Here is a 54,091-nt window from a genome sequence, read left to right as displayed (position 1 = left end):
TAGCACCAATAATAGTATTTTCTCCAATTATAACATTAGGTAAAATTACTACTCCTTCACCAATCCATACATTACTTCCAATATTCTGTAAACTGTCCAAAATCTTCTTTTAAAATTCAGTTTTGCCAAAAAGTCAATATTTTTTGAGTTTAAATACCAAATAATATTATACTAAACATTCTCAAAAGAAATTGAAGTTTTAGAGATTACAATAAAATGTAATTGCTAGTATATGAGAAGTTTAAGTTTTTTAAAAATCAAAATTAAATTATTTTAGATAGAATTTTATTACTAAATTTATATAAAAATACAAGCACTTCTTATTTTTATTTACTACACCGGATTTATCTGCCTAATACACATTAAGTGTTTTTCCTCAATACTGACTATTAAAATCAAGCCAACAAACGGGCAAGATTTCACTATATGACAAATGTCATTTTGTGTCAGAATTTATTTATTCAATTTTGTGTTTCAATATTAGAAAAAAACATTTTTCTTAAAAACCGATTTGTTTTTAAATACATATTATAAATAGTCTTTTTATGAGTAATCTATCTCAATCTCACAAAATTTTATTTCTAAACACACTCGCTTTTACAATATGTTTTGCATGTTGGACACTAAATGGCGTTTTGGTTACTTATCTTGTAGACAAAGGAATATTCAACTGGACAGTGGTAGAAACAGGCTGGCTGTTAGGAATTCCGATTTTATCAGGTTCAATATTCCGACTCCCTATTGGCATTTTGACAGATAAATATGGCGGTAAAATTGTGTTTTCGATTTTATTACTACTTTGTTCCGTTCCGCTATTTCTGCTTCCCTTTGCCGGATCATTCTGGAGTTTTGCTGTATTAAGTTTTTTCTTCGGATTAGTGGGAACAAGTTTTGCTGTGGGAATTGGTTATACCTCAATTTGGTATCCAAAAGAATGGCAGGGAAGAGCCTTGGGTATTTTCGGGATGGGAAATGCCGGTGCGGCCATTACTACTTTTATTGCTCCAACCTTATTAAATCATTTATCAGAAAAAGATCCCGTTAACGGATGGAAAATGTTACCTGTTATTTATGCAGTAACATTGGTTATTATAGGAATATTGTTTGTTGTTTTTGCCAAAAATAAAACCAATCAGGGTGTTTCAAAAACAATGAATGAGTTGATGTCTCCTCTTAAAAACATTCGGGTTTGGCGTTTTGGAGCTTATTATTTTTTAGTCTTTGGATTTTTTGTGGCGTATTCACAATGGCTGCTTCCCAATTTTATGAATGTGTATCATACAACATTGGTAATGGGCGGAATGTTTGCTACGATGTTTAGTTTGCCTTCCGGAATTATAAGAGCCTTTGGCGGCTATTTATCAGACAAATTTGGTGCCCGAAAAGTAATGTACTGGGTATTAGGTTCATCAATAGTAATTAGTTTTTTATTGATGTTTCCAAAAATGGAAATTTTCACAGCAGGTCCCGGAGTTTTGTCTTCTGCAAATGGTGTTGTCACAGCCATTTCTGCCAATGAAATTACCGTAAACGGAAAAACACATAAAATTAATGAAAAGCAAATTTCAAATAATGATGATGCGGCAATTTTTCCTGTAAAAAATTCATGGCAGGAAATTGTTGTACAACAAAATCAGGAAGTTAAAAAGAAAGAATTATTAGCTCAGGGTGTTACACAAATTAAGTTTAGCGCCAATCTTTGGGTTTATTTGGTTTTGGTCATTCTTATAGGGATTTCGTGGGGAATAGGAAAAGCCGCCGTTTACAAACATATTCCCGAATATTTTCCTAACGAAGTTGGTGTAGTGGGAGGAATGGTAGGATTAATAGGCGGTCTGGGTGGTTTTGTCGGACCAATTATTTTTGGTTATCTCCTAAATTATACCGGACTCTGGACGAGTTCCTGGATTTTTATTTTCGTCGTATCCGTTCTTTGTCTACTGTGGATGCACCGAACAATCATCAATGTGATGAGAACAAAATCACCAAATTTTACCAGAGATATAGAACACAATCATTAAAATTAAATAAGAATAAATATGAAAACTTGGTTAGACAAATGGGAACCTGAAGATGATACGTTTTGGAACTCTAACGGAAGCAAAATTGCCTGGAGAACTTTAACAATAACAACACTAACTTTAATATTATCATTTGCCTCCTGGTTTATGATGAGTGTTATCGCCGTAAAATTACCAGGATTAGGGTTTCGTTTCACAAAAGATCAGCTTTTTTGGTTAACAGCAATTCCTGGTTTGGCTGCAGGTTTTTTAAGAATCATTCACACTTTTATTTTACCAATATTCGGAACACGACATGTGGTTTCTTTTGCAACTGCCATTAAATTAATTCCGGTAATCGGAATTGGTTTTGCAGTAATGGATGTCAATACTCCTTTTTGGGTATTTGCACTTTTAGCTTTTACTACAGGTTTTGGTGGTGGAGATTTCTCTTCGTATATGCCAAGTACAAGCTTATTTTTTCCTAAAAGACTTAAAGGAACAGCACTTGGAATACAAGCCGGGATAGGAAATTTTGGAGTATCAGTAGCACAATTTGTTACTCCCCTTATAATAAGTGTCAGTATTTTTGGTGCCGCATCACAATTTACAAGCATTGATCATAAAGAAGCAATAGTTGTTTTTCAAAATGCCAGTACTCAAAAACAACATGAGGTTTTTGTAGCCCTGGATCCAGATGTACAGGCGAGAATATTGACAAACGTAAAGAAAACAATTATTGACTCTGTAAGTACAGCTATCAAATCAGAGGATAAAGTGGATCTTTTTACTTCATTGCCTTTAAAAGCAAAAGCAAAAGCGATAGCCAATGCAAACCCAAAGATGGCTGAAAAAATATTAAATGATATCAGCCCAAATAATACTGCGGTTAATAACAAAGAAATCTATCTGCAATCGGCAGCCTTTTGGTACATTCCATTTTTAATAATACTATCAATTGTAAGTTGGTTTTATCTTAGAAGTATTCCGATGAAAGCATCTGTAAAGGAACAGATGGATATTTTCTCTAATAAACATACATGGTATTGTACTATAACATATGTTATGACTTTTGGAACATTTGCAGGTTTATCGGCAGCTTTTCCTTTAATGATTAAATTTTTATATGGAGATTTTCCAAATGCTCCGGATCCTTTAGTTTATGCTTTTTACGGACCACTTATTGGTTCAGCAAGCAGAATTGCATTTGGTTTTGTAGCCGATAAAGTAGGAGGCGCGATATTAACGACAATTACTGGTTTGGGAATTTTAGCTGGATCGATTATTCTGGTTACCGAAGGATTAGTAGCACCAACAAGCATGGAACAATTTCCTCTTTTTGTTGCCGTAATTTTAGGAATGTTCTTCTTTACAGGAATTGGAAACGCGGGAACATTTAGACAATACCCAATTATTTTTGCAGAAAACCAGCGCCAGGCAGCCGGAGTTATTGGTTGGACTGCAGCAATCGCAGCATTTGGACCGTTTATATTTTCTAAATTAATAGGTAATAATTTATCTGCAAATGGAACTGTAAATCAATTTTTTATAGGAGTTGCTGTTTTTACTGTCTTAGCTACAGGAATCAATTGGTGGTTTTACAATCGTAAAAATTGCGAGAAACCAAGTTAAATAAGTAATCATTAAATTTAATTAAGGATGAAAAATAAAACATTTAATACCAAAGCTTTACTTATAGCAACTCTGGTTTCTGTATTGACTATTGTATTAGTTTTTTACGGATCCAGAGAATTACAAAATTTTGACGCTGCATTAATTACGTATTTATTCGGAACTGTATTCGCTTTCTTCGGAATCGTATATCGTTATACAGTATGGTTGCAGCGTCCGCCTACATGGATGTATTTCAAACGAAGTTTCCAGTTTTTATTTACTGGAAAAATCTTTGAACATGTATGGTTTTTAGGAAAAGAATCTGTTGAGAACATTGTAGTTCAAAAATTTATTTATCCAAGAAGTAAATACCGATGGTTAGCCCATTTTTGTATCGCTTTGGGCTGCATGTCAGCTTTTGCAATCACAATACCGCTAACATTTGGATGGATTCATTTTACATTGGCGCCTAATTCTATTTCTATTTACGAAGCCCATTTTTTTGGTTTCAAAATAATGGATTTTACGATAGGGTCTTTTCTCGCATTTCTAATTTTTCACGCTCTTAACTGGTCTTCCTGGCTGGTTATAATTGGATCTGTGTATTACTTAAGAAGACGATTGACAAATCCGGGATTAATTGCAACCCAATCTTTTGAAGGAGATTTATTGCCATTGATTTTATTAATAGCGATTTCCGTAACCGGATTATGCCTTACTTATTCGTATCAGTTCATGAAAGGATTTGCATATGATTTTCTGGCCGTAATTCATGCCGTAACAGTAATTATGTTTTTGATATGGATACCATTTGGAAAATTCTTTCACATCATTCAGCGTCCGGGACAAATTGGGGCGCATATTTATAAAAAAGAAGGAATAAAAAAAGGAATGGTAGTTTGTCCCCATACCGGAGAAGAATTTGCAACACAACTTCATATTGACGATTTAAAAATTGTAACCAAACAATTAGGTTTTGATTTCACACATGAAGACGGAACATCACATCTCGATTTAAGTCCCGAAGGAAAAAGATCAAGATTGGCGCAAGCACACTTAAAAGCAAGATTAGAAAGCGGCGGAAGCTTATTTGGATAAAATAGAGAGTTTCAGGTTTCAAGTTTAGTTTTTTTTGTTTCAGGTTTCAAGTTTCAGTTTACTATAGCTTGTCTATAAACTAAAGTCTACACAAAGTGTGAACTTGAAACTTGAAACAAAAAAACTTGAAACAAAAAAATAAACCTGAAACAAAACAAAAATAAAAAGACATGGCAAAATTACCTGTATCAACTGAAAAGATTATTGAAGATTTTGGTCCGCATTTAAATTATGCACCAAAAGATGGTTACGAAGGTAGAGATGAACCAGATAAATTGGTAAAAACACATTGTTGCTTTTGCGGAATGCAATGTGGTATTCAATTATCAGTAAAAGATAATAAAGTAGTAGGTTTTGAACCCTGGATGGAATTTCCTTTTAACGAAGGTCGTTTATGTCCAAAAGGAGTTCAGCGCTATTTGCAAAATAATCATCCTGACCGTCTTTTGCATCCAATAAAAAGAGTAGAAGGAAAAGGTTTCGAGAAAACAACCTGGGATGAAGCGATGGATAAAACCGTCTCTGAAATAAAAAGAATTCAGGAAAAATACGGTAAACATGCTTTTTCGATGTTATCCGGAGTATCATTAACCAATGAAAAAAGTTATTTGGTTGGAAAATTTGCCCGTGTCGCCTTAAAAACCAGAAACCTGGATTATAACGGAAGGCTTTGCATGGTAAGTGCCGGAGCAGGAAATAAAAAAGCTTTTGGACTTGATCGTGCCTCAAACAACTATTCTGATTTAGAATATGCAGAAGTAATTATTGTTGCCGGAGCCAATATCAGCGAGACTTTCCCAACGTTAACCCATTGGATCTGGAAATCCAGAGATCGCGGGGCAAAATTGATTGTTATAGATCCAAGAATGATTCCGTTAGCCAGAACTGCCGATGTTCATTTGGATGTAAAACCCGGAACAGATTCTGCTTTGTACGGTGCAATGCTAAAATATCTGGTAGATCACGATATGCTAGATCATGATTTTATTGATAATTATACATCAGGTTTTCAGGAAACAATTGATGCTGTAAAAGACTATACCTTAGAATGGGCAGAAGAAATTACGGGAATCGATAAATATAAAATACAAGAAGCTGCAGAATTATGGGGCAAAGCCAAAACCAGTTTTTTATTGCATGCACGAGGAATCGAACATCACTCAAAAGGAGTTGATAATGTTTTAGGATGTATCAATCTGGTTCTTGCCACTGGAAGAATTGGCAGGCCTTATTGTGGCTACGGAACCATAACAGGACAAGGAAACGGACAAGGAGGAAGAGAACACGGACATAAATGTGATCAATTGCCAGGAAATCGTGATATCGAAAATCCGGAACACAGAAAATATATCTCTGAGGTTTGGGGAATTGATGAAAAAGATATGCCCGGCAAAGGCCTGACCGCTTATGAAATTATAGAAGCCATTCACAGAGATGAAATCAAAGGATTAATATCGATTTGTTTTAATCCATTGGTGTCTTTGCCAAATAACAATTATGTAAGATCTGCTCTCGAAAAACTAGAGTTTTATGTTTGTATTGATTTCTTCTTAAACGAAACCGCCCGCCATGCAGATATTGTTTTAGCAGGATCTTTACAGGAAGAAGAAGAAGGAACAACAACATCTGCAGAAGGTCGGGTAATTAGAATTCGTCAGGCTGTTACACCTCCCGGAGAAGCCAGAACAGATACTTCGATATTATTAGAAATAGCCAAACGATTGGGTGAAGAAGATAAATTTACATACAATGATAGCGAAGCAATATTTAATGAATTGCGTGTTGCTTCAAAAGGCGGAACAGCAGATTATTTTGGAATATCCTATAAAAAAGTAGAAGACAATATGGGCGTTTTTTGGCCTTGTCCTACAGATGATCATCCGGGAACTCCAAGATTATGGGAAGATAAAAAGTTTAAAACTCCAGATGGGAAAGCACATTTTAATCCTGCGCCATACAAGCTTCCTGGTGAAGTTACAGATGAAGAATATCCTATAACCTTGACAACAGGTCGTGTGGTTTCGCAATATTTAAGCGGAACACAAACCCGTAGAATAGGAAAATTAGTAGATCAGTTTCCGGAACCAATGCTGGAAATTCATCCCGAATTGGCAGCAAAATATGGCATAAAACAAAGAGAATTAGTGCGAGTTGCAACAAGAAGAGGAGAAGGGATTTTTCCCGCCAATATTGTAGAAACAATTCGAAAAGATACTGTTTTTATACCGTATCACTGGCCGGGTGCGAAATCAGCTAATCAGTTAACGCCGGGAACATTAGATCCAATTTCTAAAATACCTGAGTTTAAAGTTTGTGCCTGTTTGTTAGATCCTTTGAAGGAAATAGCACCGCCATCTAAAGAATCAGAAGCTTATGCAAGTGTTTAATCTATAAAAATAACAATATGAACTTGACTAATTTTAATAGAAATGAAGAGTTTTTTGTAGATCTGCAGCGCTGTATTGGCTGTAAAGCCTGTGAAATGGCTTGTGCAGAATGTGAAACAAACGGTCAGGAATCACTAATTAGCGTGAATTATGTCGAGCGTTCCTCAACAATTCAAACAACAGTGCAGGTTTGTATGCATTGTGAAGATCCTGTTTGCGCCAATGTTTGTCCCGCTGATGCTATTTCGCAAGATGAATTTGGTGTTGTCCACACAGCAAATACCGAAAGATGTATTGGCTGTTCGAATTGTGTTATGGCATGTCCGTTTGGTGTTCCTAAAAAAATGGAAGAATACGATTTAATGATGAAATGCACCATGTGTTACGACAGAACAAGCGTTGGTAAAAAGCCAATGTGCGCCACAGTTTGTCCAAGTGGAGCATTATTTTACGGTACAAGAGAACAAATTGAAGAAATGAGACCTAATAGTACGCCAATTAATACTTTCATTTTTGGACAGGAAACCGTAAAAACCAAAGTAAATATTATGATGCCAAAAGGCAGTAATGAATTAAGAATATATTAAAATCTAAATCCATGTCAAAAGAAGATAATTTAAATCAAAACTGGAAAAAAGATTTCCCAATACAAAAGCAGGAATCAACACAAGTAAGCCGACGGGATTTTGCCAAGTTCCTCACTTTTGTTTCTGGAGGATTAATGATCGGAAGCGGATTTGTAGCGGCCAAAGCTTATTTATTGCCAAAAGAAAGCGTGCAGGGCGAACATTTTATTTGTGATAAGAACGAAATTCCGGTAGGAGGAACAAGAGGTTTTGTAATCGAAGGAAGCACAATTCCGTATATTTTGATACATCTTGAAAGTGGCGATTTTAGAGCTTACGAACAAAAATGCACGCACTTATCCTGTTCTGTTTTTTATAAACCCGGAACCGGAATTATACATTGTCCGTGCCACGAAGGATCATTTGATGCCATGACAGGCGATGTAATTGCAGGGCCACCGCCAAGAGCTTTGCCACAACTAGAAGTATTTTTTAAAGAAAATGCTGTTTATGTAAAAGCAACGATTCAGGAAAAAGAAAGTTAATGTCAACTAAAAACAAATTATCATGAGTACTTTTAGAAGAAGCCAGAATCGTGTAAATCCCAATAAGCTGAATAACATACTTTCGACACTTATTTTTATTTTAATTTTAAATGTCAGCATTCAGATTTGGTTGTTATATGCATCTTTAAACAACGCATTAGAAAATAATAAAGAGATCCTGTTACCAGCTTTTATAGCATCTGCGATTTTATTTTTTATTGGATTTTCCTGGTTGTATTATCTGCCAAAAGGAAATTTCCAAAAGAAGTAATTTGGGGTTTCATTATTTAAATAAACAGGTGCAAGCTATTTGATTGGTTTTTCTAAAAGAATTAGAAGAATTAAGCTTAAATTTATAATCTTTTTAAATTTTAGATTATTAATTAATAAAACTAAGTAAAAATACTTATATTTGCAATAAGTATTTTGCTTGTCTATAAAATAGCAGCCATGATTCAAGTCGAACAAGCCTTATCAATTATTGCAGAGAACAGCAGTACAATGCCAGTTCAAAAAATTTCAATGCAGAAGGCATTAGGATATATTTTGGCTGAAACGATTTATTCGCCAATCAATATGCCGCCTTTTCGACAATCTGCAATGGATGGTTACGCTTTTATTCACAGCGAAAAACATCAATATGATGTAATTGGTATTTCGCAGGCAGGAGATCATGCTGATATAAAATTAAAAGAAAACGAAGCCGTACGTATTTTTACCGGAGCTTTTGTTCCTAAAAACGCTGACACCGTTGTAATGCAGGAAGATGTTATGGCAAACGAAAACTCAATTTTGATTACCAAAATGCCTAAACAATTTACAAATGTTAGGGCAAAAGGAGAACAAATAGTAAAAGAAGATGTTGTTTTTGAAGCCAATACTTTGATTACCCCAGCTGCAATTGGTTTTTTAGCCTGTTTGGGAATTACAGAAATTGAAGTCTATAAAAAACCTAAAGTTGCTATTTTAGTAACAGGTAATGAATTGGTAAAAGCAGGTAAGGAATTGCCAAAAGGAAAAATTTACGAAAGTAATTCGGTAATGTTGCAGGCAGCTCTTCAGACTATCGGAATTAAAAAAGTAAAAAGTTTTAAGGTAAAAGATAATCTTAAAGCAACGAAAAAAGCCTTAAAAAATATTCTTCCAAAATTTGATATTGTTTTAATTTCCGGTGGAATTTCTGTTGGAGATTATGATTTTGTAAAAGAAGCATTATTAGAGAATGCAGTACAAGAGCTATTTTATAAAATTAATCAAAAACCCGGAAAGCCAATGTTTTTTGGTTCAAAAAATGAAACATTAGTATTTGCTTTGCCAGGGAATCCCGCTTCATCGCTAACTAATTTTTATATTTATGTATATCCGGCAATTAAAAACAGAATGGGATTTTCGGACATTCATTTACCAAAATTGGTGCGAAAATTGAATACAGATTTTATAAATACAACCGGAAAAACATTATTTCTAAAAGCGCTTTATGATGAAACCAATGTAACAATTTTGGAAGGACAAAGTTCAGCAATGTTAAATACCTTTGCTATAGCTAATAGTTTATTGATTGTGCCGCATGACAAAGAATCGCTAAAAAAAGATGAACAGGTGACTTTGCTGCCAATAAATTAGAATTAGATAATTGAGATAATTTGAAAATAAGATAATTGAATATGAATTGTAAAATGCGGTATGTAAAATAAAACATATCAAACTTGAAACTTGAAACAAAAATAAACCTGAAACATAATATAAATGAATCTCCTTAGTTCCGAAAATATTCTTCTGTTCAGCTTTGCTTTAATCGTGATTGCCTTTTTATACTCTAGTGTTGGGCATGGCGGTGCATCGGGATATTTGGCTTTGATGACGATTTTTGCTTTTCCGGTGGCAATTATGAAACCTTCGGCATTGCTGTTGAACTTGTTTGTTTCGAGTATTTCATTTTTCTTTTATTACAGAATGAATTATTTCAAACCAAAACTTTTTTATCCTTTTGCAATAGCTTCAGTTCCGGCCGCATTTATTGGTGGTTTTGTAACTTTAGATAATACAATTTATAAGATCATTTTAGGAATTGTATTAGTTTTTGCAGCACTTAGATTGTTTGGTATTTTTAATTTTAAAGAAAAAGAAGCGGTGGAAATAAAATTACCTTTTGCACTAGCAATAGGTTTTGCAATTGGTTTATTATCCGGAATGTTAGGAATTGGCGGAGGAATTATCCTGAGTCCGATTTTATTATTTTTAGGATGGGCATCTGTAAAAGAATCGGCAGCTATTTCGAGTTTATTCATTTTTGTGAATTCATTTGCAGGAATGCTGGGTTTCTTTCTAGGAGGAAAAACAGTTCCGATGGAGAGTTTTTATTTAGTTCCAATTGCAGTTGTAGGAGGAATTTTGGGTGGATTTTACGGAAGTGGTAAATTTTCAAACAGAACATTAAAAATGGTTTTGGGAGCAGTAATTTTAATGGCAAGCATAAAATTGATTTTTCCGTAAAATTGAAAATTGAATGTAAATACACATAACGGACCCCACGGTTGAAACCGCGGGCTATGTCTGAAAAACCATATGCTTCCCGAGGTTGAAACCTCGGGCAATGTTAAAAGCAGATGAAAGAAATGTTATATAAACATAGCCGCCGGTTTCAACCGTCGGGACAAAGATTGGCAAAACCTGAAACCTGAAACAAAAATAACCTGAAACAAAAAAAGCCATGAAAACATTAAAAGTTTTTATTCTTTGCGGAGGAAAAAGTTCTCGAATGCAGTCGGAGAAAGGATTGGTTTTGTTTCAGAATAAACCGTTTATAGAACATATAATTCAGGCAATTTTGCCTATTACAGATAATATTACGTTAATTACAAATACAAAAGAATACGATTATTTGCCGTATACAAAAATACCGGATATTGTGACAGATAAAGGTCCGTTGGGAGGAATTTACACAGCACTATCGAATTCTGAATCTGAATTTAATTTAATTTTAAGTTGTGATATTCCATTAATTTCAACCGAATTATTGTCGGAATTAATTTCAAAACAAAATGAGGAAGCCGAAATTTCGGTTTTTGCTTCAGAGAGCAGAATGCATCCGTTAATCGGAATTTATTCAAAGAAAGTATTACCTGTTATCAAAAGCGCAATTGATAACGACGATTTAAAAATGATGAATCTAATAGCGAATGTTCCGCATCAGATTATCAAAATTGACGAAAGTGAAAACTTTCATTTAACTAATATTAATTCGGCAGACGAATTAAACGATCTGAATATCAATTTAAGTTAAAAGTTATGCGAAATTCAAAAACACCAAAATTAACGATTGTAGGCGCAGGTCCCGGTGACGCTGAATTGATTACTTTAAAAGCAATTAAAGCCTTAGAAAATGCCGATGTGGTTTTGTATGACGCACTGGTAAACGAAGAATTATTGCAATATGCGACAAAAGCAGAAATTGTTTTTGTAGGCAAACGTTTGGGATGTCATGCTTACACGCAGGACCAGATTAACGAATTGATTGTGTCAATGGCCAATCGTTATGGTCATGTTGTTCGCTTAAAAGGCGGCGATCCTTTTATTTTTGGAAGAGGAAGTGAAGAAATTGAATATGTAGAAAAATTTGGTCTGGAAACAGCCATTGTTCCCGGAATTTCATCTGCTTTGGGCGTTCCGGCTTCGGTTGGAATTAGTTTAACACAACGCCAGATTGCCGAAAGTTTTTGGGTAATTACCGGAACAACTTCAAATCATAAATTGTCTAAAGACATTCATTTGGCTTCAAAATCGGCTGCGACCGTAGTTATTTTGATGGGAATGCATAAATTAGAAGAAATTATTTCTATTTATAAAGAAAACAGAACGGATGATTTGCCAATTGCCATTATCCAAAACGGAACAAAAAATACTGAACAAAAAGTAGTTGGAACTATCAGTTCAATTGCTAAATTGGTATCAGAAAATAAAATTTCTTCACCGGCCATTATTGTCATTGGTGAAGTAGTGAAAAATACATCAAAATTAACTTCTTATTTTCAGGAGCATTTTGATGACGAATTTATTTTTCAGAATTTAAATTTATAAAAATGATTGAGATTAAATATTTTGGAGCTGTCGCTGAAAAAACCAAATGCGAGTTTGAAAAGATAGTTTCTTCTGAAATTTCATTGCAGGAATTACTGCTGGATTTAGAAGAAAAATATCAATTTAACTCACTGTCATTTAGCGTAGCAGTAAACCAGAAAATAGTACCAAAAGCAACAGATTTTACTTTAAAAACAAGTGATGTAGTAGCTTTATTACCTCCGTTTGCAGGAGGATAAAACAAAATTTATGAATACATCTGAACGCTATAACAGACAAATTATTCTTCCGGAAATTGGAGAAGTTGGGCAGTATAAATTATCAAAATCTAAAGTTTTGGTAATTGGTGCGGGTGGCTTGGGTGCTGCCGTATTGCCTTATTTGGCGGCGGCAGGCGTTGGCGAAATCGGAATTGTAGATGATGATGTTATCGAAATTTCAAATTTGCATCGTCAGGTAATTTACAAAAGTTCGGCTGTTGGAAAATACAAAGTCGATGAATCCAAATTGATGATTTCTGAATTGAATCCATTAATAAAAGTAAATGCGATTTCTGAGAAATTGTCTGGCAAAAATGCGATTTCATTATTTGAAAAATATGATATTATTGTTGATGCAACTGATAATATCGAGATCAAATATTTGATAAACGATGCTTGTTTAGTTACAGATAAACCAATGGTTTACGGTTCTATTTTCAGATTTCAGGGACAGGTTTCAGTATTTAATTATCAAAACGGACCAACTTACAGATGTTTGTTTCCGGATGAAAACACTCAATCGTTAAATTGTGAAGATGCCGGAGTTATCGGAATTTCTGTTGGAATTATTGGAATGCTTCAAGCAAATGAAGTGATCAAAATGATTCTGGAAATTGGAGAAGTAATGAATGGTAAGGTGTTAGTTTATAATATTTTAAATAACGATCAACAAAAGTATGACTTTGAAAAGAGCACAAATTTTGCAATGAATAAAGAAGCTTTTGAAGAAAAGTATAAAGAAGTTGAAAATCAGGTTGAAGAAATTTCTGCGTCAGCAATTTTAAATGAAATTGATAATCACGAAGTTCTTTTTCTGGATGTTAGAAATGAAGATGAGGTTCCGAAAATTAATTTCAAAAATGGTATACGGATTCCGTTAATGAATTTAGAAAACGAATTTAAAAAACTGGATAAAAATCAAACGATTTATGTTTATTGCCAATCCGGAATCAGAAGTAAAATAGCAGTTGAATTGCTTCAGAAAAAAGAATTCAAAAATGTAAAAAGTATTGCCGGAGGAGCTTTAGCAATGAAACAATTATTGAAAGAAGAGAAACTAAGCTTATAAAGGATAGCACACAGATTCAACGGATTAAACAGATTGAACACAGATTTTTAATTTTAAATTCGTGTAATTGCTTTGCCTGTTCGATATCGCTCGGGTCTTAAAAAAAATCAGTTAAAATCTGTGTAAATCTGTGGGCCAACTCGCAATCTATTTTATAATAATCAGTGGCAAAAAAATAAAAAAAAATGAGTAAAAATGTATTTGTAGAAGGACCAATTGCTCCTGAATTTATAGCAGAATCTATCGCAAAACATCAATCGAAACATACCATTGGTGCGCACAATATTTTTCTGGGTCAGGTTCGTGCCGATGTGATTCACGACAATACCGTTGTAGCGATCGATTATTCGGCTTATACCGATATGGCTAATGAAGCTTTACACGCGATTCGAGAAAAGGCATTTGCGAAATTCGATTTGACCTGTATGCATATTTATCACAGTTTAGGTGTGGTAAAAGCGGGCGAAATTTGTTTATTCGTTTTTGTTTCGGCAACGCGACGCAAACAGGTTTATGAAGCGACGGAAGCTATTGTAAACTGGATAAAAACCGATGTGCCCATTTTTGGTAAAGAAATGTTTGAAAACGATACATTCACCTGGAAACAAAATACCTAACAAAATATAATGGTAGATATTACGCATAAAATAAGCACGTTAAGAGCTGCAACAGCCACAGCAATTGTAAAAGTTAGCAAACAGGAAACAATTGATGCTGTGGTGAATAATTTGGTTCCGAAAGGAAATGTGCTGGAAATGGCAAAAACAGCAGGATTATTTGCTGTAAAAAACACGCATTTGTCGATTCCGGATTGTCACCCGATTCCAATCGAATTTACTTCGGTAGCATATAAAATTGAAGGTTTAACAATTCAGATTATCTTCAATGTAAAAACCGTTTACAAAACCGGAGTTGAGGTCGAGGCGATGCACGGCGCGTCTATTGTGGCGCTGACGATGTACGATATGTTGAAACCAATTGATAAAGAGATTGAAATTTCGACTATCAAATTAGTGAATAAAGAAGGCGGAAAATCTTCTTTTAAAAATAAATTTCCAAACGCAATAAAAGCGGCAGTTTTTGTTTGTTCCGATTCGATTTTTGCCGGCGAAAAAGAAGATCGTTCCGGAAAAATTATTGTTGAAAAATTAACTTCTTACGGAGTTGAGACAACACATTATGAAATTATTCCTGATGAAATTGATATTATTCAGGAAAGAACAAAGGCTTTCGCCGAAGAAAATCAGTTAGTGATTTTTACCGGAGGAACCGGATTATCACCAAGAGACGTAACTCCCGAAGCATTGTCGCCATTACTGGAAAGCAGAATTCCGGGAATTGAAGAAGCAATTCGCGATTACGGACAACAAAGAATGCCATACGCAATGTTATCAAGAACAGTTGCAGGAACATTAGGAAAAAGTTTGGTTTTGGCTTTGCCGGGATCAACAAACGGAGCCAGAGAATCAATGGACTCTGTTTTTCCGCATGTAATGCACGTTTTTCATATTTTAAAAGGAAAAAATCATGACACCCTCTAAAGCCATTTTAACGGATGATTTTGGGCGAAAACACAATTATTTGCGTATTTCGTTGCTGGAGAAATGCAATTTGCGTTGTACGTATTGCATGCCTGCTGATGGGATCGCATTGTCTCCAAAAGCCAGTTTAATGACTGCCGAAGAGATTTTTGCTTTAGCCCAGACTTTCGTAGAAAATGGTGTTGATAAAATCAGATTAACTGGCGGTGAACCTTTGTTAAGAAAAGATTTTCCGGAGATTATTTCGAAATTATCAACTTTAAAAACGTCGCTTTCGATTACCACAAACGGAATCTTAATTGATCGCCATATTGACGCTTTAAAGCAGGCTAACATCAAAAAGATCAATTTGAGTCTGGATACTTTGGTTCCATCAAAATTTCATTCTGTAACACTTAGAGATCAGTTTGAAAAAGTAATTAGTAATTTGCATTTGCTTTTAAATCATGATTTTACGGTAAAAGTTAATGTAGTTTTAATGAAAGGTTTTAATGATAATGAAATTATAGATTTTATTAAATTAACCCAGTTTTTACCAATATCAATTCGGTTTATAGAATTTATGCCTTTTGCCGGAAACGAGTGGGACAGAAGTAAAATGGTTTCTCAAAATGAGATTTTATCTCAGGTAGAAAGTGTTTTTTTATCTGAAGAAATTCAGAAATTAGAAGACGAAAAAAACTTTACAGCGAGAACATACAGAATAAAAGGTTTTCTGGGTGATTTCGGAATTATAAGTTCTATTACAAATCCGTTTTGTGATGGCTGCAACAGAATCCGCCTTACGGCAAACGGGAAAATTAAAAATTGTCTTTTTTCTAATTCAGAAACTGATTTGCTGACACCTTTTAGAAACGGTGAATCTATCGAAAACTTAATTTCCGTATCGATTAAAAATAAAAAGAAAGTCAGAGCCGGGATGGTTACGATTGAAGAAATGGATGATCCTTCTTTGCATTTTGATAATCGCAGTATGATTGCAATTGGGGGATGATTCCTTCGACTTCGCGAGTGCATTGTCATTTCGAGGAACGAGAAATCACACTCGTAACTCGTAACTCTACAAAGATTGGCGATTTTGATTGCGAAGCTTCTTGTGTGATTTCTCGTTCCCCGAAATGACAAATTAGACGTTTAAAACAAAAAAAGGCTCAACTCCATATAAAGTCAAACCTTTCTATTCTTATTTTTTCTTCTTCGATTTCGCTTTACTATCTTTCTTTTTTGCAAGCTTTTTTAGTTTCGCCTTAGCTTTTTCTTTCTCTTTTTTTGCTTTTTCTTTCTTTTTAGTTTCAGCTTTTAGCTTTGCTTTCTTTTCTTTTTCCAGCTTTTTTATAACTGCTTTAATCTCTTTTTCTCTTCTTTTTGCTTTCTCTTTTTTCTCTTTTTGCTTGTTTTTAGCATCTTTCAACTTATCTTTTATACTCTTAAAAACGGTTACTTCTTGATTTTCTATTGGCTGCTGTTCGTCAGTTTTTTTATCAATCGTAGAGATTTCTATAATTTCAGGAGTTATTGTTCCTGTCTTTGCAGTTGATCCCGTCGTTCTTTTTATAATTGCTTTTGGAGTATTTGCAGAAGCTGGTTTTACAGGTGTTTTTGCTGTTGTTGCAGGTGCTTTTGTTGCGGTTCTCGGCGCTCTCTTAACAGGTGTTTTTATAAGAGGTTTATCCGTTTCCGGAATGCTTTCTGTAATTGGCGCTATTGGTTCTTCGGCAGGAATATCTGTGTTTTTTACGGCTGATGTTCTTGGTGTTCTTTTTATCATAATGGTATTTTTAGTTGAGTAAATTGATTTCACTAAGATAAATGAAGTTGTTATTCATCAAAAGATAAATTCTTAGCTAGTTAAATTTAAGCAATAATTAAATACAAGAATGTTAAGATTTTTATAAGTCGTTTATTATAATTGCTTTAGTTAAAGATCTTGCCTTTAATTTTCTACAATTTCTAAAATCCTGAAATTACTCTTTGGAGCTTCACAAAGTGAGCAGCAATAGCTTTCTGGCAAATCAGTAAATAAAATGCCTTTTGGAATATTTTGGCTTTCGTCTCCGTATTCTGATTTATAAAGTGTTAGGCATTCCTGGCACTGATAAATATCCAATTGTGCTTTCTCCTTTTTCTGAGGATTTTCGGCTATTTCAGAAGTAGAATTTCCGAGTTCATCGAAATATTTTCGGCTCAATTCAATTAAAATTGTGGGCAATTCAAGTTTGTCAATATCTTGAGAATGCACGATATATTCTCTGGTATTTGGATCGAAATTCTTTGCAAACAAAACATTATAAGTATCTCTGATTTTTATGGATTCTAAATCTTTTGGCAAATCATTTTTTTCGACTACAACCGAAGTAAAATAATGGCCATCGCGATTGTATTCTGATATTCCAAAGGTTAATCCATAAGTACTAATATCAAATTGATCTAACGTACGAACTAAAAATGTTTTAAGATTCAAAGCCCATTCCATGGCAACAGGCAAGTGCCAGTTCAGTTCCAGTAAAGAATGACGAACATTAATTCCTTTTTTACCCAGGAATTTTTCCCATTCCAGTTTTCGGTCTTTCGGAATTCCTTTTATAATAAATGATTTCCAGGGCGTGATGCAGATTTTTCCAATTTTGCAGTCAAAACACAAATCACACATTTCTTTCAGGAAATCCAGATCGTATAAATTATTTCTCCAATATAAACCCAGCCAATATTGATCAATTCCCATTCGGTTCATGCCTTCATAATACGGAAAAGGATAAAACGGAACATTTAAAGGTTTGTCAATTGTTCTGTTGTTGGTGTCTAAAATTTCACTAACCAAACTAAAAATCATATCAATTCCGTATGATTCTTCGCTTACGATTTTCTCGATTTCATAATAGAATTTTGCAATATCCCAACTGTAAATCAATACGGGATAAACTTCCATGCGTTCCCATTTTGGTAAACGAATATATAAAAACCAATAATCTTCATGCTCTGAAGCAATAAAATTAAGATGACCGGTGAACAACGGAACCAGCTGTTGTTTAGGATCTGTGATGTTTACTTTTAATTTGGGCTGTTCCTTAAATTGTTCTAAAATATATAAAAACATATTGCCGGTAAGCCAGTTTGTATTCCTGAATATATCAGTAGAAACATAGGAAGAAACAATATTATTACCGCTTGTTTGATCGGGAAAAACAAAATGATGCTTACCCAATTTTTCTTTATCTGAAGATTTTAACCCTTTCGGGAAAATAATATCTTGTCGGGAACCGAAGGAAATCGAATCTAAACCCTGATCCATAGCAATATTAACCACTTCCCGCAATTCTCCCGGCGAAATAACGCCTCCTTTTACTATAAGTCTTGTCAATTCCATTCTTTTAGTTTTTTTAGTTTCAGGTTTCAGGTTTTTTTAGTTTCAGGTTTTTGGATTGTCAATAATCTTTAAGTCGACAAAGTATTGTCATTTCGACGGAGGAGAAATCTCCGCAAGTAACTCCGCAACGAGAATCCAATCTTTGTCGAGCTTCTCGTGGAGATTTCTCCTCCGTCGAAATGACACACAGAACGGCAACTTGAAACTTGAAACATGAAACTAAAAAAAACTTGAAACATTTTTTAAACTTTACACTTTGCGAGTATCTCTTTAACCTCCGTCTTACAACTTCCGCAGCCTAATCCTGCACCAGTATTTTTACATAAATCGGTAAAATTGTTAACACCACTTTTAATAGTTTCTTCAATATTTCCGGCTCCAACCTGACTGCAGGAACAAACTAATTTTCCTAAAACAGGTTTTGCGTTTGAACTTCCTCTCAATAATGAATTTCGCTTGTCTGATAATTCGATTTTGCTTTCAATCATCGTTTTAAATTCGGCAAACTCATTTTTGTCGCCCATTAAAATCGCGCCAACAAGCAAATCATCTTTTACAATACATTTTTTGTAATAGCGTTTTTTTAAATCGGCAAAAATAATTTCTTCGTATGAATCATCATTTTCGGGAATTTCGATATCGCCAATGCTGCACAGGTTTATATCTTCTAATTTTAAAATATTCATAAGAATCGAACCTTTGTAATAACTGCTAATATCGCCAGCCAAAAAGTTGGCTAAAATATCAGCCTGTTCTTCGGCGGCAGAAGTGATTCCGAATAATTTATTATCAAATTCAGCTATTTCGCCAATAGCAAAAATATCTGGGTTCGACGATTGTAGATATTGATTTACCTTTACACCGCGACCACAAATCAAACCTGTTTCGCGGGCAATTTCGATGTTTGGAATTGTTCCGATAGTATACACAATCGCATTTGCTGTGATAATTCTTCCACTTTTTAAAGCAATTTCTATTTCATTGTCATTCTCAGTTTCAAAAACAGTACTAACTTCATTATCAAAGTAAATTTGTATATCACGAAGCTGAACTTCTTCTGCCAGTAATTTACTCGAAATTCGGTCTAATTGACGTTCCATCAAACGTGAAGCTCTTTGTATAATAGTAATTTTTACCTTTTTATGTTTTAAGGCAGCTGCCAATTCTAATCCCAGTAAACCACCGCCAATGATAACAACATGTTGCTCTTCGGTAGGTAAATTGGTATTATCCAGGTATTTTTTTAAACGATCGGCATCTTCTTTTCGTCTCACGGTAAATCTGCCGGGTAAATGAAGCTGGGCATTTTCTGGTACAAAAGGACGGCTTCCGGTCGCCATAATCAATGAATCAAAAGTATGCAGATTGCCCAGATTATCTAAAACCGTTTTATCATTTGCATTTATTTTATCAATCGCTACTCCGGCATTCATGGTAATTTTTAGCTTGTTTAAAGCTTCTCCGTCTTTTACTTTTAAAAGTTGTTCCCAGGTAAATTCGCCCGTCATATATTCAGGAAGTAATACGCGATTGTAAAACGGATTTACTTCATTTGAAAAAACAATAATTTCGTCGGTAGAATTGAATTCACGATAGTTTTGAATAAATCGAAAAGAAGCAGCTCCTGCGCCTACGATAACAATTTTTTGAAAAGGCTTTACATATTTGGTAATTGCAACTGTAGTATATTTAAAATCAGGTTCTTTTGAAACCGGATCGACAACCGTATTGGTTAGATTATTGGTTCTGTTTAAATCATTTTCGAGTTGTTTTCCCCAATGCATTGGCAGAAAAACTACTTTTTCTTTTATAGTATCCGTGACTTTTGCCTTTACCCGAACCTCTCCGTTTTTACTCGAAACGGTAACAATATCACCATTTTTAATGTCGTTTTTATACGCATCGATTGGATTTATTTCTAAAACGGGACTTGGTGTATGCGTCATTAATCGCGATACTTTTCCGGTTTTTGTCATCGTATGCCATTGATCGCGAACGCGGCCTGTTGTGAGAATAAATGGATATTGCGGACTTGGCTGTTCTGAAGTATTTTCAATCACTGTTGGTAAATTGAAAATTGCTTTTTGCGATGGCGTATAGAACTTTTTGTCTGTAAAAAGGCGGGGAGTTCCCGGATGCCCGTAATCTGGAACGGGCCATTGAAAAGTACCTTCGGTTTTTAAACGATGGTAATTTAAAAATGAAATATCAATATTGGTGTTTTTTGTTAATGCACAATGTTCTTTGTAAATTTCCTCGGCGCTATTAAAATTGAAACCGTTGAAATTCATTTTTTTAGCAAATCGAATTAAAATCTCAATATCCGGAAGAGCTTCTCCGGGAGCGTTTATTCCTTTTGGTAAATAGGAAATTCGACGTTCAGAATTGGTCATTGTACCTTCTTTTTCTAACCAGCCTGCAGCGGGTAATAATAAATCGGCATATTTTGAAGTATCTGCATTATGCGAAATATCCTGAACTACTACAAATTTGGCATTTTGTAACGCTTTTTCGATTCGGCGTGAATCCGGCAGACTTACTAACGGATTGGTGCAGATAATCCAAACGGCTTTCATTTTTCCAGATTCCAATGCTTCAAACATTTCTGTTGCAGTTAAGCCCGGTTTGTCTGAGATTTCATCAACGCCCCAAAAATCGGCCACTTCCTTACGATGTTCCGGATTTGCAATGTCTTTGTGCGCAGCCAAAAGTGTAGCCATTCCGCCAACTTCTCGTCCGCCCATTGCATTGGGTTGTCCGGTTAAAGAAAATGGTCCGGAACCCGGTTTACCAACTTGCCCTGTTAATAATGATAAGTTTAGTAAAGCCGTATTTTTATCAACGCCAACGGCACTTTGATTCAATCCCATTGCCCAAAGCGAAATAAATCCTTTTGCTTTGCCAATAATATCTGCGGCAAGTTTGATGTCGTTTACAGAAATTCCGCAAAGTTTTGAAGCTTTTTCTAACGAAGTGCCTAAAACTAAATCTTTATATTGTTTGAAATTTTCGGCATTATTTTTTACAAAATCATGATCAACGTGTCCTTTTTCGATAATGCGTCTCGCGATAGCATGATACAAGATAATATCAGATCCGGGAATAATCTGTAAATGCAAATCGGCGAAAGCCGCTGTATCGGTTCGCCTCGGATCAATTACTATGATTTTTATTTTCGGATTTTTCTCTTTGTGTTTTTCTATTCTTCGAAATAAAATAGGATGGCACCAAGCGGGATTTGCGCCGGTAATCAGGAAAGTATCTGCCAATTCAATATCATCATAAGCAATTGGAACAGAATCTTCTCCGAAAGTTTTTTTATAACCCACAACTGCCGAACTCATACAAAGTCTGGAATTGGTATCGATATTATTGGTTTTTAGAAATCCTTTTACTAGTTTGTTTACCAGATAATATTCTTCGGTTAAACATTGCCCTGAAATATAAAAACCAACGCTGTCAGGACCATGTTTTTTGATAATTGAAGTAAAAACGGCAGCGGCGCGATCAAGAGCTGTATCCCAAGTTACGCGTTCCAGTGGATAAGATTTACTACCGCGCATTTCGGGATATAAAATTCTATCTGAAGTATCATTAACTACATAATGCAAATTCATTCCTTTCGAACATAACATTCCTTTGTTAACAGGATGATCTTTATCGCCCGTTACCATCACGCCATTTTTAGCATCGTTGGTAACGATAATGCCGCAGCCGACGCCACAATATGAACAGGTAGTTTTGATTTTGGTATTTTGCATTACAGCTTCTTTTTTAAATACAACTATAGTAATTATGCCCAGTCGTAAATGCCTCACGTATTTGACTTAGACAAAAATAAGTATTTTTACGTATAAATACGTATTTTTTTGAAATTATTTTTATATTTTTGATGAAAATAAATGAGGAACAACAAATTAGTTTTTAAATCGATTAAAATTTAGGACTTATGAAAGAAGAGCAGCCCATTTGTTATTCCTGCGCCAACGAAAACTGTTTTATAAAAAAACACCTGCATCTGGAGCAAATGAAACAATATGTTCAGAAGAAACATAGTTTTGTTTGCAAAAAAACGCAGCAGTTTATCATTGAAGGTGCTCCAATTCAGGGGCTTTATTTTATTTGTAAAGGAAAAGTAAAAACGGTTAAAACCGGAATTAACGGCCGTGAACAAATTGTTCGTCTTACTAAAAACGGAGATACAATTGGTTTTCGTGGTTTCGGAACAAGTAAACGCTATCTGATTGGTGCTTATGCTCTTGAAGATACAGTTTTATGTAATTTCAGCAATGAAACCATGATGGAAATTCTTCAGAGCGTTCCTGAATTTACGTATGCCTTAATGTTGTTTTATGCCGATGAACTTAATAAAAGCGAAAACAATATCCGCAAAATCGCCCATATGAATGTACGCGAGCGCGTAATCGATTTGTTACTGTACATTCACCGAAAATTTGGACAAATAAACGGTCTAATTGACATCGAACTGTCACGAAAAGAAATTGCCGATTTCGCCGGAACTACTGAGGAACAAGTTATTCGTGTGCTTTCAAGCCTAAAAAAAGAGTCACTAATAAAAACAGTCGGCAAGAGAATAGGCATCCTCGCCATTCCAAAACTTCAATCAGAAATCATGGAACATAAGTACTTTTAGGAGGGGAAAAGTTTCAGGTTTTGATCTATTCCGGTTAAAACCGTTGGTCATGTTTATTAATTCGTTTTTTCAAATATAGCCCGAGGTTTCAACCTCGGGAGACGTATCGTTTAGCGTTTCAATGCTCTCAACGGCTAAAACCGTTGGCCATGTTTATTAATTCGTTTTTTCAAATATAGCCCGAGGTTTCAACCTCGGGAGACGTATCGTTTAGCGTTTCTTGCTCCCAACGGTTAAAACCGCTGTCTATGTTTTATCATCCAGGGTTATCAATCTCAACTCTAAATTACATTCTGCATTCATCGTTGCTCTATCCTCTTTTTACATCCATCCCAACAATTATCTAATTTTCAAATTGACACATTATCTAATTAAGTTGAACTACGTAATAACTAAAATCCCTTATTTTACTGACATTCGCCTTAGCTTCATGCGAAAACGCAGAAAACAAATTGACTTTAAAACGCTTTTTATGGGTTAAAAAAAATGTTTTGATATGGTATAAGTATTGTACTTAAGTATTTATACGTATATAAATTTGCTTGATACAAATCAAACCAAATTATTATGAGCAAATTAACCAATCAAATATTAAAAAACCACAACGCTATTTTTACATCAAAACTTTCAAGATCTATTCTATTAGGTTTTGTACTTACAATCTTAGGAAGCTATGAAGCAAAAGCGCAATTTACATTTACAGGTCAGTTAAGAGACCGTGTTGAAATGCGTGCCGGACAAGGAACGTTACAACAAGAAGGCGATAAAGCAGCTTTATTTACAAGTCAGAGAACAAGATTAAATGCCGGATATTCTGGATATAGATTTAAAATTTTTACAGCGCTGCAAGACGTTCGCGTTTGGGGGCAAGATGCTTCTTCTATTAACAGAACGACAACAGAAGCAAATAACGGAATTTTACTGCACGAAGCCTGGGCCGAGATTTTTTTGAATGATACAGTAAGTACGATTCAGAATTTGTCTATAAAAGCAGGACGTCAGGAAATTTCTTATGATGATCAAAAGGTCTTGGGAAGTTTAGATTGGTTACAACAAGGAAGGCGTCATGATGCGATCGTTTTTAAGTTTGCCAATAAAGGCTGGATTGCAGATGTTGGAGCTGCTTTTAATCAGAATAAAGAAAATAATACAGGAACAATTTATAATGGTACAAATCCAGCTTATGGCGCAGGAACTAACGGAATTGGCACCATGTACAAATCGTTTCAATATGCTTATGTGGGCAGAAAATTCTTCTTTGGCGACTTGTCTTTTTTATTTTTCAAGGATGATTTCAATAAATATACTTTAGTGACTGCAGGAATACCAGCGGTAACTACAAAAGTAAACGGAACCGGAGTTTGGAGCAGAAACACAACCGGAATTTATTTCAATACCAATGTAACCCGAAAATTAAATTTGACAGGAAGTTATTACTATCAGGGAGGAAAAAACAAAGATGGAAGATCATTAAACGCTAATTTATTTTCGATTACATCAACCTTGCAAGTAGGAAGAAAATTGTTTATTGGTCCCGGAGTTGATTTTTTATCTGGAGATGACGGAACCAAAACTGTTACAGCCGATTCAAAAGACAATCGATTTGATCCGCTTTACGGAACGCCTCATAAATTCTGGGGAAGCATGGATTATTTTTATGCTGCAAACGGTTTTGGAAAACAAGGTTTACTGGATTACTTCTTCAAAATAAAATATAATGTCAAAGACAATCTAAGTTTTGCATTGGATATTCACGGTTTTGAGTCGGCAAATACTTTATCTAATGGTGCAGGCGGAAAACTAAACTCCTATTTGGGAACTGAACTTGATTTGCTGGTAAAATACAACCTGACTAAAATCGTCAATATTGAAGCAGGTTATTCTTTCATGAAAGCTACAAATTCTATGGCTTCTGCAGCGGTTAAAAATGTTGCGAATGCTGATTTAAACCCACAATTTGCTTATGTAATGCTAAATATCAAACCCAATTTTTTAGCTAAAAAATAAAACAAATAACTTTTAAATTTCTTAAAAATGAAAAAAACACAGATAATTACAACAGAAGTTTTCAAAAGAATGTTACTGACATTAATACTCGTTTTGGCTTTTTCTTTTTTAGAAGTTTCAGCGCAAAATGATCCTGTAAAACTTGGATTTATTCCATTAACAGATTGCTCTCCAATCGTAATGGCAAAAGAATTAGGATTGTTTAAAAAATACGGAGTTGAAGTCGTGGTAACCAAAGAATCTTCATGGGCGAATGTTCGTGATAAAATTTTAACCGGTGAATTAGACGGAGCGCACTGTCTGTATTCAATGCCGTTTTCGGTTTACACAGGGGTAGGAGGGAAAGCAGGTTCTGAAATGAAAATCGCCATGATGCTGAATGTGAACGGTCAGGCGATTACACTTTCTAATGATTTTTGTGGCAAAGTAGGTTTCAAACAAATGAATAAAATTGCGCCTGTTGTGGCGGCTAAACTTAAGGCAGAAAAAGAAGTGACTTTTGCGATGACTTTCCCTGGAGGAACACATGATTTATGGCTAAGAAACTGGATGGCCATTGCAGGTGTAAGTCAAAAAACATCTAAAATTATTACAATTCCGCCTCCACAAATGGTAGCGAATATGAAAGTGGGGAATATGGATGGTTATTGTGTTGGAGAGCCTTGGGGCGGTGTTGCGGTTAAACAAGGAATTGGTTTTACACAAGTTGCTTCACAAGATATTTGGAAAGATCATCCTGAAAAAGCTTTGGTTGTGAACAAAGAATTTAGCGAAAAAAGAAGAACTGATCTTGTAAAAGTGATGAAAGCAGTTTTAGAAGCCTGTATTTGGTTAGATAATCCGGCAAATCGTAAAAAAGCGGCTGCAATAATTGGAAAAGCGCCTTATGTAAATGCTCCTGCAGATGTTATTGAAAATAGATTAATTGGAAATTACGATTTGGGTTGCAATCAGGGAACGGAAGTTTATGCCAAAGATTATATGTTGTTTTACAAAGGTGGTCTGGTGAATTATCCTAGAAAATCTTACGCGATTTGGGCCATGGCGCAATATGTTCGATTTGGATACTTAAAAGAAGCACCAAATTATAAAGCAATCGCAGATAAATTGATTTTACAGGATTTATACGAAGAAGTGGCCAAAAGCATGAAAGTAAAAGTACCAAATGACGATATGAAGCCTTTCTCGTTAACAATGGATAAAACGGTTTTTGATCCTTCAAATCCGGCGGCATATTTAAAAGTGGTTAAAAAATAATTTTTTTCCGCCACGAATTCACGAATTAATTTTTCTATTCAGTGCTACAATAAATTCGTGAATTCGTGGCGAAAATCCTTAACAGAATTGTCAAATTTAAATCAGAATATCATGTCTAATAAAGATACATTAACGCTAAACGACATTGCGGATCAAACAGAAGTTTTGATGGAAAATACCGCAATTGATAACGGAAGAAATGAGAAATTAAAATTGATTTTAAATTCAGTTTTAATTAAACTAAAATCAACTGCATTTGCAGGAATCGGAATTGCCTTATTTATTGGTTTTTGGAGTTTATTGAGTCTTTACACTAAAGATGCACTTCCGGGACCTCTGGCTACTTTTACCGTTTTGAAAGAAATGTTAAGCGATCCGTTTTATGATTACGGACCAAATGATAAAGGAATCGGGTTGCAGTTATTCAATTCAATAAAAACCGTTTTATTGGGCTTTTTATTAGGTTCGTTAGTAGCAATTCCAATTGGGATTTTGATGGGAGCGAGCACGATTTGTAAGCAAATTATGTATCCAATTGTACAGCTTTTGAAACCTGTTTCGCCTTTGGCATGGTTTCCTATCGGATTGGTCGTTTTTAAAGACACTGGTTTGGCGACTATATTTATCGTTTTCATTACGTCGTTATGGTCGACTTTAATCAATACTTCTTTCGGGATCGCCTCTATTCCACAAGATCATAAAAATGTAGCAAAGGCTTTTGGTTTTTCTAAAATGCGTTACCTGACCAAAATTTTAATTCCGTTTAGTTTGCCCCACATTATTACGGGATTACGTTTAAGCATCAGCGTTGCATGGCTGGTTATTGTTGCCGGAGAAATGCTTTCTGGCGGAGCCGGAATTGGTTTCTTCGTTTGGGACAGTTGGAACGCCTTAAGTTTAGAAAAAGTAATTTCAGCCATCATCATTATTGGAATAGTGGGTTTGATATTCGATAAATTCTTCACGTTTATAGAAAATAAAGTTTCTTACAAAGCTTAGTCAGAGGTTCAAAGTAGCAAAGGTTCAAAGGGACAAAGGTAGGCAACCTGAAACTTGAAACTTGAAACCTTCAAAAATCTAAAATCAATCCCGAGGCTTCGGGACTAAAATTATAAACTCATGAGTTATTTAGAAATCAAAAATTTAGAGATATCATTTCCAACTCCAAAAGGGAAATATATTGCTGTTCGTGATATTAATTTATCCATTCAAAAAGGAGAAATCATTTCTATAATTGGGCATTCGGGTTGTGGAAAATCAACGATTATGAATGCTATTGGCGGCATGTTGACACCAACTGGCGGTTCTGTCGAATTAGCCAGTCAAAAAATAAAAGGGCCGGGACCGGATCGCGGAATCGTTTTTCAGAATTATTCCCTTTTACCATGGTTAACAGTAGAACAGAATATTTTTCAGGCTGTTGATTCGGTTATGAATTGCTCTAAAAAAGAGAAACACGAAATTGTGATTCAGAACCTAAAAATGGTCAATTTATTTGAACATAAAGACAAATTACCCGGACAACTTTCGGGCGGTATGAAACAACGTGTTGCTATTGCGAGGGCTTTTGCAATCAATCCGGGAGTATTGCTTTTGGATGAGCCTTTCGGGGCTTTAGATGCCTTAACAAAAGGATCGATGCAGTTGGAAGTTTTAAAATTGTGGAACTTAGACAACAGGGAAAAAACGATCGTAATGATCACGCATGATATCGAAGAAGCGTTGTTTTTATCGGATAGAATTGTGGTGTTGAATAATGGTCCGGCATCAACCATCAGAGAAATTGTTGAAGTGCATTTACCAAGGCCGAGAAATAAAATAGAAATCGTAAAAATGCCTGAATATATTGCTTTGAGAGATAAATTATTGCATTTATTGACAGACAAATTCTCTATCGAAGATATGGGAATGAAGTATAAAAATTAAAGAGAATTTAATTGAGATGTTCTGTTGAGACGCAAATTTTTGCGTCTCAACATTATGATTTACTTTTTCTTTCCAACAAATCGAATAACAGAACCTTTTCCGTTATGGAACAAACCTTCGTTCAGTTCAATTTCTGTTTCTTCTAATTGAATGATTTCGTAGTTTGGGAAATCAGCTTTTATTTCCTCAATGGAAAATAAAGATTCAATATCTTTTGGTCCGCCAACTTTATCGTTTATTGCAAGATATTCCAGATGTTTTTTGCTGAAAGCTTCAAAAATTATAATCCCGTTTTGGCGTAAATATTTGTCAAGCGTTTTATGGATTGAAGATTTTATTTCAGCAGGAAAGTGTGCGTAAATCAATGCAATAGCATCAAATTGTTCAGCTTGATAATTTAAAGTTTCCAATTCGCCAACCTGATAATCTATCGAAACATTATTTGTTGCGGCTAATTTTAAAGCTTTGTTTTTTCCTTCTTCGCTAATATCAAAAGCAGCAACTTTCCAGTCTAATTTTGCGGCATAAACGGCATTTCTACCTTCGCCTTCGGCAGGAAACAGGATAGTTCCTGTATTTAGTTTTTCTATTTGTTCTTTAAAGAAATTGTTAGGTTCTTCACCATAGGCAAATTCTTCATTGCTGTAGCGTTCATCCCATCTTTGAGTCCAGTTGTTCATTTTTATATATTGAAATTAATTATTAAAGGTTTGTGATCACTCAGCATTGTCCAATCCTGATAAGTTCCAACTTCAACGCTTTCTAAAGTTTCGATAAAATCGTTTGAAGCAAAGCAATAATCAAGATGATACGGTTTGTTTTCGTGTCGATAAAGATACAAAGTTGGATGTTCTTCTTTGCCCTGTATTTGATTGTAATATTGATGGTAAGTACTCAGGATTTTTTTAGATCCCAGTTTATTTACAACTGTAGTATGATTTCCTTCTCTTCTTGGTCTGTCCCAAATAGTATTGCTGTTGAAATCGCCAATTAAAATAGTTTTATTTTCTTTGATTAAATCTTCGTAATAATGAATTGCTTTCCAAACCTGAGTTACATATTGTCCATCTTTATCTTCGGGATTATTTGCCCAGATTGCAAATAAGGTAAAATCAACTTTTCCGCCAGTAACAGCGATTGGCAGAATGTTTTTGAATTGCGGATTATGGCAATCCAATAATTGAAACCGATAATCACTATAAGAGAAAACCCCAAGCCCTTTATGCGGATTTGTACCATACCAAAGTATATCGGTTGGTAATTTTGTATCGCTTGCAAATTTCAGTTTTTCGGGATTTTCACATTCTGAAATTACGGCAATATCAGGATTATAAGCCAGAATAAATCCTGCCTTTTTTCTGAATGCCATGTTGCAATTCCAGGTTATGAGTTTCATTAGATTAAATGTATATGCGAATTTAAATAAAATATCGCTTTCTACTTTTAATCTTAACCAACAAGTTTTGTTACACCACTATTAATGTCAATTTCTGCAAAATTATGTTTTCCCATAACTATAAGTAGTTTGTTGGCATTATATCCTACATATCTTATTTCAGGATTTCCACGTTTTGGTTCTCCACAAACAGAAATTACATTGGTTTGCCATTTCAATTTGCTTCTTTTGTAGGCAGATATAGTTTGTAAGTCATTTTCAACATAGTAAATAATGTTGTTTTTTTTGATTCCTCTTTTTTGTGTTTTTGCAAAATTTATTTCTGAATCTTTTGAAATTAATGCATCATTGTATTTTTGAGCAATACCAGTTTGTGTTACAATGAAAGTTAACATTGATAGTTTTAAAAATTGTTTCATGTAGGATAGAATTTGGGATTCGTATTCGATTCAAATATAACTAATTAAAACACATAACAATTTTTTGGAAAGGCAAAAAAAATACCCTTTTTCCGAAATGGGAAAAGGGTAAAATATAGGACTTAATTTTGCAGAAAAACTATTTTTTCCAGCTAAAAATTCTTGGATTTACAGAAATCATCAGCCATGCCCAATTGTTGGTATGCCCTGCGTCTCCGGCTTTTATGAATTCTAAAGTTTTAGATCCGAACATTTGTGAATATCCTCCTGTTAATGTAATTTCTTTCTTGAAATTAAAGCCCGCAGTAAAGTCAATTTCAGTTCCTAAATAAGAATCAAGTTTTTCATTTACTGGAGTAACTACATCAGCAGCAGATAAAAATATATGCGGCATTAATGCAAATTGCCATTTGTTTACATTGTAATTCAATTTTAAGAAAGCATCCTGCAAACCAACATTGTTTAAATGATTACCTACATAAAAATAATCCATATAACCATTAAATGCATGGTTGGTTCCAAAAATTGGATTGAATGATTTAATAACAGTACTTCCGTCGTTTGTATCTTTTCCTGATAGAAATTCGTATCCTAAACCAGCTTTAAAAGATTCAGATATTTGGTACCCAAAATTGGCTGCAGCATTCCATGCGCTTACTTTTAGATCTGTGCTTTTCCCGGTTTGACCGTAGAAACTTAAATTACTGTCAATTTTTGCAGTTTTATAAGTTAAGTAAGTCCCAAAGGTTTGTTTGTAATCTATTAATAATTTAGTAGGAGTTGCGGCATATTCATAACCAATATTCAATAATAATAAACTTGCTCCTAATTTGTCAAAAGTAGTGTGGTACCAGGCATATTGCATTGTTTTGTAATTGGCTACTGTATATGGCGTTTGTTTAACATTTTCAGCATCAGAATTATATGCAACTCCTAAATCTAACTGGTGGTTTTCCGGATGAAAAGATACCGTTAATGCATCATGGCTTTGTCCTTGTTGTGCCCAGTCCATTTCGCCCATTATACGTTGGTTATCATAAGATAATACCTGACGCCCCATTCTTGCGCTCCATTTTTTGGTAATATCATATTGTGCCCAGGCTTCAAAAACAGCAACACCATTTTTATCTGCAGTTGTTGTAGTAGCAACATCTCCCCAGGTTCTGGTATTTTGCAAAGTCAGTTTTACCGTAAATTCATCCTGCTTATAATTGAAATTTAATCTTGATCGTTGCGAAATCTGAGAAGTTCCTTCCTGACCTTCCGGTAAAAGTGTTTTATATCCGTTTCGGTATTCAAAACGAGGTCTAATTTGTAAGTTCACATCTAACTCCTGTGCCTGTACATCTGCACTAATTGTTCCTAATATTATTAGGATGATTATTCTTAGTTTTTTCATAACTGAATTTTTAAATACGGGGCAAATGTAAAAGATTGTCAGGGTTTATTTTGTGATAAAAGTCATACAAATTTATTCATTTTATTGTTTCTTTTTTAATTTATTGTCTATCAATTACTTTTGATAATATTGGTTGTTTTTCATTCATGATTTTCGTAATTGTATAATGCATCCATATTAAACAAATTAGAGAAAAAACTAAGATAAATATCCAAGAACTCGACCAGATTCCGGTTGAAGTAAGCAGGTAGCTAAAAATAATTGGTCCAAAAAAGCCGCCCAGTCCTCCAATCATTCCAACCATTCCGCCTACAACGCCCACATCCTGAGGGAAATACTCCGGAATATGTTTGTAAACTGCTGCTTTGCCTATTCCCCATGAAATACCTATTAGGATTACAAGAACAAGGAAAACCCACATATTAGCATCAAATTTAATTACGGTGATACCTTTGGCGAGAAGTTCTTTTTTCTTTACGGTTTGATTTTGACTCACAACAACTTGTTGCCATGAAGTTTTGGTTGGAAAAATAGCATTTTCATTTGTACTTTCTTTCTTTTGTGCAACAGGAAATTCAGTGTCTCCAATTTTAATATTTTCATTTGAGACAGAAGTTATGGTTCCTTTTTTAGTTGCTAAAACACCAGGCCCTGTTGTTGTAATTTCCATTTTGGGAATCATTAATAATGCACTTAAAATTACGGATGAACTTAGAACCCAATACATGATTTTTCTGGCACCAAATTTATCTGATAAATAACCGCCAAAAGCCCTGATAACTCCCGATGGCAAACTGAAAAGTGTAGCAAATAATCCGCCCATAACCAAACTGGTTTGATAAACATTCATGAAATTAGGTAAAAGCCATTGCGAATAAGCTACAAAGCATCCGAAAACTAAAAAGTAATAAGCTCCAAAACGCCAAACCCGAACAGATTTAAGAGATTGAAGCATTTGAGAAACACTCTTTGTATTGTTTTCTATTTTCTTGTTTTTTGCAAAAATTAAAAAAGCAACTCCAATAACAACCAACGCTACACCATAAATTACAGGAAGTATTTTCCAGCCATTTTGTGGATCTTCAATAGAGAAATGATTTAGTAATGAAGGTGCTAAAAAAGTAGTTATCGCAGCACCGGCATTTCCCATTCCGAAGATTCCCAAAGCGCGTCCCTGCCATTCTTTTGGATACCAAATCGATGTATATCCAATCCCGACAGCAAAACTGGTACCCACCATTCCAAATAAAAAGCTTAATAACGCAAATGTTATAAAACTATCTGCAAAAGGCAGTAAAAATAAAGGAATCGAGCAGAGTAGCAGTAAAAGCGAAAAAACATATTTTCCTCCAAACTTATCCGTAAGGATACCGATTGGCAAACGCATTATAGACCCGGTCAGAATCGGAATTCCAAGAAGCCAGCCCACCTGAACAACGCTCCAGTGAAAGATTCCATTATCAACTAAAAAGGTTACTAAAACGCCATTCAATGTCCAACAGGCAAAACACACAGTGAAAGCCAGGGTATTTAAGAATAAAATTTTGTGTGATTGCGAGAGTGAGTTTGTATTTTTCATAGCACTTATATTTTTTAACAAAAATAAGTACTAAAACGTAGTTAAAAACTGCGAAAACGCAGTTTTTGAAAAATAATTAAGTAATTATACGTAGTTTTTATAATAAAGAATACTCACTGGCTTTATTAGAAAGTTCCATTAAGTTCTTTACTTTCAGCTTTTTCATTAAGTTAAAGCGATGTACTTCGGCAGTTCTTTTACTAATTTCAAGAGCTTCGGCGATTTCTTTATTGCCTTTTCCGGATAATAAAAGTGTCAGGATTTCTTTTTCTCTTTTGGTAATCATCATTTCTTCGCCTAAATTTTGTTTAGGTTCTAATGAAGTTGAAGAGTTTGTTAACTGACTGATTAATATTGAAGAAATATCACCACTAAAATACTTTCCTCCGCCAGCAACGATATGGAGTGCTTTTAAAAATTCTTCTTTGCTGGAACCTTTTAATAAGTATCCATCGGCTCCGGCCTTGATAGATTTTAATACGTATTCTTCAGATTCGTGCATGGAAAGCATAATAATTTTTACGTTATTATTTTCGCTTCTAAGTTTTTCTACTAGTTCGATACCTGTAAGGTTTGGCATGCGAATATCTGCTATAAGTAAATCCGGTTTACTGCTTGCAACTACTTCAAGAGCATCGGCACCATCAATAGCTTCACCTACAACCTCGATGTTTGCTTCGTTTTCTAATAAAGATTTTATTCCATCTCTTACAAATACATGATCATCTGCCAGAACAACTCGAATAGTATTACTCATGATTTACTTAATTTTGATTCTAAATTTTTACGTATATTCATCTATAAATATTAGGCTAAGATACGTAATTTTTTAAATTAGAAAATGTGTCAATTAGAAAATGTGCCAATTTGATAATGTGTCAATTAGAAAATGTGTCAATTTGATAATTAGAAAATTGTTTGTAGACTTTTGTCTAATTTTTTTGTGAAGAAAATTTTGTTATGTTTTTTTTATCTCAATGGAGGAGGGATCACACTCGTAACTTGACAAAGATTGGCGATTTTGATTGCGGAGCTTCTTGTGTGATCTCTCCTCCGTCGAGATGACAAGATTGTAGAATATTGGAATTTTAAATTATCTAATTGTCTAATTGACAAATTATCAAATTTTTATATCGGAATATTAAAAGTAATCCTAGTTCCTTCACCCGGAATCGATTTAATAAAAACGCGTCCGTTGATGTATTGAATTCTTTCTTTCATAAACAATAATCCCATACCGGATTCGCTATTGCGTTTTTTATCTACAGTGTGAATATCAAAACCTTTTCCGTTGTCGTCTACAATAATACTTAGGAGCGTATCGCTATGCGAAAGCTGCACAATAATATGTGATGATTCAGCATATTTTATGGCATTGTTGATTGCTTCTTGCGTAAGGCGATAGATGTTAATTTCGATTAAAGAATCTAGACGCTGGCTGAAATCGGTTTTGTTGTAAAATAGGATTTCTTTTCCGGTAAGTTTTGAAAGTTCCTGTGTAAGTTTCGACAGAGAAGAAACAATGCCGTGATCGCTTAGTTCGGGAGGCATTAGGTTGAAAGTTGCCGTACGAACTCCTTTGATAATATCCAGTGATAATTTCTTTAAATATTCAATTTTTTGAGCTGCTTTTTCCTTGTCTTCCAGATTAATACTTTCCAGGCTAAATTTTAATCCTGTGAGCATCTGACCAATTCCGTCGTGAATTTCTTTCGCAATTCGGTTTTGTTCATTTTCCTGATTTTCGACAATTTTACTCGAAATAATTTTCTGTTGATTGATTTTTTCGGTACTGTTTTCAATATTCAGACGTTCTACTTCGCGCTGTGCTTTTTTGCGTTCGGTAATGTTAAAACAAACAATTAAAAGTTCGAGTTCGTCTTTTTTTATAGTTACGGGAACCATTGATAAATCAAGCCAGATGCTTTGTGCTTCTTTATTGATGATTTTAATTTCGCCCTGCCAGCCGCTTCTGTGCTTTTCAAAAATAATGCGATCGATATTAAGCTGTTCTTTTTCGTCGGTGGTTAAAACTTCCGAGAATTTTTTATTAGATGAAAACTTAGTGTAATTCAAAAGCTTGGCAAATTTTTCTCCAATATGTATAATCGAACCATCGGGAGCAATACGGCAATAAAGCAGCGTATTTTCCATGGCATAATTCAATGATTTTAATTCTTTTACAGAGTTTTCTTTTATCTCACTGATAATTTCAGTGTCGTAGGCCAATTTTAAAGCTTTCTTTTCTGAAGATAAAAGCTTGGCAATCAATCTCTCAATTTTTTTATTGGTAGGTTTAAAAATAAAGAAAAATTCCAAAAGCAAAATGAGTAGGGTGAAGCCAAAAATCCAATATTCTATTCTGCGTTGTTCCGTAACTTTCTCGTGTGCTTCAAGATCGTATTGTGTTACAATTTGATTCATTTTCGAAAGAAAAACACCTTCGTTTTTTAGAATAATTTCTACTAGTTTTTGATTGTCGGCTATTTTGTTTTTTTGTGCTAAATTCAACAGAAGCAAATCTGTTGTTTCTGCAATTTTCGAAAAATTGGGTTTTACTTCAATATATAATTTAGCAAGCGTTTCACTTTTTTCTTTTGGAAATGCCAAACTATCATTACCGTTTTCCAGCGAGTTTTGCGTGTTTTTCCAAAGAGATAAAACATTCTTTAAATGTGAAATTTGTTTGGAAGAAACAGTATCAGCAACATAATGAAGAATCAGAACTTCTTTAACAATCTTCTGGCTCAGCATTCTTTGCTTTCCGGAAATATTAATGATTTTAGAATCGCTTAATTGTTGATTTAGATTGTATTGAACTAAAACCTGACTAACAATAATAGTTACTGCAATAGTTAGAAGAGCAAAAAAATACAGACGACGTAAATTTTTGAAAGTAATTTTATCTGCAGTTTCCTGATTGTTTTTTTTCATTATACTAATTTACAACCCTAAAGACGCTTTTATCAAATTTAAATTTTCTTCAGAATAATTGATTTTTAAAGCTTCCTGATGTCCTTTGTCTGACATTTTATCCCAGGTTTTTTTGATGATATTTTTTAGTTTTTCCTCGTCGTGTTTATGAACAAAAGGATCCAGATAATATTCTAAAAAAACCAAACAAATAACATCTTCAAGTAATTGGGTTTCGTTGTCTTTTTTAAGCAGTTTTTTTTCAATTAAAAAAGAAACACGATCAATAAATTCTTGATTGTATCCTGCTTTTTCTAAGATTTCGGCAGTAGTTTTGGCGTGAAATTTTTTCAATTCTTCTCTCCATTTCAAATAACCTACACGATCCATTGGGTAAGATTCGCGTGCTACTTTCCATCGGCAAATATGCTGTGCTTTTGAGGCAATTTGCACTTCTTCTGAAGCTTCGGGTTCAAATTGCATCAATCTTTCGTACATCCTGTTAGAATATAATAATTCCTTAGGATATTCAGTATTTTGGTCGATTTCGATATTCGGATCCTGTGCGTTTTCGGCATCAATCCATTCGCTTGCTTTTTGAAAAGGTGTAGTCATTGTTGGTAGATAATAGAATTCAAAGATACGTAAATTAGTAGAAAAGTCGAAAGACAAAAGTGAGATGAAAGAAGCAAGAAGCAAGATGATAAAAGTTTTCAGATCTTGCTTCTTGTTTCTTCCCTCTTAAAGCTCTCTAATCTACAAAACCAACGAATACTTGATCGTCAACGATTTTAATTGGATATGTTGCGATTTTTAAATCATCATCTCCATTTAAATTTGAACCATCAACCAATGAAAAGGTTTTTTTGTGCATCGGGCAGGCAATTTTCGGAATATCATCTGTTGATCCTGTCATTCCTCTTGCCAAAACCATTTCCATTTTATGAGGACAGGCATTTTGACAAGCGTACCATTCGTTACGGCGTGCAAAATTAAAAATGGCGATTTGTTTGTTTTTGTATTTGATACAGCCGCCGCGATTGGTTGGAAAATCTTCTACTTTTCCGGCTTTGAACCAAATTGTAGCATCGCTTGGATGAACGGTTTCGTATTGATTTAAGATTTCTTCCATTTTAATAATTTTTTTGTTCCTGTTTCTTATCCCTCTTTTTACAATCATGAGAGTTATGATGGCGCAGTAAAAAAGAGGGTAAGAAGGACAGCAAACGTTTGTGATATTTTTATTTTTTTTTTGGAGCTGAATTTTTTAATTAAAAATTGAGAATTAAAAATTAAAAATCTTTGAAAGCTATATGTGTAGTGAAATGCCTTTATTCACTACAATAAGCTATGTTTCTATGTGTTTAAAAATGAAATATAAATTAAGACCACGCTTTTGGCGCTTTTTGATCTCGTAACGGAACAAAAACAACATTGTCATCTTTCTCATCAGAGTTTACAAAATGGTTAAAACGTTTTAATAATCTTGGTTTTTCAAGAACTTGTTTCCATTCGCATTCAAAAGTGTTTACCAGAGTCTGCATTTCGGCTTCCAGCGTTTCGCAGATTCCTAAACTATCTTCGATAATTACTTCTTTAAGATATTCTAAACCCCCGTCTAGTTTTTCTAACCAGGTCGAAGTTCGAATCAGCGGACCAGCCGTGCGGATGTAATACATTAAAAAGCGATCCATGTATTTGATAACGGTTTCTTTATCAATTTTTTCGGCTAATAAAACAGCGTGTTTTGGGTTGGCACCACCATTTCCGGCAATGTATAAATTCCAGCCGCCTTCAACAGCGATAAGTCCAAAATCTTTTCCGCGAGCCTCGGCACATTCGCGAATACAAGCCGAAACACCACCTTTTAATTTATGCGGAGAACGAATTCCTTTATATCTGTTTTCCAGTTCGATGGCAAATCCGGCGCTGTCGTCCATTCCGTAACGGCACCAGGCATTTCCAACACAACTTTTTACGGCACGAAGCGATTTTCCGTAAGCATGACCGCTTTCAAAACCATTATCGATTAATATTTTCCATATTTTTGGCAAATCGCTCAAATGTGCTCCGAATAAGTCAACACGTTGAGCGCCTGTGATTTTAGTGTACAAATCAAATTGTTTGGCAACTTCTCCAATTACAATTAATTTCTCTGCAGTAATTTCTCCTCCGGCAACTCTCGGCACAACAGAATACGTTCCGTTTCGTTGAATATTAGCCAAAAATCTATCGTTTGTATCTTGAGTTGTAACATGTTTATTGGCAGTATCATTGTAGATACTAGAGAATATTGAGGCAACAACAGGTTTGCAAATTTCGCAGCCGTCGCCTTTACCGTGATGATCTATTACATCATAAAAGTTCTCATATTTATTGATTTTTACCAAATCGAATAATTCCTGACGATTATAATTGAAATGCTCACAAATAACTTCTTTTACTTCTTTTCCAAGTGATTTTTGAGTGGCTTTTACCAAATCAGAAACCATTGGTTTACAGCCGCCACAGCCAGAAGTTGCTTTGGTATGTTTTACAACATCAGAAAAACTAGAACAGATTTCGTCTAAAAGTGAACAGCAAATAGCACCTTTAGTCACATTTTCGCAAGAACAAATTACGGCGGTGTCCGGTAAATCCATCACACTTCCTAAACTTGAACCTTCAGATCCATCACGAGAACCTAAAATTAAATCTTCCGGATTTTTAGGCAAAGCCATTGCATTGCTGTAAATCTGAAAAAGTGAATTGTAATCGCTGGCATCGCCAACTAAAATCCCGCCTAATAAGGTTTTAGAATCTTTGGTAACGTTGATTCTTTTGTAAATTCCGCTTAATTTATTCTCATAAACAATTGCGGTTACATCATTATTTTCGATAAAAGGATCACCAAAACTCGCTACTTCAACACCAATTAATTTTAATTGAGTCGACATATCGATGGTTTCTCTCATGGTTTTTGTGCCATTTAAGATTTGCTCTGCAGCGACATCGGCCATTTCGTAACCTGGAGCAACAAGCCCGTAAATGTTTTGATTGTATAATGCTACTTCGCCAATGGCATAAATAGAAGGATCTGATGTTTGCATTTGATTGTTTACCACAACGCCGCCTCGTAAACCGACTTCAAGTCCTGAAACCCGAGCTAATTCGTCGCGAGGTTTAATTCCGGCAGAAATAACCAACATGTCCACTTTTAACAATTCGTCATCTGCAAACATCATTCCCGTTATGCATGCTGCACCGTCAATATATTGCGTGGCTTTGTTAAGATGAATGCCAATATTTAATTCTTCAATTTTAGATTGCAGCATATCACTCGCACCTTTGTCTAATTGCCTAGGCATCAAACGTGGTGCAAATTCTACAACATGCGGATTCAAACCCAGATCTCTTACTGCTTTTGCAGCTTCCAATCCTAATAATCCTCCACCCAAAACTGCAGCTTCTGTCGCACCTTTTTGTTTTATTTTTTTAGCGTAAGCCATAATCGCATCCAGATCTTCGATAGTTCTGTACACAAAAACACCTTCTTTTTCTACACCATCAATTGGTGGTACAAAAGCCGATGAGCCAGTTGCAAGAACTAAGTAATCGTACGTATGTGTTTTTTCTAAATGAGTATGGATTGTTTTTTCAGATCGGTTAATATCTGTAATTAATTCAGAAGTGTTAAGAATAATGTTGTTTTCTGTGTACCAGTTACTTGTTGATAATGATAAATCATCTGCTGTTTTTCCTCCAAAGTACTCACTTAAGTGAACTCTGTCGTAAGCGCGCCTTGGCTCTTCACCAAAAATGGTAATCTGATACTTTTCCTGTCCTGATTTTGCAATGAATTTTTCGCAAAATTTATAACCAACCATGCCGTTTCCAACTACTATTACTCTTATCATGATTTCTTTAATTAAGTATTACTACGCAAATATAAGTATTTATACTTATAAAATACGTATTGTATTTAATTTTTTAATTAAGATGTCTTTAATGTAATTACGTATTTAGCCGTAATCTTTTACGTAGTGGGCGTTTCTAGTGAATTATTGTAATAGAAATTATTTAAAATTTGAAAACATTCTAAATAAGAGTTTCAAAAAATTGTCGTAAATTGATAAGAATTTTATATATGTTTTTCACTAAGTAAATATCTCTTAATAAAATGGTTATGAAAAGTATAATTTCATTATTGCTGTTGTTTTCTTTATTCGTGAGCTGTAAATCTGCTGCGGTCAAAAGTTCAGATCCACAAACTACTTCTGAATATGGAACTCAGGAAGATGAGATGAAGTATTATTTTACAGCAACCGGAAACGAACCTTTTTGGGGATTGAAAATGGGGAATGATGAAATTGTTTTCACATCGTTGATTACCGGAAAAGAAAAAATTATTTTCCCCTCTGTTCAAGCCATAAAAGCAATGGATGCCAATGTAAAAATGTATAAAGTAAGTAATGAAACTTCTACAGCGACAATTACAATTCAGCAATTGGAATGTCAGAATTCAATGTCGGGAGCAATTTCTCCTTATAAAGTTACAGTTGAAATAAAGAAGAACTCCGAATTAGAAGCTGAAAAACTGAGTGGCTGCGGAAAATATAATACAGATTACCGCTTGCATGATATTTGGGTTCTCGAAGAATTAAATGGTTTCAAAGTTTTTATAACCGATTTTCAAAGAGAATTACCAAGAATTGAAATTAATTCTGCAGAAAATAAATTTATGGGTTATGGCGGCTGCAATGCAATTAGCGGTACTATATTTTATGAAAAGGATTTGCTAAGATTCTCAAAAGTTATTTCGACTTTAATGGCTTGTGCAGGAAATAAAGAAGGCGAATTTGTAAAAGCGCTTCAAAATGTAACCACTTATAAAATAGGTGATAATAAATTAATGTTTTCTAATCCGTCCGGGAAGTTATTGGTTTTTAAAAAAGTGGATTAGAACCTTACTTTAAAATGTCTTAATATGTTTTAAAAAAATCTTATTCTATATAAGTGATACTTTCAAGTCAGAATATTTTTGTAAAATAAAACTTATAAAAAATATTTTACATGAAAAGGATTTTAATGTTATTTATTGCAGGTTCATTGGCTTTTGGATGTAAATCTGCTAAAGAAACAAATGCAACAGTATCGACTAACGAAAAGGCAATTGAAAAGAAATTGCAGCAAACATGGGTTTTAGAAAATTTAAACGGTAAAGTTGTTACTGATAAAGACTTTTCAAGCTTACCAAAAATTGTAATGAATCCAGCAACGTTTTCAGGTTCAACTGGATGTAATGCTATCAAAGGAAATTTATTATCTAAAGGCGAAGGTCAAATTCAGTTTTTAAATCTTACGTCAGAAACTAAAAAATGTGATGCAAAAAAAGAAGCTGAATTTTTGCAGTTGTTGAGAACAAATTCAGGTTATTCTATTAAGGAAAATAAATTATTCCTTTCAAACCAATTTGGATTAACAATGTCATTCAAAAAAGGTTAATTAAAAAGAAACCAAAAACTAAAGGCTTCGCTAGTAATAGTGAAGCCTTTTTTTTTGTGTTTTCATTACTACAAAGGAGTAAAAATCCGCGAAAATCCGTGTCTTCGCGTTAGCGAATCCGCGTCATCCGCGTTCTATCTCGTAATATTATTCCGGTAATTCTTTTGGATCTTCGTCTTCCTCAATAAAATCAAGTTCTAAAGCACGCACAGTCTGAACTGCATTTCCTGCAATACCGCGGATTGAACCATACATTCCTAAAGTATTATGTACCACCTTTTCAATTTGTTTTTCACGTTGTTTCCAGATTCTTTGCATCGCTCTTTTTTCGGCATCAAGATCGCCTTGCATTTGCGTGAAGCCTTCTACAATTCCTTCAATTTGTAAACGAAATTCGTTGCTGGTTAAAAAATCATACAACATCGACATTTTATCGCCTTTATTTTCCTGAGCCTGAACCGCCTGACTTACCTGAATTAAAGATTGACGCAAAACAGCACTTAAACCTTTAAATTCTTCATAAGTACAAATCCAGATTCCGTCACGCATTCCCATTCTGTCCATTCCGGCTGGCATTACTTCGGTAACCAAAACCCCAATATTGGCTCTTTTGGTTCTAATGTCATTTTTAAATTTCTCAATCCACGATGGTTGAAAAGCTTTTGTACGTTTGCTTTCGTAATAAATAGAACCACAATTTTGCAATTCACGCGTGTTTACAATTTGAAGACAATCGGCACCATTCGCGCCTTTTTTAACTTCATCAATACTGTCCAATGGAAAATTATTCGCCAGCCATTCTTCAATCGCTAATTCCATTACTTCGCCTTGCAATTGCATAGAACCTTGTTCCTGCTTACGTTTCATTTCCTCGATCAGCTTTTTTTGATCGTCAGATTGTTTTTGGTATTCTTTTATTTTAAGCTCGTTTTTTTCTTCTTCCTGTTTACGAATTTTATCACGTTCGAGAACCAAAGTTTCATTAAGTTGTTTTTGAGCTTGTGCTTCAATAGCGTCTTTCATCTCCAGTTTTTCACGCTGAAGCTTCAATATTTCGCCTTCCATTTTATTTAATTCACGAAGTTTCTCCGACTTTTCAGAAAGCTCTTTTTCCATTGCAACCAAACGATCTTTGTTTTCTTCGTCGAGTTTGGTTTTTATTTTTTCGGTAATTTCTTTTTCGGCTGTCTTTTTTTCACGTTCTAAACGTTCAGCAAAAAGTTCATTTTCCTGTTTCTTTTTGGCTTCAAACTCAGCTTTAGCTTTTTCTAATTGCTCGTTTTTAAGTTCTAATTCTTGTTTTTGAGCATTGGCTTTTTGTTGATATTCTTTACGGATACTATCTTCCAATTGATGTTTTAGAATATCATTTACATCGATTGTAGTTCCGCAATTTGGACACTGAATTGAAGATTGCTCTGCCATTTTATTGATTTTATTTAGATAATGTAATAATTTGCTAAGGTATCTAAAAGTTCATTCTTTTTAGGGAATTTACTTGTGATAAATTGTAACTTTTTTGCCACGAATTACACGAATTATATTTATGTTTCGTTCTGCTTACAGGTGCAATTTAATTCCTTTAAGCTTTTAGTTTTTACGGATTTCCATAATTTAATTAATCTCGCAAAGACGCAGAGTCGCAAAGTTTTTCGTTCGTCGAAATGAGAAGATTGGGGTTACTTTACGTTTCAAGGGATTAAAAATCCCTAGCTACAAAATAAATCATTCCTACGGAATTTTATAAAGAGTTCCGGAGGAACGGATCATATTGTAGGGATGGATTTTAATCCATTCTACGCGCGTTTTTTAAAATTCAATAAAAAATCAACCGCAGATTTTGTGATTTCAGAATCGTCTTCTTTTGAAGTGATTAAAGAAACATCAGTATACAAATTGACTTTCTTTAATTCGATAAAACCAATTTCCGGATCCTGATTGTTTCTGGCAATATTAGACGGAACAATCGAAATTCCTAAACCATTTTTTACCAATTGCACAATCGAATTGATGTTGTTTGATTCGTGAACAACTTTTGGCGTAAAACCATAAAAAGTACAAAGTTGCAATAAAACTTCATGATAATGCGGTGCGTAATCTTTGTTGAAAAACACAAAAGTTTCGTCTTTTAAATTCGGAATTTCTTTTTCAGAATTAATTTGGATGCAACTTTTGTTATAAACTACCGAAAATCCATCCTGAAACCACAATTGTGATTTTATTTTGGGAGATTTTATTGGAGAACGAATAATTCCCAATTCGATTTTTCCTTGTTCTAAAGCTGCAATTTGTTTGGTCGTTGAAACTTCAAATAATTTAAAATTTGCATACGGAAATTGTTCTTTGAGATGTTTTATTAATTCTGAAATTACTTCAGCATAAATCGAACTGATGTAAGCGATTCTGAATTCGCCCGAAATATTCTCGGCTATTTTTTTTGTTTTGATAGAAATGCGTTCCAGATTCTGAAAAAGTTCTCTAACTTCTTTCTCAAAGTATTTTCCGGCTTCGGTAAGTTCTACTTTTTTATTGTTCCTGATGAATAAACGTGCCTGGATTTCTTCCTCAAGTTCTATAATTTGTCTGCTTAAAGGCGGTTGAGAAATGAATAATTTTTCAGATGCTTTGGTAAAGTTTAATTCTTCGGCTACAGCCAAAAAATATTTCAGATGACGTAATTCCATAAATACCTATTAAGTATTAATAATTGACAAAATAAGTATTTTTGAAGTATATATGAAAGGAATACTTTTGAAAAAAATGTTTCACGCAGATTTGGCAGATTTAAGCAGATAAGTACAGATTTTTTATTTAGCTTGTGAAGAGTAAAAAAATCATTTTAAATCTGCCTTAATCTGCCAAATCTGCGTGAAAACCTAAAAACAGAAAACTATGAAAAAATCAACCATTGCAGAAATCAGGGAACGTTTTGATAATGATGTCGAACGATTCTCAAATTTAGAAACCGGACAAGTCGCCACAATCGACGCAACAATTTCTTTAGAATTAATTACAGAAGCTTCGAAAAGAATTATTCCAAATGCCAAAAGTGTTTTAGATATTGGCTGTGGCGCCGGAAATTATACTTTAAAAATGCTATCTAAAGTTCCGAATTTGAATTGCACTTTGGTCGATTTGAGTTTGCCGATGTTGGATCGTGCTTTTGAAAGGGTTTCTAATGAAACAAACGGTAAAGTAGAAGTGAAGCAAGGCGATATTCGTGAAGTTGATTTACAAGAAAATCATTTTGATATTATTTTGGCCGGAGCGGTTTTGCATCATTTGCGTGACGATCAGGATTGGGAAACGACCTTTACGAAAATATTTAAATTATTAAAATCAGGAGGATGTTTCATGATTTCGGATTTAATAACGCAAGACACAGAATTATTAAACGAATATACCTGGCAGCGTTATGGTGATTATCTTGAAGGAATTGGAGGTGCTGAATATCGCCAGAAAGTTTTGGATTATGTAGAAAAAGAAGATACACCAAGATCAATGAATTACCAATTGGATTTGATGAAAAAAGTGGGTTTTAAAAGTGTCGAAATTTTACACAAGAATATGTGTTTCGGTGCTTTTGGGGGAATTAAATAGATAAATTCCTGGCGTAGCTTTTTTGATTTCGGTAAAAGTTTAATCGGATGATTTTTGTTATTTGTCGGCTTGTATATTCGATCTGTATATTATTTGTTTAGCGAATACAAAAAAAGTGTTGTTTTGTACTATCAAGTTCTATTTTCTTTACAATAATTCAAAATATATAAATGGGCAATAATCAAGAATGGAATCGCAGACTTTTCCTAACAACCATGGGTGGAGCAGGAGCTGCTTTAATGTTAAATCCGCTTTTATCCTGGGCTTCAGTTGACCGGGATCCTCGAATTGAGGCTATTGTTGCCAAAACATTCGGCATTGATACTCATAATCACATCGATGTTCCGTTAATAAAATCAGAACTTCCGGGACCAAAAGTTGATTTGGCAAATGAGTTAAAAAAATCAGGTTTGTCTGCTATTTGTATGACGTTTGCGGTGGATTATCAAAAATTGGTGAATCCCGGTGATGCTTACGAACGATTTTTAAATGGTCTTACGGCAATGGATGAAATTTTGAAAGCTAATAATATGAAGCGTTCTTTAAATTTTAATGACCTTCAGCTTGCAAAAAATGCTAAAAAGCCAACAGTAATTCAGTCGGTTGAGGGCGGTCATTTTCTTGAAGGAAAGATTGATCGTTTGCAAATTGCTTACGATCGTGGTTTAAGACATTTGGGATTACTTCATGATAATGATGCTTCGGTTCCACTTGGTGATATTTTTACAAAAACACCACAATGGGGCGGACTTACTTCTTTTGGAATTGAAGTTATAAAGGAATGCGAAAGATTAGGGATTTTAGTTGATTTGTCGCATTGTGATGATAATACGGTTAATGGAGCTTTAAAAGTGGCAAAAAAACCTGTGCTTGTTTCACATACCGGACTTAATACGCGCCTTGGTCAAAATGAGTTCATGTCTAAAATGATGATGCCTCGTCTTATTAATAAAGAACAGGCTAAAATTGTGGCAGATAATGGCGGTGTAATTGGTGTTTGGACTCATCTTGCTGATTCTCCAACAGAATTTGCAGACAATATAAAAGCGATGGTTGATGTTGTAGGGATTGATCATGTTTGCATTGGAACAGATACAAAATTAACTCCGTCATATCGCTCTCCTAGTGATCAGGGACATAAGCCGGAAGGAGATAAAAAACCGAAAGAGCAGCAAGGTGAAAATTTTGGCCAGCCTAAAAAAGAAAACGATCAAAGAAATCAAAAAGGTCCGGAAGCTAATAAAAAACAAGGCGGCGGTACAACAAATGAAGCTTGGGGAGATTTAAAACAAGGATTTTATTACACCGTTGTAGAATCTTTATTGAAGACTGGTTTTACTGAAGATGAAATTGGTAAAATTGGAGGTGGAAATTATTGCAGAATATTTGATGCTGCAACTAAGAAATCTTAATTTATTGATATAAAAACAAAAGCGAAATAAAGATTTTTATTTCGCTTTTGTTTTGCTTTCATTTGGCGCAGGAAATTTATTTCTAAGATCAAAAACAATTTCTGATGCTCCATTTTGTTGCAAATAATCTAACTTTTCAACGGCTTCTTCAAGAGTAGGAATCTGACCTATAGGAATCCACCACATTGCAGTGTGCGCTTTTCCGAATTTTAAAAACCATTCTTTTCGACGTTTTAAAAATTCACTGTGAAACGTTTTGTACATGTAATGTTCTAACGTTTCGATGTTTTCCCAAACAGAAACATTCACAATTATTTGCTCGTCATTGTACGGGTTTAAGTTTGTTGCATTAGAGCTTTCGTCTTTTAGCCGCCAAACAAATCCTTCGCTTTTTTCGGCTAAGGTATTTACAAGATCTAAATTGTCTACAAACTCTTTCATGATTGGGTCATTAATATCGACACCTTTCATTTTTGCAATATTGATTTCGGCAAGATGATATTGGTTCATGTTTAAATATTTATATGAAGCAAGTTAGTTTTTTGAAATCTAATTATTGTAACTATTTATAAAGATTGTGTTGTTTTATAAACCAAAATAGGAGAGGCGACTAAACTTTCGCTTTGTTTGATAAAATCCTGTAAATAAGGTTGGTTATTGTGAATGTCAAGACCAGCCTGATCTTTCCATTCTTCCCAAATAATAAATACATTTTCGGTTGTGTGAAGATCGTAGCGAATGCAGGCGTCTTCTTTTCTGGTTTGGATAACTAAATTTTGAACCAGGTTTTTGACTTCTTCAATGTTTTCCTGCTTGCTTTTTATAATTGCGGTTATTGAGATCATATTATAAAGTTTTAAAAGTTTTTTCTAAGTGCTTTGTATAATTTTCTTTAAAGATGACAATGTTTTCTGCAGTTGCACCTTTTTCAACGTCATGAAAGTGGAAACTGTTTAGTTTTTCCATTCCTGTAAATTTATTCATTTTATGGAAACCAAACATAGCTCCGTCGTCTACAGATGTTTCTTCGAAGAATTCTCCCGGAAGTATGAAGGCTGTTGCAGGTGCATTCCAACTTGTGGTAAGCATGTATTTACGTCCGTGCAATTGTCCGCCGGTTCCGTAATTAATGTCGGGATTGGTTCTGGTTCTTCCGTCGCTTTTGTAGATTCCTTTGTTGTGTCCGGCTGTAAAAACGTCGTCGATGTATTTTTTGAAAAGGTTTGGTAATTGAAACCACCAAACCGGTGTGTGATACACGACAACATCGGCCCAAACGAATTTTTCGACTTCTTCGTCAAGATTAAAGTCTTGTTTGATGTCGGTTGTTTTTATTTCGAATTGTTTGGTGTTTGTTAAGTATTCGATTGTCCAGTCGGTAACGGTTTGGTTGAATTTTCCGCCTGAATGTGCGAAATTTTGACTTCCGTTGATGATAAATATTTTCTTCATTTTTCTTGTTTTCTTATGAATTCGTGAGTGTGAGGGATAGAGGCGGTATCCTTTTGTGAAGTGGAACGAAACAAAAGATATAGCCGAAAGCCCGACCCGGAGGGGCACACCCTGATTATTTTATTGTGAGTGTAATTTTTTAAACACATAGAAACATAGGCTTTTGCTTTGTGTTTAAAGAAGGCAGAAAGAAACTAGTTTCTCACACATAGCTTAGCTTTGTCAAGCTTTGTCAAAGTTTAAAACTTTGACAAAGCTCGGGAATGCTTTTTCACATTGCTATTGGCTATGTTTCTATGTGTTTAAATATTTTTAAGAATGCTATTTAACTTTCGCAATAGCCTGATTGATGAAATCCAGTTCGGAAAGTGATAAATCAAAATCCATTGCTTTTGCGTTTGAAATAGCTTGTTCTGCGTTTCTGGCTCCGGCTAAAACAATTGTGATTCCTTTTTGTAAAGTGGTCCAGCGTAAAACCAATTGCGAGATCGAAATGTGTTTTGCATTTGCCAGAGAACTCAATTCTTCGACCAACGTTTTTACTTTTTGAAGATCGAACTGACCGAAATAACCATTTCTGTGATCGTTGTCTTTTAGTTTGCCGTCTGTGAAATATTTTCCGGTTAATAGACCTCTTTCCATCGGGCTGTAAGCAATGATTCCGATGTTTTCTTTTAGCGTAAGCGGAATTAAATCGGTTTCAATTTTACGGTTCAGCATGCTAAACGGAACTTGATTTGAGGCTAATTTGATTGTTTTTTGTGCTTCCTGAATTTGCGAAACACTATAATTGCTAACTCCGGCTGCTTTGATTTTTCCTTGTTGAATAAGGGTTTCCAAAGCTTCCATCGTTTCGTGAATTGGCGTTGTAGAATCTGGCCAGTGAATTTGCAATAAGTCGATATAATCGGTTTGAAGGCGTTTTAAACTTTCTTCGACTTCTTTGATAATGTTGGCTTTTGAAGCGTATTTATAAACTGGGATTTTCTTTCCGTTGTCATCGGCATCGAAAAAGAAATCGCCTTTTTGGTTATTGCTTCCGTCCCAAACCAAACCAAATTTGGTCAATAACTGTACTTTTGAACGATCGTGAGATTTTAGAGCTTCGCCGATCATTTCTTCACTTAAACCAAATCCGTAAAAAGGAGCGGTGTCGATTGTGGTAACGCCGTTGTCGATTGAAGCGTGAATGGATGCGATTGAATCTGCTTTTTCATTTCCGCCCCACATGTTTCCGCCAATGGCAAATGCGCCGTATGTAATAGTTGATAATTCGAGTTCGCTATTGCCTAATTTTCTATATTCCATAATGTTGTATTTTAAATCTTAAATTTCACTTGGCAAAATTATACCATTTTTGTGGGTATAAAATTGTATATATTTGTCTTTTTTATGTAAATTTGCATCTTCAAATAATTTTTATCGTTATGAAAAAAGAAAATTTATACGAGCCTTTTTCTGTTTCTTTTGAAACTCTTGATGAATATCCGGATGTTGGAGATCGTCATAATTTCTTTGAGTTGGTCTATATTTTAGACGGAACAGGAAGGCAATGTATCAACAAAAATATTTTTGAATATGATGCTGGACATATGTTTTTATTAACGCCTGAGGATTGTCATAACTTTACAATTGAGACCAAAACGGAATTCTTCTTTTTGAGATTTAATGATATTTATTTGAAAAACTCAAGCCTGCAAAATGAGAATATTCAGCGTTTAGAATATATTTTGCAAAATGCAAATCATCAGCCGGGCTGTATTTTGAAGAATCAGGCAGATAAATGTTTGGTAAAAGTGATGGTGGAAGCAATTATTCGTGAACATCAGGATAAAGATGTTTATAATAAAGAATTGATTCAGCAATTGGTAAATACACTTATTATTGTTGTGGCACGAAATATTGCCAAGTATTTGCCGGAGCAGGTAAACATTGGCTGTGAGGCTAAAGCGATGGATATTTTGCAATATATTCAGAACAATATTTATTATCCTGAAAGAATTAAAGCAGAATCGCTTAGTGAGTATTTCGGAATTTCGAATACGTATTTAGGGCGTTATTTTAAGAAACATGCTAACGAAACGATGCAGCAATATATTAGCAATTATAAAACGAAACTGATCGAACATCGTTTGCAATTTAGCGATAAACGTATTAACGAAATTGCATATGAATTTGGCTTTACGGATGAGAGTCACTTTAATAAATTTTTTAAGAAACAGCGAGGGAACAGTCCTTCTGAGTTTAGGAGAACGATTCGTGTTAGTGCTTGATAAATTGGCACACGGATGAGACGCGGATTCGCAAGCGAAAACGCGGATTGTGGCGGATTTTTTTGTTTTAATCTTGATTTTCTTTGCCGGTAATGAAGTCGAAATGTTCTGTTTTGCCTGTTTTTAGGTTGTTGATTTCGTTTTTTAGAAGTTCTTCTAAGGATTCTGCAACTATATTTCGTTCCCAGGATTCGTTTTGAAGTTCTATGATTTGGCCAAATTTTCCTTTTTCGGCAGGATCTGTATCGTAGAGTAAATAATCTCCATTTCGTCCTGTTGCAAACGGAATCCATTTTGGGTTTGCGTAATTGTTGGTTTTTATTTTTTCGAAATCTATTTCCAGTTCGGGAAGATCGTCTTCGTCAAATTGTAAATCTTGTATCGAATTCCATTCTTCTGCAATATCTTCAAAAGGAATAAGATCGTATGTCCAATTGCTTATCAAAAACTGAAAAGCAGAAGTTACGGCATCGTATTCTACATTTTGAACTTTGTAAAAGTTTTGAAGCGCGGGCGGAATTATGATTTCATCTTCTAAGACTGAATGCTGTTCTAATTCTTCTGGAGAAATACCGTCTGTAAGATTGTAATAATCATTATCTGTTGCTACAATTTTATTAATTTCGGTAATCCATTCCTGCCATAATGATTCGAATTCTTTAAATTCCGGATCAACTGGTGTTTTGGCTTTCTTTTCTTTTTCCTCGTATGCAGCGATGTCAATAGCTGTTATTTTATCATCTTCTTTATTGAACCACACACTTATACCATTAAGAATAAAGGCACCGCTGTCATCTCCCTTGTAAAGTTTTACGAGTTGATTTTTATTGGATTTATAAAATTGAAATAGTTCTTGATTTTCAAAAATGAATTGACCTGTAAATGGGTTTTTCGAACAAAAATCGTAATTACCATAATTCAGATCGAGTAATAAATTTTCTGCTTTTACTCCTTCTTTAGAAAATGCAATAATGCCAAAATCGTCCCAGGTATAAATATGGTTATGTTGTTTTTTTAAATGTCGACAATCTCCCAAAATCTTTTTTAAGCTATCTATATCAATCGGAAATTGAATTGTAACATCATTAATTGTAAAATCTGTTTTAGAAAGTGAAAGCTTTGTCAAAGTATTATTTCTTTAAGGGATTGCTAAGAAAATTAAATGATCTTTTTGATTACACGTAGGTTGTGCGTGTGCTTATTTAATTCAGGATTGTAAACTCCTAAGTGGTCTAAACGGTCAATGCGTACTTTTCCACTGGCGTGAATGATGTAATTATTTTCCATTATGATACCAACGTGAATGATATTTCCTTCTTCGTTATCAAAAAAGGCTAAATCTCCTGGTTCACTTTCTTCGATGAAGCTTAAAGGCTCGCCATCAAGTGCTTGCTGAGAAGCGTCACGATGAATTTTGTATCCGTTTAGTTTGTATACCATTTGTGTAAAACCGGAACAATCGATTCCAAATGGTGTTTTTCCTCCCCAAAGATAGGGAGCGTTTAAATACATAAAAGCAGTATTTATTAAAGCGCTTTTAGGTTTTATACCGCTGGTTTTTGTGCCCTCGAAATCAAAGTTTGAAGTGTTGATTTCGCTATTGTTTAAAAATGATAAGGAAGCGCCAAGCGGAATGGGCAATAATAAGTTATCCGGCGCACTAATATAATCAATTAGGTCAGCATTAAGAATAATAGCTTCTTTGCTTAATTGGTTATAATTTGCTTCGGAAATTACCTGATATTGTTTCGAATCTACCCAGCCTTCATAATCATCAAACTGAATCTTTATTCGCGCCCATTGATTTTGACGTTCTAAAATTTCGATGTGTTCGCCAAACAAAAGTTGTGTAACGATTTCACTTCTGTCACTTGGCTCAGATCGAACAGGTACTATGGCTAGATTGCAAATTCCGAACATTTAGGGTAATTTATAAGTTGAAAATTAGGAGTTATTTTTTTAATAAACAACTCCTAATTTAATATTTTGTTTAAGCTCTTTCGATAACAATTGCAGATGCGCCACCACCACCGTTGCAAATTGCAGCAGCTCCGGTTTTGGCATTATTCTGTTCTAAAACATTCAGTAAAGTTACGATGATTCTTGCTCCCGAACATCCAAGAGGATGTCCTAAAGAAACAGCGCCACCATTTACGTTTACTTTTTCGTTATCTAAATTAAGGATTTTTGAATTGGCCAAACCAACAACAGCAAATGCCTCGTTGAATTCGAAATAATCAACATCGCCAATTGCAATTCCTGCTTTGTTTAATGCTTTTGGTAACGCTTTTGCAGGGCTTGTTGTAAACCATTTTGGCTCTTGTGCAGCATCTGCATATCCTTTTATGTAAGCTAAAGGTTTTAATCCTAATGCATTTGCTTTTTCTTCAGACATTAAAACCAAAGCGGCAGCTCCGTCATTTATTGTTGAAGCATTTGCAGCAGTAACTGTTCCGTCTTTTGTGAAAACAGCACTTAATGAAGGAATTTTATCTAATTTGACATTAGTATATTCTTCATCTTTTGAAAAGATAACGGGTTCGCCACGTCTTTGCGGAACTTCTACAGGGACAATTTCGTTATCGAATTTTCCGGCATCCCAGGCTTTAGCGCTTCTTTCATAAGATTGAATAGCAAAATTATCTTGTTCTTCACGGGTGATTTTGTATTCAGATGCACATAAATCAGCGCAAACTCCCATTGCGTTGTTATCGTAAGCATCTGTCAAACCATCTTTTTGCATTCCGTCCAGCATTGTTGCAGGACCAAATTTGTTTCCGTTACGCATTTGTACGTAATGCGGAATCAAACTCATGTTTTCCATTCCTCCGGCTACGACAATTTCGGCATCGCCACAAGCAATAGCCTGCGCTGCAAACATTACAGCTTTCATTCCGGATGCACAAACTTTGTTTACAGTTGTAGCGGCAACTTCCTCAGACAAACCGGCAAAAAGTGCGGCCTGACGTGCTGGTGCCTGACCAACTCCTGCTTGTACCACGTTGCCCATGAAAACTTCATCAACTAATTTTGGGTCAAGGTTAATTTTTTGAAGTGCGCCTTTTATAGCGGCAGCACCTAATTTTGGTGCGGGTACGGTAGATAAACCTCCCATGAAACTTCCGATAGGTGTTCTAACGGCAGAAACGATAACAACTCTTTTGTTCATTTTCTGTTAATATTAGTTAATCTAGCAAATTTACTGTTTATTTAAATAAATTCAAATTTTGTATCAATTTGTATGAGTTTCATTAGAATTTAAATTGAATATGAATTTTTTGTTAATTCTATTTGTTTGATTGTGAAGAGGTTTAAAAAAAAGATTGAAAAAAGATTAAAAAAAGCGCAGAAATAGTTGTGAGATATGGAATGTTGTCTTACATTTGCAACCGCAAAACAGGACACGTTCCTTGAGCTTGGAGAGGTGCCAGAGCGGTAATGGAGCAGATTGCTAATCTGTCGACGGGTAACCGTCGCCAGGGTTCGAGTCCCTGTCTCTCCGCTTAATTTTTGCCTTCGGGGTGTAGCGTAGCCCGGTTATCGCGCCTGCTTTGGGAGCAGGAGGCCGCAGGTTCGAATCCTGCCACCCCGACTTTTTTTTAAGAGTTTTTAATAAAAAACTTTTTGGTTCCATAGCTCAGCTGGATAGAGCAACGCACTTCTAATGCGTAGGTCGAAGGTTCGAATCCTTCTGGGATCACTGAAACTGATTTTTTAAATCAGTTTAAACGTTGAAAACCCGCATCATTACTACGATGCGGGTTTTTTTATTCCTCATCTTGTTTTCAAAAATGCTCAA

At 34.6% G+C, this 54,091-nt stretch carries 48 protein-coding genes, 3 tRNA genes and 1 pseudogene; 29 read left to right on the top strand and 23 right to left on the bottom strand.

All coding sequences use genetic code 11. The features are described 5' to 3' along the window. Nucleotides 1–100, bottom strand: a pseudogene (locus AC4FQ3_RS21725) (hypothetical protein); the annotation flags it as partial. A gap of 445 nt (nt 101–545) precedes the next feature. On the opposite strand from AC4FQ3_RS21725, the gene AC4FQ3_RS21720 reads away from it, so the two are divergent. The 16 genes from AC4FQ3_RS21720 (at nt 546) to moaA (ending at nt 16,151) form a co-directional block, all read left to right on the top strand. After that, the gene (locus tag AC4FQ3_RS21720) at nt 546–2,021 is read left to right on the top strand and encodes an MFS transporter (protein ID WP_491183266.1); all 1,476 of its coding nucleotides are present in this window, start codon (nt 546–548) and stop codon (nt 2,019–2,021) included. 18 nt (nt 2,022–2,039) lie between these two features. Further along, nucleotides 2,040–3,632: a magnesium transporter MgtE N-terminal domain-containing protein gene (locus AC4FQ3_RS21715; RefSeq protein WP_491183265.1), complete on the top strand. Its 1,593-nt coding sequence runs from the start codon at nt 2,040–2,042 to the stop codon at nt 3,630–3,632. A gap of 27 nt (nt 3,633–3,659) precedes the next feature. Further along, nucleotides 3,660–4,712, top strand: a complete 1,053-nt coding sequence (locus tag AC4FQ3_RS21710) for an MFS transporter (RefSeq protein WP_491183264.1) — start codon at nt 3,660–3,662, stop codon at nt 4,710–4,712. 170 nt (nt 4,713–4,882) lie between these two features. Then, the gene (locus AC4FQ3_RS21705) at nt 4,883–7,099 is read left to right on the top strand and encodes a molybdopterin oxidoreductase family protein (protein WP_491183263.1); all 2,217 of its coding nucleotides are present in this window, start codon (nt 4,883–4,885) and stop codon (nt 7,097–7,099) included. Between the two features lie 17 nt (nt 7,100–7,116). Then, entirely contained in the window at nt 7,117–7,686 is a 570-nt protein-coding gene (locus AC4FQ3_RS21700; protein ID WP_073395193.1) for a 4Fe-4S dicluster domain-containing protein, read from the top strand. Between the two features lie 11 nt (nt 7,687–7,697). Continuing rightward, nucleotides 7,698–8,210, top strand: coding sequence for a QcrA and Rieske domain-containing protein (locus AC4FQ3_RS21695; RefSeq protein ID WP_491183262.1), 513 nt, complete (start codon nt 7,698–7,700; stop codon nt 8,208–8,210). Between the two features lie 22 nt (nt 8,211–8,232). Next, nucleotides 8,233–8,481 carry a DUF6755 family protein gene (locus tag AC4FQ3_RS21690; protein WP_302096937.1) on the top strand — a complete coding sequence of 83 codons (249 nt, stop codon included), beginning with the start codon at nt 8,233–8,235 and terminating at the stop codon, nt 8,479–8,481. Between the two features lie 179 nt (nt 8,482–8,660). Continuing rightward, nucleotides 8,661–9,833 (top strand): molybdopterin molybdotransferase MoeA, encoded by a 1,173-nt coding sequence (locus AC4FQ3_RS21685; protein ID WP_491183261.1) that lies wholly within the window; start codon nt 8,661–8,663, stop codon nt 9,831–9,833. A gap of 123 nt (nt 9,834–9,956) precedes the next feature. Beyond that, the gene (locus AC4FQ3_RS21680; RefSeq protein ID WP_491183260.1) at nt 9,957–10,703 is read left to right on the top strand and encodes a sulfite exporter TauE/SafE family protein; all 747 of its coding nucleotides are present in this window, start codon (nt 9,957–9,959) and stop codon (nt 10,701–10,703) included. Nucleotides 10,704–10,920: 217 nt separating this feature from the next. Then, nucleotides 10,921–11,493 (top strand): molybdenum cofactor guanylyltransferase, encoded by a 573-nt coding sequence (locus AC4FQ3_RS21675; RefSeq protein WP_491183259.1) that lies wholly within the window; start codon nt 10,921–10,923, stop codon nt 11,491–11,493. Nucleotides 11,494–11,498: 5 nt separating this feature from the next. Continuing rightward, entirely contained in the window at nt 11,499–12,287 is a 789-nt protein-coding gene (gene cobA / locus AC4FQ3_RS21670) for a uroporphyrinogen-III C-methyltransferase (protein ID WP_042563013.1), read from the top strand. Between the two features lie 2 nt (nt 12,288–12,289). After that, nucleotides 12,290–12,526 (top strand): MoaD/ThiS family protein, encoded by a 237-nt coding sequence (locus AC4FQ3_RS21665; RefSeq protein ID WP_491183258.1) that lies wholly within the window; start codon nt 12,290–12,292, stop codon nt 12,524–12,526. A 10-nt stretch (nt 12,527–12,536) separates the two neighbouring features. After that, complete coding sequence (gene moeB, locus AC4FQ3_RS21660) at nt 12,537–13,616, top strand: molybdopterin-synthase adenylyltransferase MoeB (RefSeq protein WP_491183257.1); 1,080 nt, start codon at nt 12,537–12,539, stop codon at nt 13,614–13,616. 185 nt (nt 13,617–13,801) lie between these two features. Then, nucleotides 13,802–14,233, top strand: coding sequence for a molybdenum cofactor biosynthesis protein MoaE (locus AC4FQ3_RS21655; protein ID WP_042563010.1), 432 nt, complete (start codon nt 13,802–13,804; stop codon nt 14,231–14,233). Between the two features lie 9 nt (nt 14,234–14,242). After that, entirely contained in the window at nt 14,243–15,157 is a 915-nt protein-coding gene (gene moaCB, locus AC4FQ3_RS21650) for a bifunctional molybdenum cofactor biosynthesis protein MoaC/MoaB (RefSeq protein WP_491183256.1), read from the top strand. Then, entirely contained in the window at nt 15,144–16,151 is a 1,008-nt protein-coding gene (moaA, locus tag AC4FQ3_RS21645) for a GTP 3',8-cyclase MoaA (RefSeq protein ID WP_491183255.1), read from the top strand. The genes moaCB and moaA overlap by 14 nt, the downstream gene beginning before the upstream one ends. A gap of 189 nt (nt 16,152–16,340) precedes the next feature. Here moaA and AC4FQ3_RS21640 read toward each other — a convergent pair whose 3' ends face one another. The 3 genes from AC4FQ3_RS21640 to AC4FQ3_RS21630 form a co-directional block, all read right to left on the bottom strand. Continuing rightward, a complete protein-coding gene (locus AC4FQ3_RS21640) occupies nt 16,341–16,925 on the bottom strand; it encodes a hypothetical protein (protein ID WP_491183254.1) in 585 nt (194 codons plus the stop codon). A 165-nt stretch (nt 16,926–17,090) separates the two neighbouring features. Continuing rightward, nucleotides 17,091–18,521, bottom strand: coding sequence for a rubredoxin (locus tag AC4FQ3_RS21635; RefSeq protein ID WP_073395183.1), 1,431 nt, complete (start codon nt 18,519–18,521; stop codon nt 17,091–17,093). Nucleotides 18,522–18,763: 242 nt separating this feature from the next. After that, nucleotides 18,764–22,282: a molybdopterin-dependent oxidoreductase gene (locus AC4FQ3_RS21630; RefSeq protein WP_491183253.1), complete on the bottom strand. Its 3,519-nt coding sequence runs from the start codon at nt 22,280–22,282 to the stop codon at nt 18,764–18,766. Between the two features lie 188 nt (nt 22,283–22,470). On the opposite strand from AC4FQ3_RS21630, the gene AC4FQ3_RS21625 reads away from it, so the two are divergent. The 5 genes from AC4FQ3_RS21625 (at nt 22,471) to AC4FQ3_RS21605 (ending at nt 28,365) form a co-directional block, all read left to right on the top strand. Then, nucleotides 22,471–23,175 carry a Crp/Fnr family transcriptional regulator gene (locus AC4FQ3_RS21625; RefSeq protein ID WP_042563004.1) on the top strand — a complete coding sequence of 235 codons (705 nt, stop codon included), beginning with the start codon at nt 22,471–22,473 and terminating at the stop codon, nt 23,173–23,175. Between the two features lie 567 nt (nt 23,176–23,742). After that, nucleotides 23,743–25,182, top strand: a complete 1,440-nt coding sequence (locus tag AC4FQ3_RS21620; RefSeq protein ID WP_491183252.1) for an alginate export family protein — start codon at nt 23,743–23,745, stop codon at nt 25,180–25,182. A gap of 27 nt (nt 25,183–25,209) precedes the next feature. Further along, nucleotides 25,210–26,439, top strand: coding sequence for a CmpA/NrtA family ABC transporter substrate-binding protein (locus AC4FQ3_RS21615; protein ID WP_491183251.1), 1,230 nt, complete (start codon nt 25,210–25,212; stop codon nt 26,437–26,439). Nucleotides 26,440–26,550: 111 nt separating this feature from the next. After that, nucleotides 26,551–27,438 carry a nitrate ABC transporter permease gene (ntrB, locus tag AC4FQ3_RS21610; RefSeq protein ID WP_491183250.1) on the top strand — a complete coding sequence of 296 codons (888 nt, stop codon included), beginning with the start codon at nt 26,551–26,553 and terminating at the stop codon, nt 27,436–27,438. Nucleotides 27,439–27,558: 120 nt separating this feature from the next. After that, the gene (locus AC4FQ3_RS21605; RefSeq protein WP_073395179.1) at nt 27,559–28,365 is read left to right on the top strand and encodes an ABC transporter ATP-binding protein; all 807 of its coding nucleotides are present in this window, start codon (nt 27,559–27,561) and stop codon (nt 28,363–28,365) included. Nucleotides 28,366–28,424: 59 nt separating this feature from the next. Here the strand turns inward: AC4FQ3_RS21605 and AC4FQ3_RS21600 are convergent, their stop codons facing one another. From AC4FQ3_RS21600 to nirB, 10 genes are all read right to left on the bottom strand, one after another. After that, nucleotides 28,425–29,045 carry a class I SAM-dependent methyltransferase gene (locus tag AC4FQ3_RS21600; RefSeq protein ID WP_491183249.1) on the bottom strand — a complete coding sequence of 207 codons (621 nt, stop codon included), beginning with the start codon at nt 29,043–29,045 and terminating at the stop codon, nt 28,425–28,427. Nucleotides 29,046–29,047: 2 nt separating this feature from the next. After that, complete coding sequence (locus AC4FQ3_RS21595) at nt 29,048–29,761, bottom strand: endonuclease/exonuclease/phosphatase family protein (protein ID WP_491183248.1); 714 nt, start codon at nt 29,759–29,761, stop codon at nt 29,048–29,050. Nucleotides 29,762–29,814: 53 nt separating this feature from the next. Further along, nucleotides 29,815–30,180 (bottom strand): hypothetical protein, encoded by a 366-nt coding sequence (locus tag AC4FQ3_RS21590; RefSeq protein ID WP_491183247.1) that lies wholly within the window; start codon nt 30,178–30,180, stop codon nt 29,815–29,817. A 139-nt stretch (nt 30,181–30,319) separates the two neighbouring features. After that, nucleotides 30,320–31,579 carry an alginate export family protein gene (locus AC4FQ3_RS21585; RefSeq protein ID WP_491183246.1) on the bottom strand — a complete coding sequence of 420 codons (1,260 nt, stop codon included), beginning with the start codon at nt 31,577–31,579 and terminating at the stop codon, nt 30,320–30,322. A gap of 100 nt (nt 31,580–31,679) precedes the next feature. Next, nucleotides 31,680–33,158, bottom strand: coding sequence for an MFS transporter (locus AC4FQ3_RS21580; RefSeq protein WP_491183245.1), 1,479 nt, complete (start codon nt 33,156–33,158; stop codon nt 31,680–31,682). Nucleotides 33,159–33,255: 97 nt separating this feature from the next. Further along, nucleotides 33,256–33,915 (bottom strand): response regulator, encoded by a 660-nt coding sequence (locus AC4FQ3_RS21575; protein ID WP_491183244.1) that lies wholly within the window; start codon nt 33,913–33,915, stop codon nt 33,256–33,258. A 371-nt stretch (nt 33,916–34,286) separates the two neighbouring features. Then, nucleotides 34,287–36,092, bottom strand: coding sequence for a sensor histidine kinase (locus AC4FQ3_RS21570; protein ID WP_491183243.1), 1,806 nt, complete (start codon nt 36,090–36,092; stop codon nt 34,287–34,289). Between the two features lie 9 nt (nt 36,093–36,101). Continuing rightward, on the bottom strand, nt 36,102–36,686 hold the full coding sequence (locus AC4FQ3_RS21565) for a DUF4202 domain-containing protein (RefSeq protein ID WP_073395171.1): 585 nt from the start codon (nt 36,684–36,686) through the stop codon (nt 36,102–36,104). A gap of 136 nt (nt 36,687–36,822) precedes the next feature. Then, nucleotides 36,823–37,203: a nitrite reductase small subunit NirD gene (gene nirD / locus AC4FQ3_RS21560; RefSeq protein WP_073395496.1), complete on the bottom strand. Its 381-nt coding sequence runs from the start codon at nt 37,201–37,203 to the stop codon at nt 36,823–36,825. 250 nt (nt 37,204–37,453) lie between these two features. Next, nucleotides 37,454–39,967 (bottom strand): nitrite reductase large subunit NirB, encoded by a 2,514-nt coding sequence (gene nirB, locus AC4FQ3_RS21555; RefSeq protein ID WP_491183242.1) that lies wholly within the window; start codon nt 39,965–39,967, stop codon nt 37,454–37,456. Between the two features lie 269 nt (nt 39,968–40,236). Between nirB and AC4FQ3_RS21550 the strand changes: the two genes are divergently transcribed. Then, a complete protein-coding gene (locus AC4FQ3_RS21550; RefSeq protein ID WP_491183241.1) occupies nt 40,237–41,013 on the top strand; it encodes an META domain-containing protein in 777 nt (258 codons plus the stop codon). A gap of 110 nt (nt 41,014–41,123) precedes the next feature. Next, nucleotides 41,124–41,555: an META domain-containing protein gene (locus AC4FQ3_RS21545; protein ID WP_491183240.1), complete on the top strand. Its 432-nt coding sequence runs from the start codon at nt 41,124–41,126 to the stop codon at nt 41,553–41,555. A gap of 147 nt (nt 41,556–41,702) precedes the next feature. Here the strand turns inward: AC4FQ3_RS21545 and AC4FQ3_RS21540 are convergent, their stop codons facing one another. After that, nucleotides 41,703–42,980, bottom strand: a complete 1,278-nt coding sequence (locus AC4FQ3_RS21540) for a DUF2130 domain-containing protein (protein WP_042562991.1) — start codon at nt 42,978–42,980, stop codon at nt 41,703–41,705. 371 nt (nt 42,981–43,351) lie between these two features. Next, on the bottom strand, nt 43,352–44,239 hold the full coding sequence (locus AC4FQ3_RS21535; protein WP_491183239.1) for a LysR family transcriptional regulator: 888 nt from the start codon (nt 44,237–44,239) through the stop codon (nt 43,352–43,354). A gap of 208 nt (nt 44,240–44,447) precedes the next feature. Here AC4FQ3_RS21535 and AC4FQ3_RS21530 point away from each other — a divergent pair, with 208 nt between their 5' ends. Continuing rightward, complete coding sequence (locus AC4FQ3_RS21530) at nt 44,448–45,155, top strand: class I SAM-dependent methyltransferase (RefSeq protein WP_491183238.1); 708 nt, start codon at nt 44,448–44,450, stop codon at nt 45,153–45,155. A gap of 170 nt (nt 45,156–45,325) precedes the next feature. After that, the gene (locus AC4FQ3_RS21525) at nt 45,326–46,567 is read left to right on the top strand and encodes a dipeptidase (protein ID WP_073395164.1); all 1,242 of its coding nucleotides are present in this window, start codon (nt 45,326–45,328) and stop codon (nt 46,565–46,567) included. A 36-nt stretch (nt 46,568–46,603) separates the two neighbouring features. Here the strand turns inward: AC4FQ3_RS21525 and AC4FQ3_RS21520 are convergent, their stop codons facing one another. The 4 genes from AC4FQ3_RS21520 to AC4FQ3_RS21505 all read right to left on the bottom strand — a co-directional run bounded on the left by AC4FQ3_RS21520 (nt 46,604) and on the right by AC4FQ3_RS21505 (nt 49,327). Beyond that, entirely contained in the window at nt 46,604–47,077 is a 474-nt protein-coding gene (locus tag AC4FQ3_RS21520; RefSeq protein WP_491183237.1) for a DUF3291 domain-containing protein, read from the bottom strand. A gap of 56 nt (nt 47,078–47,133) precedes the next feature. Further along, nucleotides 47,134–47,412, bottom strand: coding sequence for a putative quinol monooxygenase (locus tag AC4FQ3_RS21515; RefSeq protein ID WP_073395162.1), 279 nt, complete (start codon nt 47,410–47,412; stop codon nt 47,134–47,136). Nucleotide 47,413: 1 nt separating this feature from the next. Next, the gene (locus AC4FQ3_RS21510) at nt 47,414–48,019 is read right to left on the bottom strand and encodes an NAD(P)H-dependent oxidoreductase (protein ID WP_491183236.1); all 606 of its coding nucleotides are present in this window, start codon (nt 48,017–48,019) and stop codon (nt 47,414–47,416) included. Nucleotides 48,020–48,340: 321 nt separating this feature from the next. Next, nucleotides 48,341–49,327 (bottom strand): aldo/keto reductase, encoded by a 987-nt coding sequence (locus tag AC4FQ3_RS21505; protein WP_491183235.1) that lies wholly within the window; start codon nt 49,325–49,327, stop codon nt 48,341–48,343. A gap of 119 nt (nt 49,328–49,446) precedes the next feature. Between AC4FQ3_RS21505 and AC4FQ3_RS21500 the strand changes: the two genes are divergently transcribed. Beyond that, the gene (locus AC4FQ3_RS21500; protein WP_073395159.1) at nt 49,447–50,292 is read left to right on the top strand and encodes an AraC family transcriptional regulator; all 846 of its coding nucleotides are present in this window, start codon (nt 49,447–49,449) and stop codon (nt 50,290–50,292) included. A 67-nt stretch (nt 50,293–50,359) separates the two neighbouring features. Here AC4FQ3_RS21500 and AC4FQ3_RS21495 read toward each other — a convergent pair whose 3' ends face one another. The 3 genes from AC4FQ3_RS21495 to AC4FQ3_RS21485 all read right to left on the bottom strand — a co-directional run bounded on the left by AC4FQ3_RS21495 (nt 50,360) and on the right by AC4FQ3_RS21485 (nt 53,461). After that, the gene (locus AC4FQ3_RS21495) at nt 50,360–51,418 is read right to left on the bottom strand and encodes an SMI1/KNR4 family protein (protein WP_491183234.1); all 1,059 of its coding nucleotides are present in this window, start codon (nt 51,416–51,418) and stop codon (nt 50,360–50,362) included. Nucleotides 51,419–51,450: 32 nt separating this feature from the next. Next, nucleotides 51,451–52,212 carry a C40 family peptidase gene (locus AC4FQ3_RS21490; RefSeq protein ID WP_491183233.1) on the bottom strand — a complete coding sequence of 254 codons (762 nt, stop codon included), beginning with the start codon at nt 52,210–52,212 and terminating at the stop codon, nt 51,451–51,453. 70 nt (nt 52,213–52,282) lie between these two features. Further along, entirely contained in the window at nt 52,283–53,461 is a 1,179-nt protein-coding gene (locus AC4FQ3_RS21485) for an acetyl-CoA C-acyltransferase (protein ID WP_042562981.1), read from the bottom strand. Nucleotides 53,462–53,710: 249 nt separating this feature from the next. On the opposite strand from AC4FQ3_RS21485, the gene AC4FQ3_RS21480 reads away from it, so the two are divergent. The 3 genes from AC4FQ3_RS21480 (at nt 53,711) to AC4FQ3_RS21470 (ending at nt 53,992) form a co-directional block, all read left to right on the top strand. Next, nucleotides 53,711–53,794: transfer RNA gene (locus AC4FQ3_RS21480), tRNA-Ser, on the top strand. 15 nt (nt 53,795–53,809) lie between these two features. Further along, nucleotides 53,810–53,884, top strand: a tRNA-Pro gene (locus AC4FQ3_RS21475). Between the two features lie 34 nt (nt 53,885–53,918). After that, nucleotides 53,919–53,992 (top strand) — tRNA-Arg (locus tag AC4FQ3_RS21470). Nucleotides 53,993–54,091 lie beyond the last annotated feature (99 nt).

Source organism: Flavobacterium sp. AK-345 (assembly GCF_058310175.1).
Note: the sequence above shows the minus strand (reverse complement) of the source record. Positions and strands in the feature narration are given on the sequence as shown.

Excerpts from the sequence above, each read along its gene's own strand:
- AC4FQ3_RS21510 (WP_491183236.1), bottom strand. The coding sequence starts at position 48,019 with ATGAAGAAAATATTTATCATCAACGGAAGTCAAAATTTCGCACATTCA.
- cobA (WP_042563013.1), top strand. The coding sequence starts at position 11,499 with ATGCGAAATTCAAAAACACCAAAATTAACGATTGTAGGCGCAGGTCCC.
- AC4FQ3_RS21580 (WP_491183245.1), bottom strand. The coding sequence starts at position 33,158 with ATGAAAAATACAAACTCACTCTCGCAATCACACAAAATTTTATTCTTA.
- AC4FQ3_RS21690 (WP_302096937.1), top strand. The coding sequence starts at position 8,233 with ATGAGTACTTTTAGAAGAAGCCAGAATCGTGTAAATCCCAATAAGCTG.
- AC4FQ3_RS21520 (WP_491183237.1), bottom strand. The coding sequence starts at position 47,077 with ATGAACCAATATCATCTTGCCGAAATCAATATTGCAAAAATGAAAGGT.
- ntrB (WP_491183250.1), top strand. The coding sequence starts at position 26,551 with ATGTCTAATAAAGATACATTAACGCTAAACGACATTGCGGATCAAACA.
- AC4FQ3_RS21680 (WP_491183260.1), top strand. The coding sequence starts at position 9,957 with ATGAATCTCCTTAGTTCCGAAAATATTCTTCTGTTCAGCTTTGCTTTA.
- AC4FQ3_RS21625 (WP_042563004.1), top strand. The coding sequence starts at position 22,471 with ATGAAAGAAGAGCAGCCCATTTGTTATTCCTGCGCCAACGAAAACTGT.
- AC4FQ3_RS21675 (WP_491183259.1), top strand. The coding sequence starts at position 10,921 with ATGAAAACATTAAAAGTTTTTATTCTTTGCGGAGGAAAAAGTTCTCGA.
- nirD (WP_073395496.1), bottom strand. The coding sequence starts at position 37,203 with ATGGAAGAAATCTTAAATCAATACGAAACCGTTCATCCAAGCGATGCT.
- moaA (WP_491183255.1), top strand. The coding sequence starts at position 15,144 with ATGACACCCTCTAAAGCCATTTTAACGGATGATTTTGGGCGAAAACAC.
- AC4FQ3_RS21665 (WP_491183258.1), top strand. The coding sequence starts at position 12,290 with ATGATTGAGATTAAATATTTTGGAGCTGTCGCTGAAAAAACCAAATGC.
- AC4FQ3_RS21530 (WP_491183238.1), top strand. The coding sequence starts at position 44,448 with ATGAAAAAATCAACCATTGCAGAAATCAGGGAACGTTTTGATAATGAT.
- AC4FQ3_RS21695 (WP_491183262.1), top strand. The coding sequence starts at position 7,698 with ATGTCAAAAGAAGATAATTTAAATCAAAACTGGAAAAAAGATTTCCCA.
- moeB (WP_491183257.1), top strand. The coding sequence starts at position 12,537 with ATGAATACATCTGAACGCTATAACAGACAAATTATTCTTCCGGAAATT.
- AC4FQ3_RS21620 (WP_491183252.1), top strand. The coding sequence starts at position 23,743 with ATGAGCAAATTAACCAATCAAATATTAAAAAACCACAACGCTATTTTT.
- AC4FQ3_RS21710 (WP_491183264.1), top strand. The coding sequence starts at position 3,660 with ATGAAAAATAAAACATTTAATACCAAAGCTTTACTTATAGCAACTCTG.
- AC4FQ3_RS21685 (WP_491183261.1), top strand. The coding sequence starts at position 8,661 with ATGATTCAAGTCGAACAAGCCTTATCAATTATTGCAGAGAACAGCAGT.
- AC4FQ3_RS21515 (WP_073395162.1), bottom strand. The coding sequence starts at position 47,412 with ATGATCTCAATAACCGCAATTATAAAAAGCAAGCAGGAAAACATTGAA.
- AC4FQ3_RS21700 (WP_073395193.1), top strand. The coding sequence starts at position 7,117 with ATGAACTTGACTAATTTTAATAGAAATGAAGAGTTTTTTGTAGATCTG.
- AC4FQ3_RS21585 (WP_491183246.1), bottom strand. The coding sequence starts at position 31,579 with ATGAAAAAACTAAGAATAATCATCCTAATAATATTAGGAACAATTAGT.
- AC4FQ3_RS21595 (WP_491183248.1), bottom strand. The coding sequence starts at position 29,761 with ATGAAACTCATAACCTGGAATTGCAACATGGCATTCAGAAAAAAGGCA.
- AC4FQ3_RS21630 (WP_491183253.1), bottom strand. The coding sequence starts at position 22,282 with ATGCAAAATACCAAAATCAAAACTACCTGTTCATATTGTGGCGTCGGC.
- AC4FQ3_RS21600 (WP_491183249.1), bottom strand. The coding sequence starts at position 29,045 with ATGAACAACTGGACTCAAAGATGGGATGAACGCTACAGCAATGAAGAA.
- AC4FQ3_RS21605 (WP_073395179.1), top strand. The coding sequence starts at position 27,559 with ATGAGTTATTTAGAAATCAAAAATTTAGAGATATCATTTCCAACTCCA.
- AC4FQ3_RS21570 (WP_491183243.1), bottom strand. The coding sequence starts at position 36,092 with ATGAAAAAAAACAATCAGGAAACTGCAGATAAAATTACTTTCAAAAAT.
- AC4FQ3_RS21500 (WP_073395159.1), top strand. The coding sequence starts at position 49,447 with ATGAAAAAAGAAAATTTATACGAGCCTTTTTCTGTTTCTTTTGAAACT.
- AC4FQ3_RS21590 (WP_491183247.1), bottom strand. The coding sequence starts at position 30,180 with ATGAAACAATTTTTAAAACTATCAATGTTAACTTTCATTGTAACACAA.
- AC4FQ3_RS21635 (WP_073395183.1), bottom strand. The coding sequence starts at position 18,521 with ATGGAATTGACAAGACTTATAGTAAAAGGAGGCGTTATTTCGCCGGGA.
- AC4FQ3_RS21715 (WP_491183265.1), top strand. The coding sequence starts at position 2,040 with ATGAAAACTTGGTTAGACAAATGGGAACCTGAAGATGATACGTTTTGG.
- AC4FQ3_RS21575 (WP_491183244.1), bottom strand. The coding sequence starts at position 33,915 with ATGAGTAATACTATTCGAGTTGTTCTGGCAGATGATCATGTATTTGTA.
- AC4FQ3_RS21505 (WP_491183235.1), bottom strand. The coding sequence starts at position 49,327 with ATGGAATATAGAAAATTAGGCAATAGCGAACTCGAATTATCAACTATT.
- AC4FQ3_RS21705 (WP_491183263.1), top strand. The coding sequence starts at position 4,883 with ATGGCAAAATTACCTGTATCAACTGAAAAGATTATTGAAGATTTTGGT.
- AC4FQ3_RS21655 (WP_042563010.1), top strand. The coding sequence starts at position 13,802 with ATGAGTAAAAATGTATTTGTAGAAGGACCAATTGCTCCTGAATTTATA.
- AC4FQ3_RS21540 (WP_042562991.1), bottom strand. The coding sequence starts at position 42,980 with ATGGCAGAGCAATCTTCAATTCAGTGTCCAAATTGCGGAACTACAATC.
- AC4FQ3_RS21485 (WP_042562981.1), bottom strand. The coding sequence starts at position 53,461 with ATGAACAAAAGAGTTGTTATCGTTTCTGCCGTTAGAACACCTATCGGA.
- AC4FQ3_RS21535 (WP_491183239.1), bottom strand. The coding sequence starts at position 44,239 with ATGGAATTACGTCATCTGAAATATTTTTTGGCTGTAGCCGAAGAATTA.
- AC4FQ3_RS21615 (WP_491183251.1), top strand. The coding sequence starts at position 25,210 with ATGAAAAAAACACAGATAATTACAACAGAAGTTTTCAAAAGAATGTTA.
- AC4FQ3_RS21550 (WP_491183241.1), top strand. The coding sequence starts at position 40,237 with ATGAAAAGTATAATTTCATTATTGCTGTTGTTTTCTTTATTCGTGAGC.
- AC4FQ3_RS21525 (WP_073395164.1), top strand. The coding sequence starts at position 45,326 with ATGGGCAATAATCAAGAATGGAATCGCAGACTTTTCCTAACAACCATG.
- AC4FQ3_RS21490 (WP_491183233.1), bottom strand. The coding sequence starts at position 52,212 with ATGTTCGGAATTTGCAATCTAGCCATAGTACCTGTTCGATCTGAGCCA.
- AC4FQ3_RS21720 (WP_491183266.1), top strand. The coding sequence starts at position 546 with ATGAGTAATCTATCTCAATCTCACAAAATTTTATTTCTAAACACACTC.
- nirB (WP_491183242.1), bottom strand. The coding sequence starts at position 39,967 with ATGATAAGAGTAATAGTAGTTGGAAACGGCATGGTTGGTTATAAATTT.
- AC4FQ3_RS21640 (WP_491183254.1), bottom strand. The coding sequence starts at position 16,925 with ATGATAAAAAGAACACCAAGAACATCAGCCGTAAAAAACACAGATATT.
- moaCB (WP_491183256.1), top strand. The coding sequence starts at position 14,243 with ATGGTAGATATTACGCATAAAATAAGCACGTTAAGAGCTGCAACAGCC.
- AC4FQ3_RS21545 (WP_491183240.1), top strand. The coding sequence starts at position 41,124 with ATGAAAAGGATTTTAATGTTATTTATTGCAGGTTCATTGGCTTTTGGA.
- AC4FQ3_RS21565 (WP_073395171.1), bottom strand. The coding sequence starts at position 36,686 with ATGACTACACCTTTTCAAAAAGCAAGCGAATGGATTGATGCCGAAAAC.